The organism is Alteromonas sp. 5NW40-0090 (genome assembly GCF_057552975.1).
Genome location: NZ_BAAJLT010000003.1, coordinates 1 through 57,671, shown reverse-complemented (window position 1 = coordinate 57,671; position 57,671 = coordinate 1). Strand labels below are relative to the sequence as shown.

The following is a 57,671-nucleotide window of genomic DNA, read 5'->3' as shown; positions in this document are numbered from 1 at the left end:
GCCATCTCGATACGTTCCCTCTGGCGCCCCTTCAATTTGCTGTACGCCCTCAATAACCACAGGAATAGAACCAGACGCTAGCAGCGCGGTATGAATATTTCCGTGGGTTAACGTGTGGTACTGAGTAGGCAGTTGATACGGGTCTTTTATCGCAAATTCCGTATTCGGCGTAGAGAACACATAGCGTGTATATAAACGTGAAAGGTGTCTTCGGCTCATTGTATTGGCCGCTGCACTCATAGCCAAGCCAGAAAGCTGCCTGAATTTACTCTCAAAACGGGTAGCCCCTAAACATTTAGCAACTATAAGGTGGGCTTTAAAGCGCGGATTAGACAACACTTCTTGTTTACCTGCTTCATTCACCATTTCTTTGAGTAAGTCTTCGGCTTTCTCAGTAATTTCTCTAGGCGTAGGCTTATCACTGCTATAGGTCGTTGTTGAATAGGAAGAAGCCAAACGATTTATGGCTGCTAGGGGATCGTTTTGGACAGCGCAAATGGTACGAAACGCACCCGCTGATGAACCAATTACATGTATTTGATGCTCAACGTTGGCAAACCACTCGGGAAACAGTACGCGGTCTAGGCCAGCTAAAGAAAACCATTTCGGGCCGCCAGATGCCCCCAGAAAATAGCTAAATAACTCAGGCGTAAACCCGTTCTTCATTATGGATTCACGTGCTTTTTTACCTGCGTATATTTCTAAGGGTGCCACTCAATGTCCTCGCTATGCGCCAAATAGAAGCTCTGTATAAAGCGCTTGTTAAATATTTAGGGGGAAGCAACATGACTAATAAATCCAATAACTTCCCCATTTAATTAGTTTCGGGGGAATTTATCAGGTAAGGGCGCGAAAGTAACCTTTATAGCAATGTCCTCATATCTGCTCAGACCAGACTTTTCAACGACTTCACCCGATTTTTAAGGCCTAAGTGCATCTATCACTTTTACAAATATTCGATACTCATCTTCAGTGATATTTTTCAAACGCTTATTTTGCCACCCCACAATTTTTGGCAACAGAGCCCGATAGATTCGTTCTCCTTCAACTGACAATGAAATTAATGTAGCTCGTTTATCTCGCTTGCTCACTCGCTTAACAATAGCGTCTCGTTTCACCAACCGTTCTAGCGCTCGGGACACCTGCACTTTATCTAGTCGTGTGGCAATAGCAATTTCTTTTGCCGTTAGCAGTGATTTTGGCGTGCTTTCATTTCGGCCGCCTAATGTGGCTAAGATTCGCCACTCTGGTTTAGTAAGTTTATATTCTGCATATTCTTTTGAGAGCGACTCACTTAAATCGCTCGCAAGCATGGCTACCTTGTAGGCAAGCATATCTTCTAGCTGCATCTTTTAAGCCCTTATCACTGTATTACTCTTGCTATTTTTACTTCTGTGACCGCCTTAAAAGCCATGGTTGTTTTTCATTTACCTTAGGCGTTACTTATGACCACAGTATCGCTACCACCGGTCGAGCGTTCAGACGCATTCAACATTTACCCACGTAACTTTCACAGCTAATATCGTGCATTAAAAAACACGCAATACGTGTAACCTTGTAATGGCCCTCACATAAAAGGTGTAAAGCTAGCGTACCAAATGACGTTGGTTCCATTCCCTCTACTCGCCCGTCGCCATTGATTTACATTTCATTTACCTCTAGCCTAATTCACATAGTTTCATTTGTAACTACTTTATTTAGCATTCATCTGTACAGCCACATCGATGGCCGCCTTTGGGAGGGTTTATGGATAATTTGTCGTATTTAACGGGTTTTAATAACGAGCACGAGACAGAGGCGTTGCCTGGTGCCCTTCCTAAAGGCCAGTTCAGCCCACAAAAAGTGAATTATAAGCTTTACGCTGAACAGTTTAGCAGTACCGCATTTACTGCCCCGCGAGCAGAAAACCGCCGCAGCTGGACCTATCGTTTACGTCCTTCTATTGCTATGGGCGACTTTGAAAGAATTGATAATGGCCTAGTAAGAACAGCGCCTGAGTCCGATGTTCATTGCCCCCCGAATGTACTTAGGTGGGACCCTGTTCCCTTACCAGAGAAAGACGTTGATTTTGTAGACTCGCTCGTAACTATTGCCACTAACGGTGATGCTAAAGCCCAAGTAGGTATGGGCATTCACTGCTACAGTGCCAATGCCAATATGCAAAATCGTGTTTTCTACTCATCCGACGGAGAAATGCTTATTGTCCCCCAGCTAGGTGACATGCTGCTCACCACCGAGTTTGGCAGGCTCAACCTGTCTGTAGGCGAAATAGCCGTTATTCCTCGTGGCGTTCGTTTTTCGGTTAACCCTATTAATGGGCCAATTCGCGGATATATATGCGAAAACTACGGTCATCCTTTTGTGCTGCCAGAGCGCGGCCCGGTCGGCGCGAATGGCTATGCGAACCAGCGTGATTTTTGCTATCCCACGGCCTGGTTTGAAGATAACGAGACGCCTCACACTTTAGTAAACAAGTTCTGTGGAAATTTGTTCGAAGCAAAGCTCGATCACTCTCCTTTTGATGTGGTGGCTTGGGTAGGTAACTCTGCCCCTTATAAATATGACTTATCCCGTTTCAACGTTATGAACACCGTAAGTTTTGACCACCCAGACCCTTCGATATTTACCGTGCTTACCTCACCATCTGAGTTAGAAGGTACGGCGAACGTTGACTTCGTTATTTTCCCTCCAAGGTGGATGGTTGCTGAAAATACTTTTCGTCCGCCGTACTACCACAGAAACATTATGAGTGAGTTTATGGGGCTCATTGAGGGAATGTACGACGCCAAAGAGCACGGTTTTGTGCCAGGCGGTATGAGCCTTCACAACTGTATGACTCCCCATGGGCCAGAAGCTGAAGTATTTGAAAAAGCCTCAAATGCCGAGCTTTCACCGCAGCGTTATGAAAACACGCTGGCGTTTATGTTTGAGTCTCGCTATGCCATTGCGCCAACGGAGTTCGCTTTAAACAGTGATATTCGTCAACGAGATTATTTGGCGTGCTGGAAAGGCCTTAAAAAGTACTATGATGGTGAAAAATAAGCGCCCTGGGATTAGTAACGTTACACGTACTGATACCTAAACGAGCAATTGTACTGATTTTTGAACACTACCGACAAGCATCACCTTTGCTTAATAGCATTTATTTTCAAACAGTTAGGGAAAGTTAGCTTTCCCTAACACAGCATCTCATTCACTGGTGAAAACAAAACGTTACAGCTCTGCTTTCCATGCCCAAAATCCTTGAACTCGACACCTATTGCTTGCTTTTTCACTGCGCCCTTACAATCAGGTAACAATTATAAAATGTGATTTACGTTGAGGATGTATCCCTATGGCTGATTTGTTTGAAAACCCTATTGGTTTAGACGGGTTTGAATTTTTAGAGTTCACTGCGCCGAAAAAGGGCATGTTGGAACCCATTTTTGAAGCTATGGGCTTTACCCTTGTTGCTCGCCACAAATCAAAAGACGTGGAATTATGGCGTCAAGGCGACATCAATTTATTAAGTAACTACGAAAAGAAATGCCATGCAGCCTATTATGCCGAAGAACACGGCCCATCAGCGTGCGGTATGGCATTCCGAGTTAAAGATTCACAGCATGCCTATAAAGAAGTGCTGGCCCGCGGTGCACAGCCTATGGACACCCACACCGGTCCAATGGAACTAAAGCTTCCTGCCATTAAAGGTATTGGCGGTGCAATGCTTTACCTTATAGACCGTTATGAAGGCGAAAACACCATTTACGACATCGACTTCAACTGGATTGAAGGCGTTGACCGCCATCCTGAAGGATGTGGCTTCCATACGCTCGATCACCTCACCCATAACGTGTACCGCGGCCGCATGAATTTCTGGGCAGGGTTCTACGAAAAGCTATTCAACTTTAGAGAAATTCGCTATTTCGATATTAAAGGTGAATACACGGGTCTATTATCGAAAGCCATGACGGCGCCAGACGGTAAAATTCGTATACCGCTAAATGAAGAAGCGGTTGGCGGTGGTGGCCAAATTGAAGAGTTCTTAATGAAGTACAATGGTGAAGGTATTCAGCATATCGCTTTCGCTTGTGACGACCTAGTGGCGTGTTTAGATAAGCTTAAAGCGAAAGGCATGAAGTTTATGACGCCTCCGCCAAATACCTACTACGACATGCTTGAAGAGCGTCTTCCTGGGCATGGCGAAAACGTAGATGAGCTACAAAAGCGCGGTATTCTATTGGACGGCACAACGGAAAATGGTGAGCCTCGCCTACTGCTTCAGATATTTTCTGAAACCGTTTTCGGCCCAGTGTTCTTTGAATTTATCCAACGCAAACAAGACGAAGGTTTCGGCGAAGGTAACTTCAAGGCACTATTTGAGTCGATTGAACGCGATCAAGTGAATCGCGGCGTGCTAAACAAGTAGTTAGATAACTAATAAATACGAAGGCAGCAAGTATCATTACTTGCTGCTTTTTTATGACTAATAGATTTCGCTTAACTCTGGTCTTTTTCGTAGAGCGCGCACGCAGCACCACTTGGATCAATAATCACACAGAAGCTGTCTTTTCCGTGATGACGTATATCTCCCACCTGCTTTCCACCTCTTGCGGTAACTTCTTTCAACGCAGCGTCTAGGTTTTCTACGGTAAAGTAATTAATCCATCCACTTGGGTACTGCGCATTTACTCCCTGTTTATGACAAATGCCGCCCACAGGCGTACCATCGGTTTTCATCATCACATAATCATTGTAGCCGCCCATATCAATGGGCTCTTTCTTCCAGCTCATCACCGCTTCATAAAAGCTGACAAGTTCGTCTGCATTTTCTACCGTAATATCGCACCATGAAGAATCTGACATTGTCTTTCCCTCTGTTGTTGGTTGGGACATTTGCGCACGTTAAGTGCCAGTTAATGCTTACATACCCAGTTAGGTAAACACACGATAGGCGCAATGCCCCATCACCATAATAAGCAAAACGTGATAACAAAAGCGTTAGCGTTTAACAGTAATACCTTACAGAGATTTTGTTAACTAATAGATCATTTCAATTTACTCATGGTTTAAAAGCAATAAGCGAAGTATGTTCGATCATTTAAATCTAAGGTTTTAGAAATGCGCAAATTTCTGAAAAAAGCTATGGTTGTCAAGCTAAGAAATTGCAAAATTACAAAACATTTTTTATTTTAGTTGTAGACATGGCCTGTGGAAAATGCTTGTTAAATTGAGAATGTTATCCACTGAACATTGTTTGTACAGTTTATTTATTCCTTTAAATACAAAGGCTTACAACAAAGCCCCAAACTACTCAACAAACTTATCCACAGATTAAGTGGATAACACGTAGCACTTAATCACAGTTAGTGGTTTAATGTGAATATCTTCGAAGTTATCTTTTTTTCGGTTTCTCATGCCCAAACAAACACTTTTAGTCAGAGGATCTTTGTTTACAATTCACAGCTTGGATCCTGAAACCAATATCCCCGCATCTGTACTTACTAGCCCTCTTTTTTTCTTAGGCAAAACAGAAGATGAACTATCTATTGTTGTGCCTGACTCAGTAGACATACCGTCACTAGATAGTGATGAAGGTTGGCGTGCACTTGAACTGTTAGGGCCTTTGCACTTGTCCATGGTAGGGATCATGGCCCAAATTGGCCAAGTGTTAGCATCAGCAAAAGTGGCTATATTTGTGGTATCAACCTTCGACACTGACTTCTTTTTAGTAAAAGACAATAAACTAAAAGATGCCATTAGTGCGCTTAAGAAAGCTGGCTATTCGGTAAGTGAGGACGTCTAATACCGTGAATGCTAAGCAACTACAATACACACCAGACAGTTTTACCAAGCAGTTTGTAACTTTAAGCCCGTTTTCAGGGCAAGTGGTTTCACTCTCACACGTTGACGATCCCTATTACAAAAGTGGCCTTATGGGTCCTGGTGCAGCAATAAGCTCAACATCAAATACTGTCTTATCGCCTTTCGCTGGTAAAGTATTGAGCGTTTCCCCGCTAGATTACGCTATCGACATACAGTCTAGCGCGGGCCTTAAATGCAAAATTAAATATGGTGGCGATACGAGTCATTTGCATGGCGCACAATTCGCCTGTTCTTTGAAGCGGGGCGATGAAATAAGACTTAAACAAGTACTTTTTACCGTGAATGCTGCATGGCTAAAGCAGCGCGGTGTTAGCAATACCTGTTCAATGACGGTGCTTAATGCAAATGCGCTTATCGGCGTAGTGCCTACGCATCAAAAGTTTGTCGAAGCGGGCGAAGATACGTTGTTGACACTTTACCTCTAAGGCCTGTTGACCTAATTGTAAAACAGGCTTTCAGCCCTGAATGATTTGCTATTAAAAATCATCGCAAGTGAGTTTATCAACGTATCAACAGCTTGTATGATGTAGCACATTGAAAAACAAAAATGTACAGGCGCACTGTTTTCGGGCTATTGCGGTTTTCTATTTTCTCTAGCTCTTCGAAACAACGCCACATAATGGCGCTGTTCTAACCAGCGCCTTTCATTTACAAACAACAAAGTAGTACGGAATAAATCACCATGAGCACAATCCTTTATGGGATCCCAAACTGTGACACCATTAAAAAAGCAAAAAAATGGTTAGCAGACAACGATATCGCTTTCACATTTCACGATTATCGCAAGGACGGGATAGATAACGACTTTCTTGTACGCGCCGAGTCTGAGCTTGGCTGGGAAGCAATGCTCAACAAACGCGGCACAACCTTTCGCCAGCTAGAAGAGCAAGAGAAAGCGAATCTAGATAAAGACAAAGCCCTTGCCTTACTTGAGCTTCACCCTGCCATGGTTAAACGCCCTATCCTTCTTCACAACGACGCGTTTTATATTGGTTTTAAAGCACCGCAGTATGAGGAAATATTTTGTTAAACGATTCTGTTATTGAAATTGCTAAACAATTAATAAACCGCCGTTCTGTAACACCAGAAGATGCGGGTTGCCAAGAAGCCATGGGCGAGTTTTTAGGTGCTTTAGGGTTTAATAATGAAACCATGGTATTTGAAGACACGACGAACCTTTGGTCTCGCCGAGGTAAAGAAGGCCCGGTGTTTTGTTTCGCAGGCCATACTGATGTGGTACCTAGTGGCCCGGAGTCAGCATGGCAAACACCGCCATTTACCGCGACAGAAGTTGACGGCTATCTGCATGGGCGCGGCGCAGCTGACATGAAAGGCAGTCTTGCCGCTATGCTAGTAGCCACCCGCGAGTTTGTGAACAAATATCCTGATCATAAGGGAAGCATTGCCTATCTTATTACTAGCGACGAAGAAGGCCCGTTTATAAACGGTACCACTCGTGTTATTGATACCCTTGAAGCCCGTAATGAGAAAATTGATTGGTGTATTGTTGGCGAGCCCTCTTCAACTGACGAAGTAGGCGATATTGTTAAGAATGGCCGTAGAGGTTCATTAACGGGTGATTTGATCGTAAAAGGCGTCCAAGGGCACGTGGCCTACCCTCACTTAGCTAAAAACCCTGTACACAGTGCAATGGCAGCCCTTGACGAACTCGCTAAATCTCATTGGGATAACGGCAACGACTTTTTCCCTCCCACCAGCTTCCAGATTTCAAACATTCACGCGGGTACAGGTGCGGGCAATGTGATCCCGGGTGAACTGCACGTTTGCTTCAACTTCCGATTTTCAACGGAAGTGACCGACCAAATTCTCATTGAAAGAGTCACGGCAATTTTGGAAGCCCACGAACTTGAGTACGAGATTAAATGGACGTTTAACGGTCAACCCTTTTTGACCGATACGGGTGCACTATTAGAGGCCACTCAAGGTGCAATAGCGGCGGTTAAAGGAACACCTACCGTGCTGTCTACTGCTGGCGGTACATCAGATGGTCGCTTTATTGCGCCAACAGGTGCACAAGTCATAGAGCTAGGCCCTGTGAATGCCACTATTCACAAAATTGACGAGTGCGTGAAAATGTCTGACCTTGAACAGCTTGCAGATATGTACTTCGGTATTTTAGAACGCTTGTTGGCTAAGTAGCCGCTATTAATGGTTATTATTCAAGTGCCAGAAAAAGCGTGGTTAGGCCAGCACAACGACTATCTCGTTGATGCTGGCAACGGCCATAGACTGCATCGCGACGTTATATCGCCGTTTCTTGCCATGCAAGATGCTGCGCAAAAAGACGGTATAGACTTACAGTTGGTCAGTAGCTTTCGTGATTTCGACAGACAAACTGCCATCTTTAACCGCAAATGGGCAGGCCAAGCACAGCTTCTTGATACCAACGGCGTTGAACTGCCTTTCGAGACGCTAGGTGACAACGAAAAGCTTCACGCTATTTTGACATGGTCTGCGCTACCAGGCGGCAGTCGCCACCATTGGGGCACTGACATCGACGTGTACGACAGAACTGCCGTGCACAACTGGAGCGGAAAGTTTAATCTTGTCGAAAGCGAATATCTTTCTGGCGGACCGTGCCACGCTCTGTCCTGTTGGCTAGCTGAAAATATGGAACAGTTTGGCTTTTATCGCCCTTTTTCGGTTAATACGGGTGGCGTCGCAGTAGAGCCATGGCATTTAAGCTTTCGAAACACAGCGTGTGTTTTCGAAAATGCCAGGCACTTAGATGGCTTTACAAAAGCCATTGAGCAAAGCGATATAGAAGGTAAAACCTGTATTTTGCCTCAGCTACCTAGCTTGTATAATCGCTACGTATTAAACAAAGGGCTGTAGCCTACGGAATTTTTATGAGTACTACCTGGGTCATCATCATTATTGTTTTAGTATTGGGCGTTGTGATTGGGAATATCACGCTGCTTAAATACAGTGCTAGATTTAAATTTCCAACACCTTCCAAACCTTATGATGATAGTGACGACGATGCAAACAAGGACAGTGAAAGCGCGAATACATCCCTTAAAGACGAAGATAAAAACAGCAACACCCCTATGAAATAACCCTATTCTGAAAGAGTCTGTCGCGGCATTTTAATCGAAGCCTAAATAAAGCTTTTATAATTAGAGGCTTTTGTAATTAGAGGCTTGTACCAATTGTTTATACCGATGCCGACGCAGGCACTTCAGTATTGGGGCTCTCAATTATTCATTCACAATTCACTTCTCACATTTAAACACACTCTAAGAGGTTCTAGACGTGTCTAAAAAACAATCTTTACTGGGCAATATCGGCGTACAAGTTGTCATTGCAATGATTATTGGTACCGCTGTTGGCGCCTTTATGGGTGAAAGCGCTGAAATGTTCGCACCACTGGGTGCGATTTTTATCAATTTAATTAAAATGCTGGTCATTCCATTGGTGGCAGTGGCACTTATCTCTGGCGCTGCGGGGCTTGGCAACAGCACTAATGCAGGAAAAGTGGGGCTATCTACCCTTGCTTATTTTGCGTTAACGTCGGCACTTGCCGTAACACTGGCTCTCATTATGGGTGAAGTATTTAAGCCTGGACTGGGTATCGACGTTTCAGCAGTAGAAGGGATGTTCTCCGGTGAATACGCCTCTCAAGGTGAGCTACCTTCATTTTGGGCTACGGTTACGGGTATGATCCCCACCAACGTATTTGCGTCGTTAACCAACGCGAACATTCTTCAAATCCTGGTATTTTGCTTGTTCTTCGGTCTCGCCCTTTCTAAACAACCTAAAAAGAACCGCGAGCCTATTTTAAATGGCGTGAACACTATCGTTGATGCCATGGTTTGGATGATCAACTGTGTGATGAAAATCGCGCCTATCGGCGTATTTGGTTTAATGGCAGAGGCAGTAGGAACATTTGGTTTCGCCGCGCTCATGGTGGTATTCAAACTATTCCTAGTGTTTATTGCTGCGATCGTAGTGTTTGGTTTTGTGGTTTACCCGCTTTTGGTACAGCTATTTACAAAAACGTCGGCTAAGTCATTTCTCGTCGCTATGAAAAAGCCACAGGCGGTAGCCCTTTCGACCGCATCATCCATGGCGACACTGCCGGTTACTATGAATACAGTAGAGAATGAGTTAGGTGTAAGAAATGCAACGGCATCTTTTGTACTGCCGTTAGGCGCCACTATCAATATGAGTGGAAATGCCATTTATTATGGCTTAGTTGCGGTGTTTTTTGCGCAGCTTTTCAATATAGATTTGTCTATGGGCGCTTATATCGCCATCATCCTAACCTCTACCCTTGGCGCGGTTGGTCAAGCGGGTGTACCTGGGCCATCATTCTTGGTCGTTGCCGTGTTGCTTGCTGCCGGCATTCCCATTGAAGGTTTACCTCTGTTATTTGCCTTGGACAGAATTTTCGACATGATCCGTACTGCGCTAAATATTACCGGTGATGCAGCATGCGCGGTGATCGTAGATACGATTGCCATTGATGCTGATGCTGTTGAAGAGCAGGTAATAAAAGATACGGCCAAATAAAGCCTAGTCTTACAGATAGAAAAGGGCAGCAAAGCTGTTTGAAACGCTTAGGCTGCCTTTATTGATTGGATTGTATCGCTTTTTGCTTATCGCTATTTTATACCAGTCCGCATAGATAATTACCCACTCAGCGAGACTTAAAATGTTCGTAATCGCGGCGTGTTACCGCAGGTATAGTGGTTCTACATTAAGGTGACACAACAAAGAGTACGGACATTTTAAACTCGCCCTTCGGGAAGGTCTGGCAAGCTTCCTAACTTCATTCTGGGAATTTGAAAGGGAACAGCCATTCCTGCATTCCCACGCTTCGCTAGGAAACTTGCCAGCACCTTCTGAGTGGGCAATTATCTATGCGGATTGGTATTGATCGGCACTTAATTGATAACCGTTAATTCACCAAAGCATACGCCCTTCATAATCTTACAACGGAGTCGTTTTTACCGCCGTACCGCTAATACTCACCATAAGCATACTGCCTTTATCGCCAATCACTTGATAGTCTAAGTCGATGCCAACCACGGCATTTGCGCCCATGCTTCTCGCCTCGTGCTCAAGCTCAGTAAAGGCGAGCTTTCGTGCGGTGGTTAACTCTTCTTCATAGGATCCAGAACGTCCACCTACGATGTCGCGAATAGAAGCAAAAAGATCTTTGAATACGTTTGCGCCCATCACGGCCTCGCCCACAACAATACCGTAATAAGCTTCAATTTTGTGCCCCTCTAGCGTTGGGGTAGTTGAAACAATCATGCGTAACTCCTTTTAATGTGAACTGTTTATTTATTGCTATTAAGGGCCTGCGCTCTCTAGCTATTATCTTCAAACCACTGCTTAACGGACTTTACAAGCGCCTTTGCATCATTAGTGTTATATGCCACTGCTGGCTGATTGCCCCACACAGGTTTTGGCCATGCACAATCGTTTTCAAAACGCGCAACGTGATGAACGTGAAGCTGTCTTACTACATTGCCTAATGCTGCCACGTTAAGTTTAAGCGGTGAAAACAAGGCCTGCATGGCTTTTGATGCCAATGCAGACTCTTTAAGTAACGTAATCTGCTCTTCTTCAGACAAGTCGACAATTTCCGCTATATCATTTTTCATCGGCACTAAAATAAGCCACGGAAACTGACTATCGTTCATTAACAGTACACGACACAGCGAAAGATCACAGACAAAAAATGTATCATTGTGTAAACGGCTATCTAGTTTAAACATCTAGCTTATCCAACGTAGTAGGCACAACGGTTAACAAGGCGCGTTGTCCAATGGCCACTTTTGCATTCGGGAAAACAATGGCTTCGCCGTCCTGCTCTGCTATGTACTCTTTACCCGGTTCAGAAGCCAATACCGTGCCTTTAGGGTAGTCAGTGAAGTTTGGCGTATCGTCATCGAAATGAAGCGTAAACTGTTCTTCGTTTCGGTTTATAACTTGGTTCACGCGATAAATATCAAGGTCATCCATATCAACCGTTGGCGCGTACTCGGTTTGAGTAATTAGCTGCGTTATCGCTTGTTTAGCATCTTCAAATCGGCGCATATCGTTTTGCCCAAATGGACGCACTTTGCCAAGTTCAACCGTAAATGCGTGCGCGTTGTATTGATATGACGAGAAATAGCTAAAAGTGGTTGTCGAGCTTTCCGACAGCAATATGGTTTTCACGCCACAAGCCGCTAGAAATGCCAGCTGCCCCTTGCTGTGTATTCGGTCATGAAGATAAGGATATACCGCAAACTTTTCATTTTTAGAAGCGCGAATTGCTGTGTGTAGGTCGTAATGATATCGGGTGCCCTCACCCGCTTCGAAGAACGACGCCACAGCATCTTCGAGCTGTTTAGCACGAACCCGCTCTGCGTTAACTAAACCTTTGCCCTTTGAGTGTGCACCGCTAAACAAGCGGTTCATGTTCTCTTCAACGAAACGTTCTGCAATGTCCATCGCCGGCAGGTTGCCGAATAAGAACAAAACATCATGAGCCAGCGTTATGTTCCCTGTAAGGATCCCCTTAACCAAGTCATCACAGATTTCAATAGGCGCGGTTTCATTACCGTGAACACCACACGATAAAACAATGCGTTTATTTGGTGTAGAGCTTGGCTGTACTGAAAAACTGATAATGCCAGGTGCGGTAATATCGACGAGCGTACCATTAGCTAATGTAAATTGATGAAAGCGTTCAAATAATGCGGGGTCACGGCGAGAAAGTGTTAAAAATTGGCCGTTTTCGATGAGTTCTTGCATAAGTGTGAGCTTTGTTGACTTTATCTAATCTCGAATACTTCAAGTGTACCGACAGAGGCGGTCAAAATCACGTAATCTGCGTGTTTAATTATGCTCACCTGTAAGTATTAAATAACGCAACGTGTTAAAAATTAATACACCATCTATGATTATTAGAGAATAAGGACAAAGAAATTTTTGAGGTTAACAGGCTATAAAATAGCTTTAAAAAAACTCACCAACACAAACTAGATTTATCTAACAGCGCTCGAATGGAATTGAAGCACCTACGCTAGAGAGCGCCTTGGCGAATTACCAATAATAATTTCTTGCTGGGTTAACCCTACAAATTCAGTAAAAGGAATAGCGCGAGAAAACAGATACCCCTGCCCTTGAGTAACCCCTACCTCTCGCAATATGTGAAGCTGTTCTACGGTTTCAATACCTTCAGCAACCACACAGCAGCCTTTTGCATGCCCGATAACTTTAGCCGCTTCGATGATAGCTCTGTTAACCGGGTGCGCCTCTAGTTCCATTACAAAGGATTTGTCTATTTTAAGTGCATCCAGGTCCAGGTCACGAATATAGGCGAGGTTCGAATACCCCTTACCAAAATCATCGACAGATATTGAAACACCTAAACTTCGTAACTCATCTAACTGCTTTTTCACCATCAGTGAATTCGATAAAGCAACATCTTCAGTGAGCTCTAGTTCAATGAGCGAAAGCGGTAGCGTATAAGTGTTGCTTAGCATAGTAAGGGTTGGAACTAACTGATTGTCATATAACTGAGTAGGAGAAATATTCACCGACAGTACGATGGGCATTCTAAGTCCATCTAATTCAGCGAGTGCTCTAAACGCTTGTTCCAACGTCCAGTAGCCCAGTTCGTTCATCATATTATAGGACTCTGCGGCCTCAATAAGAGGGCCAGGAAAGAGCACGCCATCAAGAGGATGATTCCAGCGTAACAAACACTCAGCGCCTACAATTTCGAGCGTGTTAAGGTCCACCTTCGGCTGGTAATACAGTTCAAGTTCGTTGTGGGCCAATGCCCGCTTCAAGTCAGCTTTTAAAGCTAGGCTTCGGCCTGTATCTGTTTTATCTGACTTAGTTAGCGCAAAGTAGTTTTCATACTTGTTTTCTTTCGCCTGCTTCAGCGCTGATTCTGCACGAGACACAAAATCAGTGATATCAAACCTACCCTTTTCGCTACATACCACGCCCACATTAAAGTCGGCTATGAAGGCCGTACCATCATAATGCATAGGCGTTTTGAAATGCTCGACTAAGCGTTCGAACATTTGTCGCATAACGGCTTCATTACTTTCATCGGGGAATACGATGCCGAAGACATCACCGCTAATGCGCCCGATAAGCACATCTCGTCCAAACAGGTCTTGAATACGATTAGCAATTTCAAGTAAAAAGCGATCGCCGACGTGAATACCTAGGCTGGTTGTTACATCAGAAAAACGCACCACATCAACCAGCATTAAAGAGGTAGACGAGCTTAGAGACGCTTGCTTTGAAATACTATCAATAAACGCAAAGCGATTGGGAATAGTTGCCAGCGATGTGTGTTGGCTCATGATGTTTTCCTTCAGCATTACGCTTCTAGGTACTAAAAACAACTACTAATATAAAACCATGACGTCGCGCAAGGCGCAACGCCAGTAACGTATTATTCTGCATACCGTCTTATGCTTTTGTACAACATATTTCTGAGTATGCCTATAATTGCATCTCATCTTTTTTACGCGCTGTAAAAAAGTGTAAGCACCGTTTCAGTCAAAAAAGGCTTCGCAGTGCAACGCTTAAGTAAAACTATAGACGCTTTTAAAAGAAAATAAAAAAACCCGACTAGTGTAACACTGCCGGGTTTATTCGTTGCGGTTCTGCGATTAGCTCTCAATCTTACACGGTGAAAGTTTCCAAACGCGCTCTACGTAGTCACGAATTGAGCGGTCTGAGGTGAACTTACCCATCTTAGCTGTGTTGATAATAGCCATTTCCGCCCAGCGTTCTTTATCGCGATATGCAGCATCGACTGCAATTTGTGCATCAGAATACGCGCGGAAATCTGCAAGCACCATGTACGGGTCACCGTTATCAAGTAAGCTTTGCTTAATTGACACCAATGCTCCTGGTTTACCTGGCGTAAAGTAATCGGTCTCTAACCAATCTAGCACAGCTTTAATTTCAGGATCTTTATAGTAGTAGTCATGTGGGTTATAGCCATTCGCTTTAAGCTCATTCACTTCTTCTACCGTAAGACCGAAGATAAAGATGTTGTCATCGCCCACTTCCTCAGCAATTTCAACGTTTGCACCATCAAGTGTACCAATAGTGACCGCACCGTTTAGCGCAAGCTTCATATTACCCGTACCTGATGCCTCTTTACCTGCCGTACTGATCTGCTCAGACACGTCCGCCGCAGGGATCATCTTTTCAGCTAGCGACACGCGGTAGTTTGGTAAGAATGCCACTTTAATCTTGTTATTTACACGCGGGTCATTGTTGATCTTATCCGCTACTTTGTTAATCGCGTAGATAATATCTTTCGCAAGCTTGTAGCCCGGTGCCGCTTTTGCACCAAACACAAATACACGCGGGTGCATATCGTAATCAGGGTTTTCTAGAATACGGCGGTACAACGCCATAATGTTCAGAAGCGCTAAGTGTTGACGCTTATACTCGTGCAAACGCTTAATCTGAACATCGAAAATGGCGTTAACGTCTACTTCAATATCAAGTGACTTGCGAATTTCCTCTGCTAGCAACTCTTTGTTCTCAAGCTTCACTTTCATGAACTGCTTCTGGAACGTCTTATTGCTTGCAAATTTAGCCAACCCTTGCAGTTTGTCTAAGTCGCGCGGCCAGTCTTCACCAATCTTTTTATCGATTAGCTTAGACAGCGCTGGGTTACACGCTTTCAACCAGCGGCGTGGCGTAATACCGTTGGTTACGTTAGTTAGCTTACCTGGATATAGTTCATCGAACTCTGGGAACAGAGACGACTTAACAAGACGAGAGTGCATTTCTGCCACGCCATTAACTGCGAATGAGCCGATTACCGACAGGTGGCCCATACGAACCATCTTCTCGTTACCTTCTTCAATGATTGAAAGCTTAGCTTTCATGGCATTGTCGCCAGGCCACTTCTTATCAACCTCTGCCATAAAGCGGTGGTTAATTTCATAAATGATTTCTAGATGACGAGGAAGGATCTTCTCAATCATGCGAGCAGGCCACTTTTCAAGGGCCTCTGGTAGCAAGGTGTGGTTGGTATAGGCAAATACTTTTGTACAAATCCCCCACGCTTCATCCCAGCCAAGCTCTGCGCGGTCAACAAGAATACGCATTAGCTCTGGTATAGAAATAGCTGGGTGCGTGTCGTTTAGCTGTATAACAACCTGATCGGCGAAACGGCTCCAATCGTCACCATGCGCACGCTTGTAACGACGTATAATATCTTTAAGCGAGCACGAGCAGAAGAAATACTGCTGAATAAGACGCAGCTCTTTACCCGCTTCGGTCTCATCGTTTGGATAAAGTACTTTCGAAATGGTTTCTGCCTGTACGTTTTCACGCTGTGCATCAACGTAGCCACCTGCATTAAATACATCCCAGTTAAAGTAGTCAGACGCTTCTGACTGCCACAAACGCAATACGTTTACGGTTTTACCTTCATAGCCTACTACCGGAATATCCCACGGCACACCTTTTACGATTGAACCTGGGTGCCACTCTTTAAGAACGCGTCCGTTGTCGCCGTATTTCGTTTCTACGTAACCGTAAAGAGATACTTCCTGAATAGATTCTGGACGGCAAATTTCCCAAGGGTTGCCGTAGTCACGCCAGCTGTCTGGACGCTCGATTTGCGCACCGCTTTTAATTTCTTGACGAAACAAACCGTGCTCGTAATGAATACCATAACCTATTGCAGGTAATTCCATTGTCGCTAGCGAGTCGATGAAGCAAGCCGCTAGTCGGCCAAGGCCACCATTACCTAACGCCATATCAGGCTCTTCTTCAAGAATGTCTGAAATTTCAACACCTAGCTCTTTCAACGCGCCACTAGCTACATCGAATAAGCCAAAGTTTTGCAGATTGTTTGAAAGCAAACGGCCCATTAGGAATTCAGCAGAGAAGTAATGAACGGCGCGGGTGTCGTTCAGGTAATGACTTTTCTGGGTTTTGCGCAGCCCTTCAAGTACTTGTTCTTGAATTGCAGCACACGTTGCTTTCCACCAAGCGTGATTGTTTGCTTTGTTTTCGTCGGTGCCTAGCGTGCAGTGTAAGTGTTTAATAACTGCTGCTTTGAATGCAGCCTTATCGATCACTGGAGAGGGTTGCGTCTTGGTCGCTTTTGCGTTCATTTTGCGTCTCACTCTTAAGTAGAAGCGGTGTTTACACACCGAAAGCGTAATTTAATTACAGAATAACTTCATAATATGACAGCAATATAGCAGCGCTTAAACGATTATGTTGTAATAATTTTGTTAAAATAACAAAAAATCGCATGAATTCGTATGCATTCATGCGATTTTTAACATTCTTATTACAAAATCAATTTTAAAACGGTTTGTTTTTGTACTTACTTGATGATTTTTCCGACTAAGGCTTCGGCTTCAGCAATTAAATCCTGTAAGTGGCTTTCACCGTTAAAGCTTTCCGCATAGATTTTATAAATCTGTTCGGTGCCAGAGGGACGCGCTGCGAACCAGCCATTTTCTGTCGAAACTTTAACGCCACCAATTGCCGCGTTATTACCAGGCGCATGGGTTTGAACGGCAGTGATAGGCTCGCCCGCCAACGTATCGCTAGTGACTACAGATGCATCCATTGCCGAAAGCTTTTGCTTTTGTTCAAGGGTTGCTGCTACGTCAACACGGCTGTATACCGGCGCTGCAAATTTTTCCGTTAGCGCTTTGTAGTGCTCACCAGGATCTTTGCCCGTAACCGCTAAAATTTCTGCAGCTAGCAAACAAAGAATAAAGCCATCTTTATCTGTCGCCCAGGTGCTGCCGTTGCGCTCTAGAAAGATACCACCCGCGCTTTCTTCACCCGCAAAACCAATTGTACTGTTTGATAAACCGTCAACAAACCATTTAAAGCCAACTGGCATTTCAGCAAGCGGCTTACCGAGGCTATTCGCTACGCGGTCAATCATGCTGCTAGATACGAGTGTCTTACCAATATTTAATTCACTAGGCCATTCTGGACGGTGGGTATATAGATAGTTGATCGCCACAGCCAAATAATGGTTAGGGTTCATTAAGCCTGCACTTTTGCACACAATACCATGACGATCGAAGTCAGGATCATTGCCCCACGCTAAGTCAAAGTTATCTTTCAGCTCGATAAGCCCTGCCATTGCATAGGCAGACGAACAATCCATGCGAAGCTTGCCGTCTTTGTCGCGGCGCATAAAACCAAACTGTGGGTCAACAGCGTCATTAACTACTGTGATGTCTAACCCGTATTTTTCAGAAATACGCGACCAATATCCAACGCCGGCACCACCTAATGGGTCAGTACCTAACTTCAAGTTAGCTTTTGCAATCGCTTCCATGTCGATAACGTTTGCAAGGTCTTCAATGTAAGGTTCCATAAAGTCTTCTTCACGAACCAATTTGCGCTCGGTGGCCTGGCGAATGTCAATACGCTGAACATCTTTGTTGCCGTCAGCAATTAATTCATTTGCACGTTCTTGAATTTGTTTGGTTACGTCACTGTCGGCAGGGCCACCGTGCGGCGGATTGTACTTAAATCCACCGTCTGAAGGAGGGTTATGAGAAGGCGTAATAACAATACCGTCGGCTTTGTCTGTGTTGCCAGCACGATTATAACGAATGATAGTGCGGGAAATGACAGGCGTTGGCGTATAGCCCATGCTTTCATTATCTGAACGTTGCACCACAACATCGACGCCGTTGGCACATAAAACTTCTATGGCAGTGATCATGGCCGGTTCAGATAACGCGTGGGTATCTTTACCAACATATAACGGGCCGTCGATACTTTCCTGCTTGCGGTATTCTACCAAAGCTTGGCAAATTGCACTGATGTGAGTGTCAGTAAAGGTAGCGTTCGACGCAGTACCTCGGTGACCAGAAGTACCGAAAGAAACCGCTTGGCCCGGGTCATTCATATCCGGTTTGTAGCTGTAATACTGGCTCACTAACTGGGGTACGTTAATGAGTTGCTCTTTTGCTGCATGCTCTCCAGCCTGCGGATGTAATGCCATGAAAAAAATCCTTATTTAGAAGTTTCGTTATTCTGTTACTTGGCTTGCTATTTACCTTCTGAAGAGAAACGCGCGACGACGGTTTCAATTACGTCAGGCTGATAACCTAGGTTACGCAAAACTTGTTCCAGCATGTTCGTTTTCTTAGCAGTGTTGTTGTTTGTTACCACCCAGAACGGGCTGTCTGGAATAGCTTTCGGGTTAGTACTGCTGCCGTTCTCAAGCAATGCTGCTTTGCTCTTCGCAAAGTACGTACGGTTCTTACCTTTTATGCTTTCAACACTGGCAAAGTTTTCTGCATTAAGCTTGTGCGCTGCACTTAAAACAAACAAGAATTGATCAACCCGTTTAGTAAAGGTGCTTAATGCATCTTTTGAAACGGCATCCAAAATGTCTCGTTTGGTGTGGGCTTCGCTAGCTGGCGGTGTATCCGCATCTACCGACGCTTTTTTCGTTGTTTTCGCATTGTTAGTTGCGTTCGCTGTACTCTTAGCAGGCGCCCTGGCTTGCGTTTTCTTTGTTGCAGTTTTTACAGAGGCGCTAGTCCCTTTAGTTGCCGTGCGTGATACAGGCACTTTTGCCGCTGTCTTTGATGCCGCTTCAGTATTTACCTCAGTAGCTGGCTGGCTTACAACTTCGGTAACGTCTGCACTTTTTGATTCACTTGTTTTTGCAGACGTTGATGAGCTAGCAATAGGTGCAATACCTTGTGACACAGCACCGTCTTCAGGTAAAAGTAAACGTCTTAAAATTTGTGATGCACTCTCACCAATATGCTTAGTCTGGCTGGCGATGAAGGCATATAAATCGTCATCTATTTCAATGCTTTTCATAACTACTTCCTTTTTAAGAGGCACCATTATAGACAACACAGTTAAACTACGCAGCACTTAATAACAGATGTTTTAAGGATTCGTGAATATTAAGTTGTGAACTGACCTATTACATACCAAGGTATAAATTTTAAAAGGTATAAGAATAGAAAGCTTTACGCTATCGTTGCTACTATTATGAAAGCAACATTCGTTATTTAAACGACGAGTGTGACAGAGTATTTTTAAAGAAAAGTGACACACCTATGCGCCAAGATATTAATCAAGTTCAGCAAGCCCTAAGCAAAAAGATTATTGGTAAGGAGCACCAGCTGAAACTTGCCATTACCTGTTTGCTGGCCAACGGTCACTTATTGATTGAAGATTTACCAGGAATGGGTAAAACCACCCTTTCTCATGCGCTTTCACAAGTTTTTGGTCTTCAATATGCGCGTATTCAATTTACCTCAGACCTGCTTCCTTCCGACATGTTAGGCGTTAATATTTTCCATACTCACGAGCGCGACGAAGAAAAGCGTTTTACGTTTAGGCACGGCCCGATTTTTAGCCAAGTCGTATTAGCTGACGAGTTAAATAGAGCAAGCCCAAAAACACAGAGCGCTCTGTTAGAAGCTATGGAGGAACGTCAGGTAAGTATTGACGGTGTTACTCATGCGCTGCCCACGCCGTTTTTCGTCATTGCAACGCAAAACCCTAGCTATCAATCGGGCACTTATCCGTTACCAGAATCGCAGTTAGATCGTTTCTTCATGCGTATTTCATTAGGGTATCCGGCGTGGGAAGCAGAAAAGGCGATGCTCATGCAGCAGGATGCGTCAGCGCCTCTTACCCAGATTTTAGATGCTGCTAGTCTAAACAAAATGCAAAATGAGGTGGCTGCCATCCACACTAGCGACACCATTCTTCATTATATATTGCGATTAGTGAGTGAAAGCAGACAGAGCAATGAGTTTCCTAACCCGCTTTCCCCACGCGCCAGTCGCGCATTACTTCAGGGCGCAAAAGCATGGGCATACGTTTCTGGCAAAGATTATGTTACGCCTGAAGACGTGCAGGCCGTCTTCATAGCGATTACCGCTCACAGGCTAACATTGTCTACCCATCAAATGGCTCATGGACAGTCTAATCACGCCTTTGATGGGGAAAAACTAAGCCAAAAATTACTCGATAGCATTGACCCTCTGGCGGCTTAATATTAACGGGCTCCTGGAGTGCTAAACGTGCGTAAAGTGCCAACGTTATTTACGAAATACTTTCAGCGTAGACTATCCACATGGTTAGATAAACGTGTACCGGCGTCGCAAGAGCACCATCTTAATTTAAACAGTATTTTTATATTACCAAGTGGGTTTGGCTGGTCTTTCATCATTTTGTCGCTGTGCTTATTCTTACTTGGTACTAACTATCAAAACAACTTGATGTTACTGCTAAGCTATTTGTGTTTAAGCATTATGCTGCTAACACTTTTTTATACGCATCAAAACTTTGCGCGCTTAGCGCTTAAAGCCCTCCCCCCTACTTCGTTTCACTGTAACCAAAATGGTGAAATTCAACTTCAGGTTATTCCCCATGTGAACGCACAGAGTAAATGCTGCAACGGAACCCTATTCATAAAATGGCTAACTGTTGTACGCCACTCAGATACTCAACTTGAGTATTTACGCAATGGGCGTCACGCTAGTCCACCACAGCAAAGCTATAGCTTTTCATTAATCGGCAATTCAAAAAGAGAACAAAGCCAAACACTCAACGTCCCACTTCAAATATCTCGAAGAGGTCAATTTACCTTAGGCAGAATGACCATCGCCTGTGATTTTCCGCTAGGGCTTTACAAATGCTGGACACACCTCGACTTCGACCAGCAAGTAGTTGTCTATGCCAAGCCTCAGGAAGGACCGATTACTATCGATAAACTTCCCAACGCAGACGAACCTGACAGTGTAAGTGAAATAATAGACCCAACCAGTAATGAAGATTTTTACGCGTTAAACGATTATGAAATTGGACAGCCACTTAATCGCGTTTCCTGGAAGCATGTGGCTAAAAATGGAAACTGGGTCTCGAAATCTTTCACGTCGTTGCAGAGCGACAGCTTCGTGCTTTCAGTACCTTCAAGCGAGGACGTGGAAACCGCGGTTTCAGCGCTAACCCAGGCCACAATATCTTGGACAAGTACAAATCGGGTGTTTGGAATACAATACAAGGGGTTGAATATTGCGCCTGCTCAGGGCGCCAAGCATATGGGTGAATGTCTTAGTGCTCTGGCTTGTTTTAACGACTCCCCCACGCTCAATTCTGTCCCCTCTAGCAAGCCAGTATCAATATCGTCAATACAGAAGAAGACTGGGGCCTAATAACATGAACAGTGTCTTACTCAGTCGCGCTTCACAATTCACTATTTTCAGAAGCGTTTTAGGCCAACCAAACTCTGTGGCAGTGCTGATACTATGCGCTGCATTTTCGCTTATTCTCTTTACGTTAACCGCGACATTAATGATATGGGTACTGATGTTAGGTGGATGTGCCGTTATTGTCAGAATTGCAGGCCTTAGCACTCTGCATAACTTACCCACATTACGCACGGTTAACTTGCTTGCTGTACTTGCGGTGTTTGCCTTGTCTTGGTTCGGCTTATCCATCGGCCTTCTTGATAGCATGATCAATTTATTGACGGTAGCCTGCGCACTTAAAATTATGCTAGTGGAAAAGAAACGAGATTTTCATCTGCTTATATGCACGTGTTTATTTTTGATTGGCTGTGGCTTTATTTCCTCGCTTAGCGTATTTGCATGGGTAGGCTATACCGGTATATTAGCGCTACTTTTAATCGCCACGGCGCTTTACCATGGAGCAAAAGTGCCCATTGCGAACAGCGTCAAGTTCGTTGCCGTACTTATTGGTCAAGCAATTCCTATTGCTCTGCTGTTATTTTTATTATTACCCCAACTCCCACCGCTATGGCAAATGCCTACATCGAAATCAACAGAAACGGGGCTTTCCGATACAGTAACACCAGGTGATATTGCGTCGCTTGCCAGTTCTTCTGATTTGGCCTTTAGCGCTACATTTAAGAACACCAATGAAGTCCCTGAAGCACAGAATAGATACTGGCGGGCCATGACCCTTGAACATTTCGACGGAAAAACCTGGTCTATAAGCGAGAAGCGCAAGCAGGCTGAACAACAGTTGGCATTCATCGGGAAGCCAGCGCCTTTGTCGGTTATAGCGGAAAAAGACTCGCCCGCAGTAACGAATTACGAACTGATTGTTGAGCCCACACAGCAAACATGGCTATTTGCTTTAGCCCCCTCTTTCCCAAACAACCGCGAAAACAGCATTTTTGTGAGAAGCCTGTTTGATTATACCATACGTGCAAATACCCCTATCTCAAGCAAAAAAGCGTTTTATTTGAGCTATGTGCCAAACGCACAAGTTACCAATGGAATAGGGAACTTCGAAACGCAACTCAATCTACAAGTTTCAACAAACGGTAACGCCGAAGCGAGGGCGTGGGGACAGTCACTAGCGAAGCAATATGCTAACCCAGATGAGCGAGTACAAGCAGTTATGCGTGAATTCCGTCAAGGTGGGTTTCGTTATACTTTGTCTCCTAACGCCATGCCTGTAAACCCTATTGATAGTTTCTTATTCGAGCAACGGGCAGGTTTTTGCGCGCATTATGCCGGTGCTATGGTATACGTGCTTCGTGCTGCAGGCGTGCCGGCAAGAATGGTGACCGGATATCAAGGCGGAAGTGAGCTAAGTGAAAACGTGCTTCAAGTAAGACAGTACGATGCCCACGCATGGGTAGAGGCGTTGATTGACGGCGTGTGGGTACGTTTCGACCCTACAAGTATGGTGGCCCCGTCCCGTTTAACCTTTGGACTTGAACGGGCATTAGAAGAGCTAGGGGAGTCACGTCAAACTACCATTTTGCGCGATATTGGTAATTCTGCTTTATTTGCTACCTTACAAGGTTGGTTACAGCAACTTGACTATTCTTGGAGCAAATGGGTACTGGGTTTTGACAATGCGGCGCAAACCAACATGCTTGAAGAGCTACTAGGTGCACTAACACCACAGAAAATGCGCATTGTATTCTTGTCTGCCATCGGGCTTATTGGGCTCATATTAGCAATGTACTTCTTACCTAAAAAAGAAAAAGTGCGCCTTTCCCCTTCTCATCGCATTTTGCTGAAGGCGGTTATGCGCGTTGAAACCCAAACAGGAATAAAAAGAAAAAATAAAACCTTATCCAATTATTTTCAAGAAGTTAGCATCTTATTAACCCCTCATGCCGCCAAGGCATTTGAACAACTATGTAAGCAATTTGAACATGAAACTTACAGTCAGCAGCAAACTCCCAGTAACACGGCGGTGATGAAACGCCAGCTCAAAACGCTTAAACAAGCGCTAAAATGAAAAGCATTTAAAAACGAAATACACTGCGACTGAACGGGCATTTTTAGTTGCACCTTAAACATTCATTCTCCCCCCGTTATAGTGCAAACAAATGAGGTGGCACTCGAATTTAACTTTTCACCCCACCCAAAGATACTTACTAAAACGTTGTTTTATAAACCAATTTATATATTTATTTACGTTTTTTAGCCATTGGCACTGTTCTGGCTTTATATCGGTTGATAGTTAAAGTTCGGGGCACGGGTTTAAATACACGGTACTTGCGGACAGTGTGCGAAGGCGTACACGTTATCAGAGGTAAATCTGTTAGCTATTAACAATACATAAGTTTCGGACAAAGGCGTCCCCAGTTCTTTCTAACGAGAGCGCTGCGGACGCCTTTTTTTGATCTAACAGAACACATGTAAATAGCTAACTCCCGATATAAAACTGGCAATTTATTAATAACGACAACGTGAGGTGAAACCATGGCTTATCTTCTCCCCGCTGAGTTTGCAACCAAAATGGTAGACGCAGGCGAAGCAAAGATTTATATGTCAACTCGAGATACCCTAATCCGCGCTTACATGGCGGGTGCAATCTTGGCGTTAGCTGCCGTTTTCGCAGTGACAATTGCCGTCCAAACTGGGGTGTTTCTGCTCGGGGCAGTGCTGTTCCCTGTAGGCTTTTGTATGCTCTACCTTATGGGATTTGACCTGTTAACCGGCGTATTTGTGCTTACACCGTTAGCATGGCTTGCACAACGCCCAGGAGTTACACCTAAACAAATTCTGCGAAACTGGGGCCTGGTATTCTTAGGTAACTTTGGCGGCGCATTAACCGTAGCCTTCATGATGTCGTTTATCTTTACTATGGGCTATAACGTAGATGGCGGCGCGATTGCTACGAAGGTCGCCAGCATTGGTGAAGCGCGCACATTAGGCTATGCAGAACACGGTGCTGCCGGTTGGATTACCATATTTATTCGCGGCATGCTATGTAACTGGATGGTGTCATTGGGCGTAGTAGGCGCAATGATCTCAACTCACGTAAGCGGCAAAGTACTTGCTATGTGGATGCCCATTATGCTGTTCTTCTTCATGGGCTTTGAACACTCAGTAGTAAACATGTTCCTTTTCCCATTTGGTCTGATTATGGGCGGTGACTTCTCTGTTATGGATTATTTCATCTGGAATGAAATTCCAACAGCATTAGGGAATCTGGTAGGCGGTTTAGCATTTACTGGACTTACCCTTTATACCACTCACGTTAAGACGCTACCTAAACGCACTATCCCTGTCGATAAAGCAGCGGCATCTCAAACGCTCCCCATCTAATCAGGGCTTCTAATATAGTGCCATCACGACGCAAACCATAAAGGTACGTTGTGGTGGCACTGTCCTTCCCTTCGCATGAAAGTAAATATTTGAGTCGATGTCGTATAAGTAGATAGAAGCAACGAAATATGAACCAGCAAGCAGCGCTAAATACGCTAATCGATCCGCTACCTTGCAAAGTGTGGACAAGTGCTTTTTCCACTCGCGGGGTTAAAGAGATAAATCAAGATGCCTATGCTTACCATATTGCTTCCAACGAACTAAACCCAAGTCATGTTTTTGTTATCGCTGACGGTGTCAGTAGTAGTGCTGTAAGTCAGGTTGCTAGTGATTTTGCTACCAGTGAATTTGTTAAGCTTTTTAATATCGCGCCTGAGCAGTGGTCGATAAAAACGCGAGCCGAAGCCATTATTAAAGAATTGAATGCAAGGCTTTATACCCGAACGCAGAGAAGCGCTTTTTGCTACACCCCAGAGAAAGGGTATGTCTGTACGCTTTCAGTCGCTATTTTAACGGGTAATCACCTAGACGTGTTTCACGTGGGAGATTGCCAAGTCCAGCTTGTTTCTGACAACGCAACAAGCCCTGCTTTACTTACACGTCCCCATCGTCACGTCTCTGATAGTGAACCTTCGCAAACGTATCTTTCCAACGCATTAGGCGTAAAAGCGAATATCGATATTGACCACACATCACACACCTTAAGCGCTTCAAGTACTATTGCGATAAGTACTGATGGTGTTCATGAATTTGTTTCGCTGCCTGGCATACTTAACAAAATCAATAGCGCAGAAACACTCTCTGAAAACCAATCTGCTTTGGTGGTGCATGAGGCGTTTAACCAGGGAAGTGATGACAACCTCACTCTACTGCTTATTAAGTATCAAATCGGTAATGAAAGTGGGAGTAATGATAGTGAACCCCACGTTCATCTTTGTAAGCCTGCTTTCAAAGAACTAGAGACTGGCGATGAAATTGACGGCATCACACTAGAGCGACAGCTCTATAGCTCTGCCCGTAGTCATGTTTTTATTGCCTCGCTTCAAGCTCACAAAGGTACACATGAACAACACCCTGTGGTGGTTAAAACCCCCTCAACCGACTTTAGCCAGTCACCAGAAATGCTTAACGGTTTTTTGATAGAAAGTTGGTTTGCAAGGCGAGTTAACTCAACGCATGTTGTTAAAAGCCCCACGTATTTAAATTTAGGGCTCAAACACAGACCTACAGCGTTTTACAGCATTAGTGACTATGTAAAAGGTCAAACATTGTCACAATGGTCTTTTGATAACCCCACACCATCATTGGAGCAAATTAGGGATATCATTGAGCAGGTTGGGAAAGGCTTACAAGCAATGCACCGTCAGGGCATTCTTCACAGAGATATACGCCCCGAGAATATAATGATTAATGAACAGGGGCACTGCACTATTATTGACCTTGGTTCGGCGGCCTTAGCCGATGCGCCTAGCCTTTATAGCAGTGCGCCAATTCCCGGCGCGGCCCTTTTTGCCGCACCTGAATACTTTTTAGGGAATATAGGCACAGAGCGCTCAGATCTATTCTCTCTAGCCGTACTCACCTACTATCTTCTTTGCGGGCGTTATCCGTATCATTCAAAACTCGCTCACTGTCGCACTTTTGCCGAACAGAAAAAACTAAAATATGAAACGGCGTTAGATCCAAAACGCCCAATACCAACCTGGGTTGATAGTGCCCTAAAACGCGCTTTACATGTTAACCCTGATAAACGCTATTCAACACTATCCGAATTCCTCTATTCGCTTCGCTATCCAAATCCAACTCAACACACGGCCTACGAGCCTTTAGTAAAGCGCCACCCTCTTTTTGTTTACAAGGTGCTGATACTGGCACTTATTCTTAGCAATCTAGCTACGCTCATTTTGTTTAACTAACCCTTTAAGGAAATACAAATGATTACATCGAGAACCCAAGTTACCGACATGATCCAGTCAGCCAAGATTTTAAAAGGCATAAAGTGGAGCCAGATAGCCGAAGTTGTTGGTCAGTCAAAAGAATGGAGTACAGCAGCTTGCTTAGGACAAATGGCCATGACAAAGCAGCAAGCTGAATCTGTAGGTGAGTTACTTGAGCTTACCGACGAAGCTATTGCTTGGCTTCAAATAGTGCCTTACAAAGGCTCGTTACCCACAGAAGTCCCTACCGACCCGCTTATTTACCGCTGGTATGAATTGGTGAGTGTGTATGGCACTACATTAAAGGAGTTAATTCATGAAGAGTTTGGCGACGGCATCATGAGTGCAATTGATTTTTCTATGGATTTACAGCGCGAAAACGATCCTAAAGGCGACCGTGTAAGCGTAGTTATGTCAGGGAAGTTTCTGCCATATAAGATGTACTAAACGTATTTCAAGACGGGACAATCAAAATAAAAAAAGCCGGTCATGCGACCGGCTTTTTAGTATTTCTTGAAGCGTAAGCTAACCCAAGGTCAGCTTACGTTCGCAAAGGCTAATTACTTGGCTGCTTTACGCGCTTTCGCTTCTTCAATTACTTTGTCAGCTACGTTCTGAGGACATGCTGAGTAGTGGCTGAATTCCATAGAGAACTGACCACGACCAGATGTAATAGTACGTAGGTGACCGATGTAACCAAACATCTCAGATAGAGGTACGTCAGCCTTGATGCGAACGCCAGTAGCGCCAGCTTCTTGGTCTTTAATCATACCACGACGACGGTTAAGGTCACCGATTACGTCACCCACGTTGTCTTCTGGGCTGAACACGTCAACTTTCATGATTGGCTCAAGAATCTGAGGACCAGCTTTTGGCATTGACTGACGGAATGCACCTTTCGCTGCGATTTCGAACGCGATTGCTGATGAGTCAACTGCGTGGAAACCACCGTCGAATAGTTCAACTTCAACGTCTAGTACTGGGTAGCCCGCTAGAGGACCTACTTCCATCATAGACTTAAAGCCTTTTTCGATAGCAGGGAAGAATTCTTTAGGTACATTACCACCAACAACGGTAGATACGAACTTAAAGCCAGAGTTAGTTTCGCCTGGCTTGATGCGGTAATCAATCTTACCGAACTGACCAGAACCACCAGACTGCTTCTTGTGCGTGTAGCTGTCTTCAACTGGTAGCGTGATAGTTTCACGGTATGCAACTTGAGGCTGACCAACTTCTAGCTCAACGCCGTAAGTACGCTTCAAGATGTCTACTTTGATATCTAGGTGAAGCTCACCCATACCTTTAAGGATGGTTTCGCCTGAATCTTCATCAGTTTCAACTTGGAAAGACGGGTCTTCTGCTACTAGTTTACCGATAGCGATAGACATCTTTTCGTTAGCGCCTTTGTCTTTTGGCTTAACAGCAATCGAGATTACTGGCTCAGGGAAGATCATTGGCTCTAGTGTACAAGGGTGCTTAGGATCACATAGCGTGTGACCAGTTTGAACGTTCTTCATACCAACAACAGCTAGGATGTCACCTGCTTGTGCTGAAGTAAGTTCAGTACGTTCATCAGCGTGCATCTCAACCATACGGCCGATACGCTCAGTTTTACCCGTTGCGCTGTTAAGAATAGTGTCGCCTTTGTTTAGCTTACCAGAGTAGATACGGATAAACGTAAGGGCACCGAAACGGTCGTCCATGATTTTGAACGCAAGTGCACGGAACGGCTCGTCAACAGATACTGTTGCAACTTCACCAGTAGGCTCACCCGTTTCTTCGTCAGTTAGATCTTGTGGATCAACTTCTGTTGGAGAAGGTAGGAAGTCTACAACCGCGTCAAGAACTAGCTGAATACCTTTGTTCTTAAATGCAGAACCACAGTATGTTGGGAAGAACGCTAGGTCACGAGTACCTTTACGGATACAACGCTTGATGTCTTCTAGAGACGGCTCTTCACCATCCATGTAAGCCATCATTAGGTCGTCATCTTGCTCAACAGCAGTTTCGATTAGTTGCTCACGGTACTCGTTAGCCTTATCAACCATATCTGCTGGGATATCTACAACTTCGTAGTTTTCAGGAAGACCTGAATCGTCCCAGATGTACGCTTTCATGTCTAGAAGGTTAACAACACCTTTAAACTCGTCTTCGATACCGATTGGAAGCGTCATTACTAGTGGGTTAGCAGCAAGTACTTTCTTAACTTGGCCAACTACACGGTAAAAGTCTGCACCCATACGGTCTAGTTTGTTTACGAAGATTACACGCGCAACTTCTGATTCGTTAGCATAACGCCAGTTAGTTTCTGACTGAGGCTCAACACCGCCAGAACCACAGAATACACCGATACCGCCGTCTAGTACTTTAAGTGAACGATATACTTCAACTGTAAAGTCAACGTGTCCCGGAGTATCGATGATGTTCATGCGATGATCTTTCCAGAAACAGGTTGTTGCCGCTGACTGGATGGTAATACCACGCTCAGCTTCCTGCTCCATGAAGTCAGTTGTTGATTCACCATCGTGAACCTCACCAGTTTTATGGATTTTACCAGTAAGCTTCAAGATACGTTCTGTTGTGGTAGTTTTACCCGCGTCTACGTGGGCGAAAATACCAATGTTTCTGTAATGAGATAAGTCTGACATTAGTTCACTTTCATTGGTTCAGAGTAAAAAAACGGCCGGATTATAAAGGATTTCTATACCAGATTTACACCTTTTTTAGCATAAACCTTAAATTCGTTTGCTAAAATCCGCGCCACCATTAATTCTTTTCTTTAAGTATCAACAACTTATTAATTAATGACACTTTTTTGAAAAATAACAAAATCACACCTCATCTTTTGAAGTGCGAACAATTGTTACTGTAACTTCATCTCTGTCGTGGTAGAGATGCCTAACCTTCACCGCAAATGCATCTTCCAAGGCATTTAATCGGCTTCTTAGCAACGTCATGGCTTCAACTACAGTTTCATAACGTTGTTTCATAGGTAACTTTAAATTGAATATTGCGTGCGTTGCCCAGTGCTTAACTAACCAATCGCCCATCAATTTAGCTACCCTATCGGGTTGCTCTATCATATCACATACCAGCAAATCTACACGACCAAATTGTGGTCTATATGTAAACCCGTCTGCCGCGTGATGTTCAACCAACCCCGTGCTCATCAAACTATCGGCTACAAGTCCATTGTCGATAGCTTCAACATACATTCCGCGCTTCACAAGCTGGTATGTCCAACCGCCCGGGCATGCACCGAGATCCACGGCACGTCCACCGCTTCGAAGTACTTTAGCTTGCTGTTTATCGCTCAGCATATTTACTAAAGCATCTTCTAGTTTAAGCGTGGAGCGACTGGGCGCGTCACTTGGGAACTTTAATCGGCAAATGCCCAAGTGATCGCTACTGGCATGACTGGGTAATGTATAGCCAATATGACAAATTTCAAATGACTCAAAGAAAATATGCAGTTTGGGTTTCCCCAGATTTTCCTTGGACGTAAGCCACCCCGCTTTTCTTAACGCTTGGCGAAGAGGAACCGTAAACTTTCGACAAAACTTTGCGAGGGTTTTACCTTCTTCTGTATCTGGGTACTCGACGTCTATGGCGCCAAAAATTGAAAATGGTTTTTCAACCTCTTTCAAAGCCTCGAGTACTTGCCCTACTCTGTCCTCTTTCTCTATATCGTTTAGCGTGGCAAAGACAGCCACCAGCTGACGAGGGAAGATACTGTCGTGAACAGCAAACTGAGTAATGGTTTGCGCTAACTGTGAGCCATCGTATAAATGATAAAGTACAAAGCCACTGTTCTTCTTCGACACTGGGTAGCCATAACATTGGGCTTCACCGTATCGAGATGTAAGTTCGTTAGCTGTATCGTTTTCATAACCAGGTCGGCAATACCCCAAAATACTGATGTTAGACATTACCTGCCCCCGGCGTGTGGTGAGTTGTGTTCTGCTCTTCTTTTTGTTGCTTGTTTAAATCATGACCTTTTGTCAGTCCAACCACTAACAACACCCACCCAGTAATAAAGAACATGCCTCCCAGAGGGGTTATCGGGCCAAACCATTTTATGCCGCTTATTCCTAGCGCGTATAAGCTTCCACTAAACAACACCGTACCGGTAACGAAACAAAACGCTACCCGATTAGCCCACGTCGATGAAACAACCCCTGACAATGCAGGTAAAAGCAGTAAGGCTAATGCGTGATACATTTGATAACGCACGCCAATTTCAAACGTGTTGAGCTGCTGTGCAGTTAACACGCTTTTTAAACCATGTGCGCCAAACGCACCTAGTACCACAGAAAGGCCCGCTAGCAATGCCCCAACAATAAGATAAGGTTTAGCAACGGTGGCAAACCTAAGTTTTTCAGTTTTCATTCAATTAGTCGTTCACTCTGATTTCTGAATAACCATTAATTATTCAAATTGGCTTCAATAAAAGACGCGGTAAGCGTGGCAGCTTCAGCAATATGTTCTTCCTGCGTTTTGCCGCTTGCTTTTCGAGGCTTAAAACTGTGATCACCGTCGTCTAGATAGGCGCATTCAATGTATGTAGATAATATACAGCGCTTTTTGTAATCCTCTACTTCGCTCTTTGTACCAAAGGTATCTCGTTCACCCTGAATAATAAGCAAAGGCTTTGACGTTGTTTGCAGATGTTCGGTTCGTGTTTTTTCTGGCTTACCAGGAGGGTGGAACGGATAGCCCAGCGCTATCGCGCCTTTTACATTGCTCACCGCTTCATACACCATGGTAGCCATACGCCCGCCCATCGACTTTCCACCAATAAACACAGGCAAGTTATGCAAGGCTTTGTTATCTTTGCTGCAGTTTTCAATGACCGCAGTAAAATGTGACATAAGTTTATCGGCTTTATCGGGAGGCCTACGCTTACCGGTAGCTTTTATGGTTTGCATATAGGGAAAGTTAAAAAGCACGGTTGATATGCCTTTAGCGACCAGGGCTTTCGCCATAGCTTGCATGAACTCATGTTCCTTTCCCGCACCAGCCCCGTGGCCCAATATCAAGCACGCAATAGGCTTATCGGCTTCATGCAATTCAATGTCAAAACTAGGCTGTTCAGTAATGGTGTTCGATGTACTCATATTACAGTAAGTCCTCTTGTTCTGCTTCAACCAGGGCTAAGATCCAGTCTCTAAATGCAGCTATTTTACCTAACTCAGCCTGTGATTCTTCACACACGAGATAAAACGCATCGCGACTCTCTACTCTTTCTTCAAACGGCATGACTAGCCTACCCGCCTCAATTTCTGGTCTTGCAAGTACCGTGTTGCCCAATGCAATACCTTGACCGAGTGCGGCTGCCTGTAAAACTAGCATGGAGTGACTGAAAACCGGCCCTTGATTAACGTTTACACCAACCACACCTACGTGCTTCAACCAGTTTTTCCATGCAGTACGGCTTAAGTCGTGAAGCAACACGTGGTGCCGTAAGTCAGACAGGCTGGATAAAGGTTTGGGACCTTGAAAAAGCATTGGAGAGCAAAGCGGAGTTAGAAACTCTCGATGTAGCTGGTCGGCCTGTAGGCCTGCCCAACGACCTTTACCGTAATATATTGCTACGTCCACATCGTCTTCTAAGAAGCCTTCATCGAAATCTACGGCTTTTATGCGTACGTCGATGTCTGGGTGCGCCAAACTAAACTTATGAATACGGGGCACCAGCCATTGGCTCGCAAAGCTGGGCGGCATCGCTACAGTGATAGCACCTTTACTGCCCTTCGCAAGAAGCCTTTCTGTCGCGTCTTGTAAGTTTTTGAAGATATCTTTTAGCTCAAGAAAATAAGCTTGCCCTTCTTCGGTTAGAAGCAGTGTTCTATTTCTTCGAAGAAATAACTTCATCGATAAGAAATCTTCAAGCGCTTTTATTTGATGACTTACTGCTGCTTGAGTAACAAACAGCTCGTCAGCAGCCTTAGTGAAGCTCAAATGACGTGCTGCCGCTTCAAACGATTTCAGGGCATTAAGAGGGGGTAAACGTCGATGCATATATCGTTTTTAATCCAGTGTGACCGAAGCATGACAAATTCATTAGTTTTTCTAATGACAACCCATACTTTTACTCGTTTTATTTTTCACCACCCGCTGATTATAATTCATCCGAAATTAAGAAAGAGTATTTAATTTCAGTACATTATGATGACTGAATGTTAAACATTTTAACATTCACCAACAATTTATTAATTATTTTTATTAGGTGTGAAAATGAAAAAATTACTTTTAGCTAGCGTTTCTGTAATGGCTTTCGCAAGCGCTGCAGCAAATGCTAACGCACAACCAGAAAAGATCAATCTACAATCGTTAATCAACACTGCAATGACAAGCGTAAAAATGGCTGAAGTATTGCCAGAAAACGACGCGCATATTGTTGTTAAAAAGCAATCAAAGGCGATTTTGGCTGAAGAGATCCAAGTTCAGCTTCACAAAAACTTACTAGCAATGACAAAAGGTGAAGAGCGCGTAAACGTTTCTGAAGCGGAATAAGCTACTCACACACCTGATACGCATGCCGGTGCTTGCACCGGCATACGCCATCAACACCTGCTTAAGTATTACTGGTATCTAACGCGTCAAAACCTTTCACTAACTCGTCTAACGCTTTCATTTGTTGTAAATAAGGCTCTAGCTTCGCCAACGGCAGTGCACAAGGCCCGTCGCATAGTGCTTCATCAGGATTTGGATGAGCTTCAATAAACAAGCCCGCTAAACCTAGCGCCATACCGCTTCTTGCTAGCTGTGCCGCTTGAGCACGGCGACCATCGGCAGACGTAGCACGGCCACCCGGCATCTGAAGTGCGTGCGTTGCATCGAATATTACCGGGGCATATTCTTTCATAGCGTCCATACCCAGCATATCTACAACTAGGTTGTTGTAGCCAAAGCAGCTGCCACGCTCACAAAGGATCACCCTATCATTACCCGCTTCACCTAGTTTTCCTATGATGTGACGCATTTCGTGTGGTGCTAAAAACTGAGGTTTTTTAACGTTTATTACGCTACCTGTTTTAGCCATGGCAACAACAAGGTCGGTCTGACGTGCTAAAAAGGCAGGTAACTGAATAACATCAACCACTTCTGCCACAGGCGCTGCTTGGTGCGGTTCGTGCACATCAGTGATAAGCGGAACGTTAAAGGTCGACTTAATTTCTTCAAAAATACGCAACCCTTCTTCCATGCCAGGCCCACGGTAAGAAGTCACTGATGAACGGTTCGCTTTATCAAACGAAGCTTTAAAAACGTACGGAACATTTAGCTTTTGCGTTACTTCAACGTAGTGTTCGGCAATACGCATAGCAAGGTCGCGAGACTCTAGAACGTTCATGCCGCCGAACAGTACGAAAGGTAAATGGTTGGCAACCTCGACGTTACCTACATTAATAATCTGTTTAGATTCAGACATTATTTATTTCCAATTAAATCTTAAAAAAGAGGTTGTTTAGTTACAGCAACCATAGCTGTTGCCAATAGGACCGCCAGTGCGGCGACGAAGAAGCCCCACTTGCTTAGCTTTGTCTTAGCTTTTTTAAGCGCAAACAGTCCAAACACGATATACAACACTACACCAATAACTTTAAATGTGAGCCATGCATTAACAAAAGGATATTGAGACAAAATAATGCACAGCCAGATTGCGCTGGCTAATAGTACGGTATCAATGATATGAGGGAGAATTTTAACCCATTTTTTGCTAAGGGCTGTAGCGTCGAATTGGCTCCATATAAAACGAAAGACAAAAAATAGAATACTTAAGCCTACCGCCGTTAAATGTAGGTGTTTTGCCATCATGTACATAATGTGTTCCTGTTCTTATTAGATAGTGAAACTGCCGCTGACTACTTTAACACATGTGTTATTAGACCTATTGAGTTTTACTTAGTAGCAAAACTCGACAGATTCAGAATACGAGTAGCAGACTAAAAAAAACAGGCGCATGTAGCACCTGCCTTCACTTTAATTATGACGCCTGTTTAGAGGCTGTTATTGTAACGTATTACAGTACGTAAATAACGGAGAAATAAATCATTATGCGTCAGGGAATTGAGCTTGAATTGCCATAAAGGCCGGAAGGTCATTTAGCATACATTGAACTAAATAAGGGTCGAAGTGCTTGCCACTTTCCTCTTTCAATACGGCTTCAACCTTATCAATTGTCCACGCTGGCTTATACGGCCTTGCGTTTAACAGTGCATCAAACACATCAACTAACGTGGCAATACGGCTTTTTATATCAATTTCTTCGCCTTTAAGCCCGTCTGGATATCCCTTTCCATCCCAGCGTTCGTGATGCTGCTTTGCTAACATTGCTGCAAGTTGGATAGTGGGCCGGCTTGAATCTCGCAAAATCTGGTAACCAAATTCAGCATGCTGACGTATTTTAAATACTTCCTCTTCGGTTAACGGCGTCGTTTTGTGCAAAATAGATTTAGGCACTATAGACGTCCCAATATCATGGAGTGGCACGGCAAGGCGTAATGCGTGGATGTCTTGCTCGTTCAGCCCAACCTTTTCTGCCAACAGTTGCGCCATTTCAACCATTCTTGTGAGGTTATTTGACGCATTTGACTCATGCTCTAACGCTCGACCTAAACGCTCAATTATTTCTTTCTGCGTCGCTTCAACATCAACGGTTTTAAGTACATTGTCAAAAGCAAGCTGAACACTGTCTGAAAAGCGTTTTACCAGATGACGATCACTTTCCCCTATTCGCCTTGGTAATCCTGACAAGTACAAGAGTGCGCCATTGTGACTTTTACTGTTGCAATAAGCCACAACGTGATCTTCTGCATAAACAATTTGCTTATCGCGCATGGCCCTTGCGCACAGGGCATATTCTTGTGCGCTAATCGCGTCTTTTAAAGGCACCCCTTCCTTACTGGCGTACTCACCGTTGCCAGCAAAAACATATAGTTCGTCGTCACCCAGTTTGGTGTTGCTGGTATTAATAGTACGCGATGTGGTTGCCACCGCTGTAGTAATGTAGGCTGCATCCTTTGAACAGCCCAGAATAGACGCCAGCTGTTGAATGATGCCCTGCATAAATTTTTCGAGGGAACGGGAAGAAAATAAATCTACAGACGCATCTATAATTTTTTCAAGGCCGCGTCTATTTTCTTCGATAACGATAATATCTCGATATGAGCGGAGCGCTGCAATGATAACAGTAAAAAGTTTTTGCGCGGTCAGTTCGGTTTTCGACTTGTAGTCGTTGATGTCGTAATTAATGATGACATCTTTTTCTGGGGCTTGGCCGGGTTGTCCGGTACGCAAGATAATACGTGTGAAATGATTGTCTAATTCGTTACGAACATACTCGGCCACTTTAAGACCGGCGTCGTCAGTCTCCATAACAACATCAAGTAACACAACGGCGATATCATCATGGGTTTTGAAAATGGCCTTCGCTTCCTCTCCGCTATAGGCACTAACAAACTCAAGGGTTTTGCCATTTAAGCTAAAGTCATTTAGCGCCAGCTTAGTAACGGCGTGTACTTCGGGTTCATCGTCAACAATGAGTACTTTCCAGCTACCCAGATCATCTACTTCACTTTCATCGTCATCTTCTGCGAAAAGAAAGTCATCATTCATCTGGTACATCCTGTAGTATAAGAGATTGTTTAACTTAGTGCTTTTTGAGGTCTTATAACCGCTTAATAGATACTAATGTAAAACAAAATATAAGCAAGTTTGCAATTAAATTTTGATAACTACAGGAAAGATAATTTCTTTGAAGATTGAAACCTATTTCCACTGTCCCAGCGTTACACGCTCATTGTCGCCGTAGTCTTTAACGGTTTTGACGTTCACAAATCCCGCATCTGCGAGCAAAGCGTTAACCGCTACCCCTTGGTCAAAGCCGTGTTCGAATGCAAGTAAGGCACCTTTATTGAGATATTGAGGCGCACTATTAATGATGTGTTTGATGTCGTCTAGGCCGTCACTGCCCGAGGTTAATGCTGTTTTAGGTTCAAAACGCACATCGCCCTCATTAAGGTATGGACTGGATTCTTCTATATAAGGTGGGTTTGAAACAATAATGTCGAAGGTTTGACCTGCTAGCGCACTAAACCAGTCACTTTGCACAAAATGCGCATTGGCTATGCTATTAGCTTGAGCATTGCGGGTAGCAAGCTTCACCGCCCCCGCTTGGTAGTCTACGCCAGTAACGGATGCTTCTGGTAGTTCGCTCGCTAATGCCAGCGCAATAGCGCCAGTGCCTGTTCCCAAATCACAGATTGATAAAGATGCAGAAGAGTGTTGATTTACCCAATTAAGCACTTGCTCAACCAATACCTCAGTATCCGGTCGTGGAATTAATGTATCTGGCGAGGTAAACAGTGACAGGGTCCAGAAATCACGCTTGCCGATAATATACGCCACGGGCTCACCCTGTTTACGCTTGGCCACATCCGCTTCAAATTGCGCTCTCTGGGCGGCGTCCAAGATTTTATCAGGCCATGTGAATAGATAAGTTTGTGACTTACCTAGAATGTTCGCCAACATGACTTTTGCATCAACAGAGGGTGACTCCCCACCCTCTAGTTGTTCAGCAGCCCATGCTAGGGCGTCGTCTATGCGCATTGTTTTTCTATAAACAGTTTATATAACAAGACAGCGTTATTCGTCCGAAAGAGAGGCCAACAGATCGGCCTGATGCTCTTGCAAAATTGGGTCGATAAGCTGCTTAAGGTCACCTTCCACCACTTCGTCTAAACGATAAATAGTTAGGTTGATACGGTGGTCGGTTACACGTCCCTGCGGGAAGTTATAAGTACGAATTCGCTCAGAGCGGTCACCGCTACCGACTAGGCTCTTACGAGTAGAAGCCTCTTCTGCTGCTCGCTTCTCTTCTTCAATCTGATTTAAGCGCGCTTGAAGTACCGACATCGCTTTCGCACGGTTTTTGTGCTGTGAACGCTCGTCCTGACATTCCACTACCAAGCCTGTTGGCAAGTGAGTAATACGAATAGCCGAGTCGGTTTTGTTAACGTGCTGACCACCCGCACCTGATGCACGGAAGGTATCGATGCGAAGCTCTGCAGGATTAATTTCAATTGCCTGCGACTCTGGAATTTCTGGTAATACCGCCACAGTACATGCCGAAGTATGGATACGGCCTTGCGATTCGGTTTCTGGTACACGCTGTACGCGGTGACCGCCCGACTCGAATTTCAACACGCCGTACACGCCATCGCCGCTAACATTCGCAATGACTTCTTTATAACCGCCGTGCTCACCTTCATTGGCGTTAACCAACTCTACACGCCAGCCACGACTTTCGGCATAACGGCTGTACATGCGGAACAAGTCACCTGCGAATATTGCCGCTTCGTCACCACCCGCACCTGCGCGAATTTCCAAGAAACAGTTGTTATCATCGTTAGGATCTTTAGGCAGAAGTAGCACCTGAAGTTCAGTTTCAAGGCGTTCAATTTCCGCCTTGGCTTCTTTCATCTCTTCCTGTGCCATCTCGCGCATTTCAGCGTCATCTTCGTTCAACATTTCCTGCGCTGAAGCCAAGTTTTCTTGTGCTTGCTGATAAGCATTAAAGCCTGCCACTACATCTTCTAGCTGACTAAACTCTTTTGACAAGTTGCGAAACTTATCCTGATCGCCGATAACTCCAGGGTCGCCTAACAACGCCTGAACTTCTTCGAAACGCTCGACTAAGTGTTCGAGTTTCCTAACTACCGACTCTTTCATATGCTTTTTATTACCTTATTTATTATCGTCTGACGAAAAGTCAGATAAATCTAATGCCTGTCCCATCCATCGGCTTAACGCCGGGTCATCGTGCATGGCAGCCTCGCGTAACGCTAAGGTAGTTGGGTGCAATAGCGTATTGGTTAATTTATACGCCATTTCTTCTAATACCGTTTCGGCATTTTTACCTTCTGCTAATTGCGCTTTGGCTTTTTCCACAATATCGTCACGCTGTGCCATGCCTTTTTGGCGATACTGTCTTACTAAATCTATCGATTGCTGTGACTGCTTCCACGTCATGTAGTCGCCAGCTTGCTTGTCGATGAGTTTCTCTGCTTCTTTTGCTGCTTGCTCGCGGTTTTCTAAATTCTTCTGAACAATATGCTGCAGATCATCAACAGTATAAAGGTAGGCATCGCCTAACTCGTTAACCTCTGACTCAATATCTCGCGGTACCGCAAGGTCCACCAAAAACATCGGCATGTTTTTGCGCTGTTTAAGAGCTTTCTCCACCATGCCTTTACCAATCAAAGGCAGTTGGCTAGCAGTAGAGCTTATCACGATATCAAAGTCTTTTAAGTGTTCTGGCACCTGCGATAAGGTAAACACACTGGCATCTAGTGTTTCGGCTAAGGCTTCTGCTCGCGCTACGGTTCTATTCGCCACCGCCAAACAGCTCACGCCCTGCTCTTTCAAATGCTGAGCCACCAGTTCAATGGTTTCGCCAGCTCCCACTAATAGCACTGAACGTTTTGGTAGTTCAGCGAAAATATGTTTTGCCAGCTGCACGGCTGCATAAGCCACGCTTACCGCGTTTGCACCTATATCTGTTTCACTGCGAACTCGCTTCGCCACTGAAAACGTATGTTGAAACAGCTTATCAAATTCGCTGCTCACCATACCTGAGTGTTTTGCATCGCCAAACGCCTGCTTCACCTGACCTAATATTTGAGGTTCACCTAATATTAGTGAATCAAGCCCGCTGGCTACGCGCATAATGTGCTTTACCGCTTCATCCTGGGCGAGCACATAGCTGTTGTTGGCAATCTCTTCTACGTCTAGATGATGAAAGTCACTTAACCATTGTAAAAGCTTTTGACCTGTATCGTCTTGAGTATTTACGTAAAGCTCTGTGCGGTTACAGGTCGACACAATGACAGACTCATCTACGCCTTCCAGCTTTTTTAAACTCGCAAGCGCTTCCACCAGAGAATCTGGTGTAAAGGCCACTTTTTCGCGAAGTGCTACTGGTGCTGTTTTGTGGTTAATACCGAGGGCGAGTAAAGTCATTAAAATCTGTGCTGGCAACGTCGGAGCGGCATTGTACGAAAAACCCAAAATGATTGAAAGTGTTGGTGAAACTGTGTTCCCATAATGTCATAGCTAAATATGTTTTATTTTTATACAGGTAACACGCCTTAATGATTCGCTTAACTACCCTACTGTTGACCTTTTGCTTTATATTAAGTGCATGTACAACCGCTCCCAAAGGCCCAGAAAACGCGGTAAACCTTACGGCTCAACTTGAAAAGGTTGCTGAAGTTCACCAGTGGCAAATGCGCGGAAAAATTGCATTTCGCCAAGGTAAGGAAGCGGCCAGCCTTAATTTAGTCTGGAAAAACGATTCCGGTGATTTTGATTTTCGATTAACCAATTTTTTAGGGGTAAGTCTGGTTAACCTTAATGTTACCCAGCAACAGTCAGTATTAGAAGCGGATGGCGAAACGTACGTTGATGCCCTACCGGAACCACTTATTTACCAGATCACGGGAATGGTAATTCCGGTGAAATCACTGTTGTCTTGGGTAAAAGGACTACCGCTGGACGGTGATAAATTCACCCTAACTGAAAAAGGGTTGGTTGATACCCTTGAAAGCTATTGCCAAGGATGTCGAAATTGGCAAGTTGCTTACGGTAACTACGGAAGTGTTGAGCTAGATGATGGCACATCTGTATGGTTGCCTCACAGCATAACGCTTACTCAAAACGAAACCCCGGATATGCCTCAAACTCAGCTTAAAATTAAAATTTATCAGTGGACTCTGTAGTGAACTCATCTGTTTCTAAACAAAAAGATTGGTGGCCTTCCCCCGCTAAACTGAATCTTTTCTTACATATTCTTGGCCGCTACGACAACGGCTATCACCAGCTCCAAAGCCTATTTCAAATGCTGGATTACGGCGATGCACTCGCCTTTGACATAAGCACAGACGACACAACCATACGCATGGAAACCCCACTGGATGGTGTGCCAGACGATGACAATTTAATTGTAAAAGCAGCGCGACTGCTGGCAACAAAAACAAAATGTAATAAAGGTGCCGTTATTTCGTTAGACAAACGCCTTCCTATGGGGGGCGGTATTGGCGGGGGTTCATCGAATGCCGCAACCACGTTAGTGGCGCTTAATCACCTTTGGAATACAGGGCTAAGTGAAGATGAACTGGCTGAGCTTGGGTTAGCTTTAGGCGCTGATGTACCTATCTTTGTGCGAGGTCTAACGGCATTTGCAGGAGGCGTTGGAGAAGAGATAACGCCAGCTCCGCAACAAGAAAAGTATTTTTTAGTGGCTAATCCTAACGTGCATGTCAGCACAGCCGAAGTTTTTACCTCGCCGGATTTGCCCAGAAATACACCAGCGATGCGTTGGGAAGACTATAAATTTGAAAAAACTTGGAATGATTGTCAGCAATTAGTCGCGAATCGCTATCCTGAAGTTGCAAAATTATTACAGTGGTTGGTACACTACGCACCGTCGCGAATGACGGGCACAGGTGCATGCGTGTTTGCCACTTTTTCTGACTACACTTTAGCCGAACAAGTTAGGGCTCAAATGCCTGAAGCTTGGCAGAGTTTTGTCGCAAAAGGTGTGAATCGCTCACCACTATTAGACAAATTAGAACAACAAAAATAGTGTGTACGCCACATCGGACAAGAACTTAAAAATTGGGGTATAGCCAAGTTGGTAAGGCAGCGGGTTTTGATCCCGCCATTCGTAGGTTCGAGTCCTGCTACCCCAGCCAAACCTCTTTTATCAACGCACTGAGGAACCACTTGTGCCAGATATGAAGCTCTTTGCAGGTAATGCCGTACCAGAACTTGCCCAGAAAGTTGCCGATCGCCTCTACACCAAACTTGGAAATGCCAAAGTTGGCCGTTTCAGTGACGGTGAAATCAGCGTAGAAATTCATGAAAACGTCCGTGGCTCGGACGTTTTTATTATCCAGTCTACGTGTGCGCCTACTAACGATAACCTTATGGAACTTATTGTGATGATCGACGCATTACGTCGCGCATCAGCTGGTCGTATTACAGCAGTAATTCCGTATTTTGGTTATGCACGCCAAGACCGTCGTGTTCGTTCAGCTAGGGTGCCAATTACTGCGAAAGTAGTGGCTGACTTCCTGTCTAACGTTGGTGTCGACCGCGTACTTACTATCGACCTACACGCCGAACAGATCCAAGGTTTCTTTGATGTTCCGGTAGATAACGCATTCGGTACTCCTATCCTTCTTGCCGACATGGTAAGACGTGACTTTGCCGACCCAGTAGTCGTTTCTCCTGATATTGGCGGTGTTGTACGTGCACGTGCTACTGCGAAACTACTTAATGACACCGACCTTGCCATTATCGATAAGCGTCGCCCTAAAGCGAACGTGGCTCAGGTAATGAACATCATTGGTGACGTGAAAGACAGAGACTGCATCATTGTCGATGACATGATTGACACAGGCGGTACACTTGCAAAAGCAGCAGAAGCGCTAAAAGCGCATGGCGCGCGCCGTGTTTATGCTTACGCGACTCACGCCATCTTTTCAGGTAACGCTGCAAACAATCTTAAAGAGTCTGTTATTGACGAAATTATCGTTACCGACTCTATCCCATTAAGTGCAGAGATGAAGCAAATTGGAAAAGTAAAACAGCTTACTTTATCTGAGATGCTTGCTGAAACTATTCGTCGCATCAGCAACGAAGAGTCTATTTCAGCAATGTTTGAGTACTAACTCGCACTAAAAAGCGAGTGAGACAACGTCTTTCAATGGCATTGTTTCACCCGCTTCTTTTATACGAAGTATTGATTAATTATCAATTTCGTCTTCTTCATCGTCTTCGGGCATGTCCACGTCTACAACAGGCACTTCAACTTCTTTAGTCTCTGTTCTTACATCAACATCTACCGTATCCACGTCATACTCAGGCAACTCACCGCCCTCAACGTCAATATCTGGCATTTTGCCGTCATCGGTTTTCTTTACTTCATATTCAGGTAATTCGCCAGACTCCACGTCGACATCAGGCATTTCACCATCATCGGTCTTATTAACGTCACATGCACTTGCCGCTAATGCTAGGCTCGATACTGCAAGAATTTTAGTTAAATGCTTCATTTTCTCTCCTTAAAAACGCTGCTATGGATAACCCTAGTTAAAGGTATGTTTGATATGTAATACATCAACGTTGGATTAATCGTAGGTAACCCTATCGGAGTCATTACATAAACCATTGTGAATATTGCAGAGTCTGTGCCAACCCCCTTCCAAAACTCAACTTCCGCAAAATAGAAAAAATGCTGTACTGTCTGACTCAACGTAATTAATTGAGAAAATGTGGAAAACAATGCCGCTAACAACAAGGTGAAATATCACTTTAATTACAATCACTTACTGGGTAATTAGTTAAATTTATTTTTAACATCAATTAGTAGAGCGCCTTTTTATAGCGATAAATACATGCGGTTTTCTTCTAGCGTATCCTTGCCTCATTAAGAAAATTCACAAACTTTACTTCTATCTAAAATAAGCGCAATTTTCAGTTGTAGTGTAAAAAAAATGTATACGATCCTGTGTTTTTTGTAGAAATTACTTAAACGGCGTGGAAGACTGTTTTTGGGAAAAGAGTTAATGGGCAGTAACACTGTTTAAATTGTGATTTACTGTTTTTTCAGCGCTAATGTTATGACCCTATACTCATTTGATAGAGGAATAAAAGAATGAAAAACAATCGATTAAAACTAGCACTTATATTCACTTCTGCTCTTACACTTATCGCGTGCTCTTCAGAAGAAGAGAATAAGGACGTCACAATGGTAGATAAAGAAAAGCAAATACATTCTGAGACAGAGTCTATGGCAAAAGAGCTTGTCGCCGAGCCTGTAACTCAAGCCGAAGCAGTAGAAGATAATGTTAAAAGCGAAGTGACCATGAAGGGCAGTATTATTTATAAAGATCTCGAAGGCGGTTTTTACGCTTTTATTGCTGAAAACGGCGACCGTTATACGCTGCATGGCCTAGACGAGACCTATCAAAAGAACGGCCTTATTGTGGAAGTTAAAGGTACGCCTAAACCTGACATGATGACCTTTACGCAATTTGGTACGGTGCTTCAAGTATCCAGCGTAAAAGTACTCGATACCAGTAAAGTCATTGATAATTTACAAACACAATGATCGTGAATGTAGCATGATCTTGAATATAGTTATGTGTGTAGCAAATTACTTGTTCAGGTAGTTAACCAAGCGATTTCGCAATTATAGAATTATTGCTTTCGCGTAAATACTGCGTAGCAGCACTTAAAAGGACGGTTATTGATGATAAATGCATATGCCGCTAAAGAAGCGGGTGGAAAACTGGAAAAGTTTCAATACGACCCTGGTAAGCTCGGTTCACATGATGTTGAAATAGACGTTGAAAGCTGTGGTATCTGCCACAGCGACCTAAGCATGCTCGATAATGAGTGGGGCATGACAGAATATCCCTTTGTACCTGGCCACGAAGTTGTCGGCACAATTAGCCAAATAGGCGAACATGTAACGTCACTTAAGGTGGGACAGCGTGTCGGTTTAGGCTGGCATTCAGGCTACTGCAATAGTTGTAGAACCTGCGAAAAAGGCGATCATAACCTGTGTGCCGATGCGACTATGACCATTGGTGGTCGTCACGGTGGGTTTGCAGATAAAGTGCGCGCCCAAGCACGTGCCGTTATTCCCCTTCCCGATACAATCGACAGCACAAAAGCCGGGCCTCTGTTTTGCGGCGGTATTACCGTCTTCAACCCGCTTGTCCAATTTGGTATTAGTCCTACCAGTGAAGTGGGTGTGGTCGGCATTGGCGGCCTAGGACATCTCGCTCTACAGTTTTTAAATGCATGGGGATGTAAAGTGGTCGCTTTCACTTCAAGCGACTCCAAAAAGAAGGAAGCGCTTGAGCTAGGTGCATCGGATACGATTAATAGCCGGGATGAAGATGAAATTAAAAAAGCGCGCGGTCGGTTTGACTTAATTATTTCAACCGTAAATGTAAAGCTAGACTGGAATTTATACCTATCTACATTGGCACCGAAAGGCCGACTACACTTTGTAGGCGCCACGCTTGAACCTCTGGATATTGGTGCATTTAACTTAATTGGTGGTCAGAAAAGTGTGTCGGGTTCGCCAGTAGGAAGCCCCGCAACCATCAAGACCATGCTAGATTTCGCAGCACATCATAATATTGAACCTGTGACCGAAACGTTCAAGTTTGATGACGTAAATGACGCAATTGCGCGATTAAGAGAAGGTAAAGTCCATTACAGAGTGGTGCTTACGAAGTAAACGGCTGTAAAAAATGGTGCTATGCTCCAAGAGCCGTTTGATCTTATTGAGCCGTGGAAAGATGACAATTAGCGGTTCAGTTAGTCTTCACAACAGGCACCTTAATATAAACACAATATAAGCGCTAAGGTCCGCTTATATTGTGCGTTTTTATTGTGAACAACGCGAATGCTTACATTTGCTTAGCTAGATATTTTATCTGCCTTTATAATTGTATGTTTTGGTAGGTGGTGTTAGAATTCGCCGCCCTTGAATTTTGGGCTGGTGTTTTATTGCGCATAGAAAATTATTTTTAAACGTAGTTTACACCATTTTACCGTGGGTTTTGGTCGCAAAAATCCACATCATTAGACTTATATTTTTGGAGACAGACAATGTCTGAAGCAAATTTCAAACTAGACGCTTCTGTTCGTACAGACCTAGGGAAAGGTGCGAGCCGCCGCCTACGTCGCGAAGATAAGCTACCTGGTATCATCTACGGTGGTGAAGAAGCGCCAGTTTCTATCACACTAGATCATAACAAAGTAAACAACTCAGCTGACTTTGAAGCGTTTTATTCTCACGTTCTTGAGATTAACCTTGACGGTAAAGTTGTTGAAGTTCTAGTTAAAGATATGCAACGTCACCCGTTCAAGCCAAAGATCACACACATTGACTTCCAACGTGTAATCGCTGGTCAAGACGTTCACACTAACGTACCACTTCACTTCGTAAATGAAGAAGCTTCTGCTGCTGTTAAAGCTGGCGGTATTGCTGAGCACCACGTAACTGAAATCGAAGTTACTTGTCTACCTAAGAACCTTCCTGAGTTCATCGAAGTAGACATGGCTGGTGTTGAAATGGGTCAAACGCTACACCTTTCTGACCTAACTCTTCCAGCTGGCGTTTCTTCAGTAGAACTTGCGAAGAACGACGAAGCTCACGACCTAGCGGTTGTAACTGTTAAGCCTGCTCCTAAAGCGGCTGACGCAGAAGAAGACGGCGAAGAAGCAGCTTCTGAGGAATAATCCTCTTGGCTGATATCCGCCTTATCGTGGGTCTGGGTAATCCAGGCCCCGAATATGAAAATACCCGACACAATGCCGGTGAATGGTTTCTAAACCAACTTGCCGACACCTACAACGCCCCGCTAAAACCAGAAACTAAATTCTTCGGTAAAACTGCTCGCATTACCATTGCAGGCAAAGATATCCGTTTGCTCTACCCCACTACCTTTATGAATAAGAGTGGACAAGCCGTAGCAGCACTGGCTAATTTTTATCGCATAGAACCAGAACAAATATTAGTAGCGTTTGACGAATTAGATTTACCCCCAGGTGTTGCAAAATACAAAGTGGGCGGAAGCTCTAGTCAAAATGGCGTACGTGACATTGTGGCTAAAATGGGTAACAACAAGAATTTTTTGCGTTTGCGCATAGGTATTGGTCATCCAGGTCATAAAAGCCGCGTTACCGGTCATGTTCTTGGAAAACCACCAGCAGAAGAAAAAGCAGCCATTGAAAGTGCCATCGATGAAGCGGTACGCTGTACAGAGATTTTGCTGAAAGAAGACCTTAAGCAGGCGCAAAACAGGTTACACTCGCACAAAGGGTAAACCTAGCCAGTTATCACTTTTCCAAACTAAGGATCCATACCATGGGTTTTAAATGCGGTATAGTTGGCCTACCAAATGTAGGTAAATCAACACTTTTCAATGCATTAACTAAAGCAGGTATTGAAGCGGCAAACTTCCCGTTTTGTACTATCGAGCCAAACACAGGTGTTGTTCCTGTGCCAGATCTTCGTTTGGACAAGTTGGCTGAAATCGTAAAACCTCAGCGCGTCATTCCTACTACCATGGAGTTCGTAGATATTGCTGGCTTGGTTGAAGGTGCCTCTAAAGGTGAAGGTTTAGGAAACAAATTCCTTGCTAACATCCGTGAGACTGACGCTATTGGTCACGTAGTACGCTGTTTTGATGATGAGAACATTGTTCACGTCGCAGGTCGCGTTAGCCCTAAAGACGATATCGATGTTATCAACACCGAGCTTGCACTTGCTGACTTAGAAACAACAGAAAAAGCTCTTCATCGTGTTGCTAAGCGCGCAAAAGGTGGCGATGCTGAAGCCAAGTACGAAATGAAAGTGCTTGAGAAGATTAAGCCGCACCTAGACGAAGGCCTGTTACTACGTTCACTTGAGCTGACTAAAGAAGAGCTTGCGGCAATCAGCTACATGAACATGCTTACCCTTAAGCCAACTATGTACATTGCAAACGTGAACGAAGACGGTTTTGAAAACAACCCGTACCTTGATCAGGTTAAAGAAATTGCAGCAGGCGAAAATGCCACTGTAGTTGCAGTGTGCGCGGCAATCGAGTCTGATATTGCAGAGCTTGAAGACGACGAACGCGAAGAGTTTATGCAAGACATGGGACTAGAAGAGCCAGGTCTTAACCGCGTAATTCGTGCGGGTTACAGCCTTCTTACGCTACAAACCTATTTTACTGCAGGCGTAAAAGAAGTACGTGCGTGGACCTTCCCTGAAGGGTCAACTGCACCACAAGCGGCAGGTAAAATTCATACCGACTTCGAAAAAGGCTTTATTCGCGCTGAAATCGTAGGCTACGAGCACTTCGTTGAGTTCAATGGCGAGCAAGGTGCGAAAGACGCAGGCAAATGGCGTTTAGAAGGTAAAGACTATATTGTTAAAGACGGTGACGTTATTCACTTCCGCTTTAACGTGTAATTTCTATTGTAGAAATTAGCACTGTTTATTAAAGCCACCGCAAGGTGGCTTTTTTGTTTATTGCGAATAATTGTGAAGCGCACATAGGCCTGATATAACTAGTAAAAAAACTAACGGCCTTTGCAATGACTTTTAATCATTTTACATCATCGCACTCTTCTACTTTGAATTGCGGCAAATCACAGCATGCCAAACGATTTTCAGTGATAAAAACCTCAATTAAAGCGTTGTGCTTGTTAAGCCTGGCTAATTTTTCTTTTGCCAGTGAACCTCAAGCTACCCCAGTGAATTCACAAATCAATAGCGACGCTGTTGAAAAGACACCAGCAATAGCGAGTAACACAGCCAGTTGGTATCAAGTTCCTCAGGGTAATATAGTGACGTTTAAAACTGCATATGGCGATGTAGTTATTGCGCTTCACCCTACCCTTGCACCAAAACATGTGGCCAGGTTTAAAAGTTTAATAGACGCAGGCTTTTATAACGAACAAGCATTTTATCGTGTAGTAGACGGGTTTGTGGCACAGGCAGGCAGTAACGATACTCACGATGCCTCAAAGTTTCCGCCGACACTGCTTAAACCTATTAACGCTGAATTTACCCAACCGCTCAATAGCAATGTAAACGTGGTTGAGAGCAAAGATATGTTTGCGCCAAACACCGGCTTTTTAGATGGCTTTCCAGTGGGCATTGATAAAAGCCGCAAAGAAATGTGGGGGCTTCACTGCCCAGGTGTTGTGGCGTTTGCTCGCAATAGCGAGAAAGATACGGCCAGTACGGAGTTTTATATTGTGATTGGGCAAGCACCACGACACTTAGACAGAAATATGTCGGTCGTGGGTCGCGTATTGCAAGGTATGGATGTGCTTCAAAAGTTGCCGCGAGGAAATATGGACAGAGGTGGCGCTCTGGATGATATAACGCAAGAAAGCAAAATTAAGCAGGCTTTTGTGCATGCAAACAACGCGGCACCTTATTTCTTACAAACGCCGCATCATGAAGAATATAAAAAACGAACGAATACAGGAAAAAACTTAGATAACCCGTTTTTTCATGACAATACGTATGGCCCGCGCCCAATTGACGTGTGTTATTACCAAACAAAAACCAGTGACAAAGCGTGGTAAATTGCTAACTTATTTCGTGCAAGTTGTTCAATTTCACGGCTTTTTGTGCGTATTTCGGCCTAATGCGCACACTTAATGAGCATTTAAAAAAAGTTAGTAAAAAAGGGGTTGACGGTTGCCAGTCATATACGCATAATACGCGCCACTTCCTGAGAGGGAAGAGAATAGCAAGGCTACGTAGCTCAGTTGGTTAGAGCACATCACTCATAATGATGGGGTCGCAAGTTCGAATCTCGCCGTAGCCACCAATTCTCGCTTATCTCTTTTAGGAAAGTCTAGCTGCGCGGAAGTGGTGGAATTGGTAGACACGCTGGATTTAGGTTCCAGTGCTTCACGGCGTGAGAGTTCAAGTCTCTCCTTCCGCACCACGACTGGGGTATAGCCAAGTTGGTAAGGCAGCGGGTTTTGATCCCGCCATTCATAGGTTCGAGTCCTGTTACCCCAGCCATTCTTTTCGAATGACTATTATAGCTAGCGTCTACGCGGAAGTGGTGGAATTGGTAGACACGCTGGATTTAGGTTCCAGTGCTTCACGGCGTGAGAGTTCAAGTCTCTCCTTCCGCACCATTTGGGGTATAGCCAAGTTGGTAAGGCAGCGGGTTTTGATCCCGCCATTCATAGGTTCGAGTCCTGTTACCCCAGCCAAATTCTTGAGAAGCCGCTCATCGAGCGGCTTTTTATTGAAGATAAAAGTTTAGGCTACGTAGCTCAGTTGGTTAGAGCACATCACTCATAATGATGGGGTCGCAAGTTCGAATCTCGCCGTAGCCACCAACTTTTATTTATTCCTTAATTGGAAGTCTACATTGCGGAAGTGGTGGAATTGGTAGACACGCTGGATTTAGGTTCCAGTGCTTCACGGCGTGAGAGTTCAAGTCTCTCCTTCCGCACCAATATTGGGGTATAGCCAAGTTGGTAAGGCAGCGGGTTTTGATCCCGCCATTCATAGGTTCGAGTCCTGTTACCCCAGCCATATTCTTGAAAAAGCCGCTCTTTTGAGCGGTTTTTTTGTTTGTGATCCCCTTTTTAAAAAGTGCCGATAGATTTTGGATTTAAATCCCCACGCCCTTTCCTCCATGAATGAATAAATTTGCTATATGCGAGCATAAAACGTCATAGTTTCAGTACGTTTTCATTGTCCAATCATTTAATTGTCGTGCTACTATTGGTGCTTTATCAATATAGCTCGGCTTATTTTAAGGTTTAGCAAATATGCGTTTGCTTATGCCGAAGCGTTTGTTCTGACAACGCACCTGTCATGTTCAGTTCATCTTTACACGCCGAGCAATAATTAAAACAATAACGAAGGAAAGTGCGTGATAAACGAATTCGTTTCATTAGTTAACAATATTCTTTGGGGAGACGGTCAGGTACTTATCATTATGCTGCTTGCATGTGGTATCTGGTTTACCGTTAAACTTGGCGGTGTGCAGCTTAGGCACTTCGGTCATATGTTCAGCCTACTAAAGGGCAGTAATACTTCTAGTAAAGACGGCATAAGTTCATTCCAAGCTTTGTGTACCAGTTTATCGGCTCGCGTGGGTACCGGTAACTTAGCTGGCGTCGCGGTTGCTATATCTCTAGGCGGTGCGGGCGCTATTTTTTGGATGTGGATGATTGCCCTTTTAGGTATGGCCACAGGTTTTGCTGAAAGTGTGTTAGGCCAGCTATACAAAGTACGTGACGAAAACGGCGAGTTCCGTGGCGGTCCCGCGTACTATATCAAGCAGGGTTTGAACAAAACCTGGCTTGCAGTCGCATTTTCTCTATGTTTGTTCTTTGGCTACGGCTTTGTCTTTAGCGCCGTTCAAGCCAATACTATTACCGATGCATTAAACAATGCGTACTCTTTCCCCACAGAATATGTGGGCCTGGCCATTATTGCTCTGGCAGCCTTAATTGTAGTAGGAGGCCTTAAAAGCATTGCCCGTTTTGCCGAGTTTGTGGTGCCATTTATGGGAATAGGCTATGTGCTTGTAGCGCTTGCTATTACCTTTATTAATATTTCCGAACTGCCAGCCATGCTACTTGATATAGTGAAGTCTGCGTTTGGTTTGCAGGAAGCAGGCGCTGGCGCACTCGGTGCCGCTATTAAAAATGGTATTCAGCGTGGCCTTTACTCAAACGAAGCGGGTAGCGGCTCTGTACCGCATGCAGCGGCTAGTGCCGTGCCAAACCCTAATCACCCGGTATCTCAAGGCTACATTCAGATGCTAGGCGTTTTCTTAGATACACTGGTGCTGTGTACGTCTACAGCCTTTATCATTTTACTTGCTGGCGGTTCAAGCTCTGACCAAATGGAAGGCATACGCCTAACCCAAGACGCCATGAGCAGTCATCTAGGCGAAGGCGGCACTGACTTTGTTGCAGCTGCCATCAGCTTATTTGCATTCACATCTGTAGTAGCAAACTACGCTTATGGCGAAAGTAACCTGCACATGTTCAAGTTGGATAACAAAATAGGCCGTGCAGTTTACACTATTGGTTATTTAGGCATGATTTATTGGGGCGCACAGGCAGCACTACCTCAGGTATGGGCCATGGCCGACATGGCGTTGGGCCTAATGACGGTGATTAACATCATCGCTATTGTGTGGATGACGCCAACCATTGTGTCTATCAGCAAAGACTACTTTAAGAAAAAGGACAGTGGCGCCAACATGGAATACAAAGCGGGTGACTGTGAAATACAGGGTAAGTCAGAAGATGGTATTTGGGATTAAGTCCGGCTTTTACTAGGTTAGTGTTTTAAAGTTAGATGTTACCAAGCTAACTTTGGCCTAGTGAGATTAAACAGAAGAAAGGCTAACCTCGAGTTAGCCTTTTTCGTTTGTAGCAATTTACCGCAAGTAAAACAATGATTTAGATTAACCTGCAACAAATGTAATGGCGGCCTACAACGCCACTGGCAAATGCCCAGTCTTCACCCAAATTACCGTTTCCTCATCAACGTAGGGATGATGCTGACTCATGTGTGGGCTTCTTATCCATGTACCTTTAGGGTATTCGCCGTGTTCGTCTTTGAACGTACCCGACAGTACGAAAATTTCTTCACCACCAAAGTGCTTATGAGGCTTAAATACCTCGCCAACAGGCCACTTAACCAGCGCCACGTGTTCATGCTCAAAATTATGGAGCGGCATCACTTGTAAACCGCCCTGCCCTTGTAGCCACTCTGCCGTATTAGTGTTCACTCTAACCTCAGCCAGATCCCGTTTATCAAACTGATTCAGTTTCACTAAAATCACGCAGCCTTCGTTGCTAAACGGGCTATGTTTGCTTCCAGGCGGGTTACGCAGATATGTGCCAGCGGGGTAATCTCCATGTTCATCGGAAAATACACCCTCAAGCACCAATATTTCTTCACCATACGGATGACTGTGCTGCTTAAAACTAGCGCCGGGTTCATATTTCACCACGCTGGTTGTATGACCCGACTCTTTTGCTTCACGCTCTAAAGGTTTACGCCATACCGTGGACGACGGTGACGCTTGCCATTCTTTCATCTGCGTATTAATCGCTAGGCGTTCATCAAAGTTCATATTTAACATATATATCACCGATCGATATTGAAGGGATGTCGAGGTTTTTAAACGACCATTACTCAGGCCTTAGCAATTCGAAAAAGTTGTCTTCAGATAGCGTGTAATAGTCGCCTCGTCCGCCGCCACGACTCACTGGCGCGCTTTTAAGCGTGCTGTAAACACCGTTTTCTATAAGCGACCTATCAATGTGTACGCCCACCACTTCGCCCATGATAAACCAGCTATTCACCGCATCACCTGAAGCCGACTTAAGCTGCACCACATCAGTAAGCTTACATTCCATGCTCACCTTACTCGCTTTTACGCGGGGAACGTTTACAATTTCACTGTCTACAGTTTGAAGTCCAGCGTGGTCGAACTCGCTTTCTTCTGGTGCTAAAGGTTTGCTTGTTGTGTTCATCGCATCAACCAAATCTTCCGATACCAGGTTCCAACAAAACTCACCGGTTTCTTGCACGTTTACCAGTGAATCTTTCCTACTGCCGACCACAGAGAAGCCAATGATAGGTGGCGTGTAGTTTAAGGCATTGAAAAAGCTATACGGGGCAAGGTTTAACACTCCCGCTTTAGACCTTGTAGAAATCCATCCGATAGGACGTGGCGCGATAATCGCATTAAATGGGTCGTGAGCAAGGCCATGACCTTCTTTTGGCTGGTAAAAATGCGTTTGTGACAAAGCCATTCCTTAAAAGTGTGTTAATGTAAAATCTAGCGTTGATATAGCTACGCTACCTACCGTTTTCAAGACTAATAAAAATAAGGGTGTTTATGACTGCACGTAGCGTTGCTTTTTCACGAACAAGACTCACTGAATTAATGGTGCCATCTTTTGCTAATTTTGGCGGAAAAGTACATGGAGGCGTAATCTTATCGTTAATGGATAAGGTTGCCTATGCCTGCGCAAGCAAACACGCTGGGGCTTATTGTGTAACCGTTACCGTTGATGGCGTTGAATTTTTACAGCCTGTTGAAGTCGGTGATTTGCTTCACCTTGATGCTACCGTCCATTATGTGGGAAACACGTCCTTAGTTGTGGGAATAAAAGTCACCACCGAAAACATTAAAACGAACGAAGTTAAGCATACTAACAACAGCTTTTTCACCATGGTGGCAAAAGATGACAACGGTAAACCCGTGGCCGTTCCAGAGCTTGAGTTGTCTACGCATTATGAAATGCGTAATTTTGTAACGGCTATCCGCCGCAGTAAAATCCGAAAAGAAGCACAAGTTAAACTTCAACGTGACTACGACGCATTTATTCCAAAAGAAGACTTTGCCCTTCTCGATGCGCATAGGTGCACCGTTACCTTTGAACGAGATGAAGTGCCAGCTAAGCGAAATGTAGAAGATTAAAGAGAAAGCACTTAAAACGGTGTCGCCTAGAGTATTAAGCTTTGACAGCACCGTGCTTTGGGCACTATTGAGTTTTATCCAATAAACAAAAAGCCCCCAACATTTGGAATAACCAAGCGTTGGGGGCTTTTGAACCCGCTAATTACTATTACTTATGCAGTAAGCGCATAATTAGAAGCTATACGACACTTTTCCGTAAACAAAGCGGCCTGTAAAGCCATAAGGCGAGAAGCCTGAATACGGGAACAAGCGCGAGAATGTAGTTACATCATCTACCAATTCACGGGTGGTTTCTGGGTACACATCAAAGATATTGTTGGCACCAACAGAAACAGTAAGTCCCTCTGTAAGCGCAACGCGAACGTCTAAGTCTGTGATCCATTCTGATGGAATGATTTCATTGCGCGCTTCAACCGACGATGGGTCTTCCACCTCACCGTAACGAGTAGTTCGTAATGTAGTTGAATAGCGGTCGTAGTTCCACGTAACACCCAAATTCAATTTGCTGTCAGGTGAAGCCGTTTCAAAACGACGAAGCTCCACGTCATCAAACAGGTTGTCTTGGTCAAAACCTGCGTTTTGCAATACTTCCGGCGCATCGATAACACTGGTTACTTCGTTGTCATTAAAGTTAGCACCTGCGTTAAAATTAAATGCACCATAGTCGGCCGTATTTAGTGTGTACGTAGAAACTATATCTACACCCTGCGTGCGCGAATCTATCGCATTTAAGAAAAAACGAGCCTGATTAGCGCCAGTTCCCTCAAGTAGGGCTTCAATTCCTTCGCCAGATAAGTTGTTCGACAACACAATACGATCGTCAATGTCTATGCGGTAGAAGTCTACGGTTAAGTTGAAATCAGCGGTTGGCGAGTAAGTAAAGCCTGCACTGTAATTATTCGACTCTTCCGCATCAAGACCAGGGCTACCCAGCGCTTGTGCAACATCGCTCGATGGTGCAAACGTGCCTGTTTCGGTGAGCTCACCGTCAACAAATACTGTTGCAATAGACGTGAAGAACTGCTGCTGCAATGATGGTGCTCTGAAGCCTGTTGATACCGACGCACGAAGGGCAAATGCCTCGCTGAGTGTTACACGGTGCGACATCTTCCAGTTAAACGTGCTACCAAAATCAGAATAATCTTCATAGCGCCCTGCTACCGCTACGTTCCAATTTTCTACAACATCAGCTTCTACATCTACATAAAAGCTATAGTTATGACGGCTATTTTCACCGGCAGATTCTGGCGTAAAGCCAGGGAATACTTGCGAGCCTGCGGCACCAAACGGGCCTTCAACAGGATCAGTTACAACACCGCCAGGACCAAATGTGCCTTGAATATAAGACCCTTCTTCACCCGCCGTAATTTCATAGCTTTCGTGACGGTACTCTGCTCCCATCGCAAAATTCATTTCACTGAAAAATAACCCCGTATCAACCAATCGTGACGCATCTGCGTTAATAATTGTGGTGTTGTACTCAAGCGTTCCTGCGTCAAACTCAGTTGGGCTAGTTGGACCTAAAGACGTATTTAATGTGTTGATTACGCCGTACTCAAGTTCATTACCACCGTGAGTGACAGATAAGTCGTAATTCCATACATCGCCGTAGCCTTTAATACCTGCTAGTAGTGACATATCCGTAATGTCTGTCTGAATAGAAGGTAGAAAACCGTCTTCATAAATCTCGACTATATTTCGAGAATCTTGTGCACGGCGATAAAACCCACCGCCTACCGAGTCACGAGTGCTGTATCCAGCTGTGGTATAAAACTCAACGCTGTCAGTTAACGCTTTGCCCGCATTGATAAACAACGCGTAGTCTTCAACTTCACCATTTCCGTAAACATGATTGTAGCGATTAACAGTAAGTTCACGGGGATCTAAATTACCGTCAGCATCCCGTGCATAGTTTTCTCGCTGATCGTAGTCTGAGCGATTCGCTTGGCCTCGGTCGCGGTACTCACCAGACACATTAACAAAGCCATCGTCACCCCATTCGAAGCCCACATTACCTCGAAGAGTGAAGGTTTGACCGTCGGTTACTTCACGATCGCTGCCTTCTTCAAATGCTAAGTTACCGTCAGCACCAATACTTACCCCTTCAAGGTTTGGTACACCGTCCATTGTTGTTACATTAGCACCGTAAGTGGCCGATACTTCACCGCCTTCGGCCGCGTCTTTTAATACAATATTGATCACACCTGCGATAGCGTCTGAACCGTATTGTGCCGCAGCACCGTCTCGTAGCACCTCAATACGTTTAATCGCATTTGCTGGAATGGCATTTAAATCCACAGCTGAAGAACCACGTCCCACAGAGCCGTTTAGGTTTAGTAGTGCCGATGTATGACGACGCTTACCATTTACCAATACCAAGGTGTGATCTGGCGCTAAGCCTCGAAGCTGTGCTGGACGCACATGGTCCGTGCCGTCGGTAATAGAGGGTTGAGGAAAGTTAAAGCTCGGCAGTAACTGATTTAAAATCATGTTGGTTTCAGTTAGACCCGTCGCCTCAATAGAAGATGCATCAATAATATCAATAGGCACTGGAGAATCATTGACGGTGCGACCAACCCGTCGTGAACCTACAATTTGAATTTGCTCAACATCTTGTTCATCAATGGTTGCTTGGTCTTGTGCAAGAACTGACGTTGAAAAAGGCATTCCAGCTATCGCAGAAGCAATAAGGGAAAGCTTAAAAGCAGAAGCGTTAAATTTTGCCTGTTGCATTTTGTTGTTCCTGAATTCTTATAAATTTCTATTTATTGAAGTGAGACTGCTTGTACTTGAAAACATGAGTACACGTTCAAATACAAATTCTTCATTCTGTTGTGGGTTACTGCTAAACGCCAGATTGTCTGATCAGACTTATTATTATTAGAGATGAAAAGCACCGTGTGCTTTCGGGCTGAGTAAATCACAAATAGATTCGCTCGCACAATACTAAAGTTGTAATAATTCCTTAATATCGACGACGGGTAGAATTTTAAAGATGAAGTGACGGAATTATCTATTGCAGAGTTAACAGAGCTATTTGCTAGAGACTATAACTCTCAATAATGAATATAGTTGGGACAGTACACATAAAAAAAGCGCTCTATGAGCCTGTAACAGATTCTGTGTAACTGCCATTAGTTAATATGTTTTTCGAGGCGCTCCTCGAACTCGATAATAAAACGACTCATCGCCTGACGCCAGTTTTGAATCGGCATCGA

At 44.4% G+C, this 57,671-nt stretch carries 52 protein-coding genes and 9 tRNA genes (1 of these 61 running past the window's edge); 36 read left to right on the top strand and 25 right to left on the bottom strand.

What is annotated here, in order from left to right; genetic code table 11:
- A protein-coding gene (locus tag AC27KT_RS04340; RefSeq protein WP_487127691.1) for a patatin-like phospholipase family protein crosses the window boundary here: on the bottom strand, nt 1-714 show its 5' portion. The gene continues 363 nt to the left of window position 1, outside the view; only the first 714 of its 1,077 coding nucleotides appear in the window; its start codon is at nt 712-714; the stop codon falls past the left edge of the window.
- A 206-nt stretch (nt 715-920) separates the two neighbouring features.
- Nucleotides 921-1,349 carry a MarR family winged helix-turn-helix transcriptional regulator gene (locus AC27KT_RS04335; RefSeq protein ID WP_487127689.1) on the bottom strand — a complete coding sequence of 143 codons (429 nt, stop codon included), beginning with the start codon at nt 1,347-1,349 and terminating at the stop codon, nt 921-923.
- A gap of 397 nt (nt 1,350-1,746) precedes the next feature.
- Between AC27KT_RS04335 and hmgA the strand changes: the two genes are divergently transcribed.
- Both hmgA and hppD read left to right on the top strand, forming a co-directional pair.
- Nucleotides 1,747-3,042 (top strand): homogentisate 1,2-dioxygenase, encoded by a 1,296-nt coding sequence (gene hmgA, locus AC27KT_RS04330; protein WP_487127687.1) that lies wholly within the window; start codon nt 1,747-1,749, stop codon nt 3,040-3,042.
- Between the two features lie 292 nt (nt 3,043-3,334).
- Nucleotides 3,335-4,408 (top strand): 4-hydroxyphenylpyruvate dioxygenase, encoded by a 1,074-nt coding sequence (gene hppD / locus AC27KT_RS04325; RefSeq protein ID WP_014978916.1) that lies wholly within the window; start codon nt 3,335-3,337, stop codon nt 4,406-4,408.
- A gap of 71 nt (nt 4,409-4,479) precedes the next feature.
- On the opposite strand, the gene AC27KT_RS04320 is transcribed toward hppD, so the two are convergent.
- Entirely contained in the window at nt 4,480-4,845 is a 366-nt protein-coding gene (locus AC27KT_RS04320) for a VOC family protein (protein WP_487127685.1), read from the bottom strand.
- 550 nt (nt 4,846-5,395) lie between these two features.
- On the opposite strand from AC27KT_RS04320, the gene AC27KT_RS04315 reads away from it, so the two are divergent.
- The 7 genes from AC27KT_RS04315 to AC27KT_RS04285 all read left to right on the top strand — a co-directional run bounded on the left by AC27KT_RS04315 (nt 5,396) and on the right by AC27KT_RS04285 (nt 10,401).
- Nucleotides 5,396-5,785: an ACT domain-containing protein gene (locus AC27KT_RS04315; protein ID WP_487127683.1), complete on the top strand. Its 390-nt coding sequence runs from the start codon at nt 5,396-5,398 to the stop codon at nt 5,783-5,785.
- Between the two features lie 4 nt (nt 5,786-5,789).
- Entirely contained in the window at nt 5,790-6,290 is a 501-nt protein-coding gene (locus tag AC27KT_RS04310) for a PTS sugar transporter subunit IIA (protein WP_487127681.1), read from the top strand.
- Nucleotides 6,291-6,547: 257 nt separating this feature from the next.
- Complete coding sequence (locus AC27KT_RS04305) at nt 6,548-6,895, top strand: ArsC family reductase (RefSeq protein ID WP_487127679.1); 348 nt, start codon at nt 6,548-6,550, stop codon at nt 6,893-6,895.
- The gene (gene dapE, locus AC27KT_RS04300; protein ID WP_487127677.1) at nt 6,889-8,025 is read left to right on the top strand and encodes a succinyl-diaminopimelate desuccinylase; all 1,137 of its coding nucleotides are present in this window, start codon (nt 6,889-6,891) and stop codon (nt 8,023-8,025) included. Before AC27KT_RS04305 ends, dapE begins: the two co-directional genes overlap by 7 nt.
- A gap of 9 nt (nt 8,026-8,034) precedes the next feature.
- Complete coding sequence (locus AC27KT_RS04295) at nt 8,035-8,721, top strand: M15 family metallopeptidase (RefSeq protein WP_487127675.1); 687 nt, start codon at nt 8,035-8,037, stop codon at nt 8,719-8,721.
- Nucleotides 8,722-8,735: 14 nt separating this feature from the next.
- Nucleotides 8,736-8,945 (top strand): DUF2897 family protein, encoded by a 210-nt coding sequence (locus tag AC27KT_RS04290; RefSeq protein WP_487127673.1) that lies wholly within the window; start codon nt 8,736-8,738, stop codon nt 8,943-8,945.
- Nucleotides 8,946-9,141: 196 nt separating this feature from the next.
- Nucleotides 9,142-10,401, top strand: a complete 1,260-nt coding sequence (locus AC27KT_RS04285) for a dicarboxylate/amino acid:cation symporter (RefSeq protein ID WP_487127671.1) — start codon at nt 9,142-9,144, stop codon at nt 10,399-10,401.
- A gap of 420 nt (nt 10,402-10,821) precedes the next feature.
- On the opposite strand, the gene AC27KT_RS04280 is transcribed toward AC27KT_RS04285, so the two are convergent.
- The 7 genes from AC27KT_RS04280 to seqA form a co-directional block, all read right to left on the bottom strand.
- Entirely contained in the window at nt 10,822-11,148 is a 327-nt protein-coding gene (locus AC27KT_RS04280) for a heavy metal-binding domain-containing protein (protein WP_014949040.1), read from the bottom strand.
- Nucleotides 11,149-11,204: 56 nt separating this feature from the next.
- Entirely contained in the window at nt 11,205-11,615 is a 411-nt protein-coding gene (locus tag AC27KT_RS04275) for an HIT domain-containing protein (RefSeq protein ID WP_487127669.1), read from the bottom strand.
- Nucleotides 11,608-12,639, bottom strand: coding sequence for a succinylglutamate desuccinylase (gene astE / locus AC27KT_RS04270; protein ID WP_487127667.1), 1,032 nt, complete (start codon nt 12,637-12,639; stop codon nt 11,608-11,610). Before astE ends, AC27KT_RS04275 begins: the two co-directional genes overlap by 8 nt.
- 266 nt (nt 12,640-12,905) lie before the next feature.
- On the bottom strand, nt 12,906-14,210 hold the full coding sequence (locus tag AC27KT_RS04265; protein ID WP_487127665.1) for a putative bifunctional diguanylate cyclase/phosphodiesterase: 1,305 nt from the start codon (nt 14,208-14,210) through the stop codon (nt 12,906-12,908).
- 312 nt (nt 14,211-14,522) lie between these two features.
- Nucleotides 14,523-17,000, bottom strand: a complete 2,478-nt coding sequence (locus tag AC27KT_RS04260; RefSeq protein WP_487127663.1) for a glycogen/starch/alpha-glucan phosphorylase — start codon at nt 16,998-17,000, stop codon at nt 14,523-14,525.
- A gap of 218 nt (nt 17,001-17,218) precedes the next feature.
- Nucleotides 17,219-18,871 (bottom strand): phosphoglucomutase (alpha-D-glucose-1,6-bisphosphate-dependent), encoded by a 1,653-nt coding sequence (gene pgm, locus AC27KT_RS04255; protein ID WP_487127661.1) that lies wholly within the window; start codon nt 18,869-18,871, stop codon nt 17,219-17,221.
- Between the two features lie 47 nt (nt 18,872-18,918).
- On the bottom strand, nt 18,919-19,704 hold the full coding sequence (seqA, locus tag AC27KT_RS04250) for a replication initiation negative regulator SeqA (RefSeq protein WP_487127659.1): 786 nt from the start codon (nt 19,702-19,704) through the stop codon (nt 18,919-18,921).
- 245 nt (nt 19,705-19,949) lie between these two features.
- Between seqA and AC27KT_RS04245 the strand changes: the two genes are divergently transcribed.
- The 6 genes from AC27KT_RS04245 to cynS all read left to right on the top strand — a co-directional run bounded on the left by AC27KT_RS04245 (nt 19,950) and on the right by cynS (nt 27,826).
- Entirely contained in the window at nt 19,950-20,897 is a 948-nt protein-coding gene (locus AC27KT_RS04245) for an AAA family ATPase (protein ID WP_487127657.1), read from the top strand.
- Nucleotides 20,898-20,924: 27 nt separating this feature from the next.
- Nucleotides 20,925-22,058 carry a DUF58 domain-containing protein gene (locus AC27KT_RS04240; RefSeq protein ID WP_487127655.1) on the top strand — a complete coding sequence of 378 codons (1,134 nt, stop codon included), beginning with the start codon at nt 20,925-20,927 and terminating at the stop codon, nt 22,056-22,058.
- Nucleotides 22,059-22,062: 4 nt separating this feature from the next.
- Complete coding sequence (locus tag AC27KT_RS04235) at nt 22,063-24,126, top strand: transglutaminase TgpA family protein (RefSeq protein ID WP_487127653.1); 2,064 nt, start codon at nt 22,063-22,065, stop codon at nt 24,124-24,126.
- A gap of 467 nt (nt 24,127-24,593) precedes the next feature.
- Nucleotides 24,594-25,442 carry a formate/nitrite transporter family protein gene (locus AC27KT_RS04230; protein WP_136781130.1) on the top strand — a complete coding sequence of 283 codons (849 nt, stop codon included), beginning with the start codon at nt 24,594-24,596 and terminating at the stop codon, nt 25,440-25,442.
- Nucleotides 25,443-25,570: 128 nt separating this feature from the next.
- Nucleotides 25,571-27,358: a bifunctional protein-serine/threonine kinase/phosphatase gene (locus AC27KT_RS04225; protein WP_487127651.1), complete on the top strand. Its 1,788-nt coding sequence runs from the start codon at nt 25,571-25,573 to the stop codon at nt 27,356-27,358.
- 18 nt (nt 27,359-27,376) lie between these two features.
- Nucleotides 27,377-27,826 (top strand): cyanase, encoded by a 450-nt coding sequence (gene cynS / locus AC27KT_RS04220; RefSeq protein ID WP_061485412.1) that lies wholly within the window; start codon nt 27,377-27,379, stop codon nt 27,824-27,826.
- Nucleotides 27,827-27,939: 113 nt separating this feature from the next.
- Here the strand turns inward: cynS and fusA are convergent, their stop codons facing one another.
- The 5 genes from fusA to AC27KT_RS04195 form a co-directional block, all read right to left on the bottom strand.
- The gene (gene fusA / locus AC27KT_RS04215) at nt 27,940-30,027 is read right to left on the bottom strand and encodes an elongation factor G (protein WP_487127648.1); all 2,088 of its coding nucleotides are present in this window, start codon (nt 30,025-30,027) and stop codon (nt 27,940-27,942) included.
- Nucleotides 30,028-30,210: 183 nt separating this feature from the next.
- Complete coding sequence (rlmM, locus tag AC27KT_RS04210) at nt 30,211-31,308, bottom strand: 23S rRNA (cytidine(2498)-2'-O)-methyltransferase RlmM (RefSeq protein WP_487127646.1); 1,098 nt, start codon at nt 31,306-31,308, stop codon at nt 30,211-30,213.
- Entirely contained in the window at nt 31,301-31,768 is a 468-nt protein-coding gene (locus AC27KT_RS04205) for a DUF423 domain-containing protein (RefSeq protein ID WP_487127644.1), read from the bottom strand. Before AC27KT_RS04205 ends, rlmM begins: the two co-directional genes overlap by 8 nt.
- Before the next feature lie 35 nt (nt 31,769-31,803).
- A complete protein-coding gene (locus AC27KT_RS04200) occupies nt 31,804-32,496 on the bottom strand; it encodes an alpha/beta family hydrolase (RefSeq protein WP_487127642.1) in 693 nt (230 codons plus the stop codon).
- A 1-nt stretch (nt 32,497) separates the two neighbouring features.
- Nucleotides 32,498-33,400, bottom strand: coding sequence for a transcriptional regulator GcvA (locus AC27KT_RS04195; protein WP_014949024.1), 903 nt, complete (start codon nt 33,398-33,400; stop codon nt 32,498-32,500).
- A gap of 216 nt (nt 33,401-33,616) precedes the next feature.
- Here AC27KT_RS04195 and AC27KT_RS04190 point away from each other — a divergent pair, with 216 nt between their 5' ends.
- Nucleotides 33,617-33,895, top strand: coding sequence for a hypothetical protein (locus AC27KT_RS04190; protein ID WP_487127640.1), 279 nt, complete (start codon nt 33,617-33,619; stop codon nt 33,893-33,895).
- 61 nt (nt 33,896-33,956) lie between these two features.
- Here the strand turns inward: AC27KT_RS04190 and kdsA are convergent, their stop codons facing one another.
- The 6 genes from kdsA to hemA all read right to left on the bottom strand — a co-directional run bounded on the left by kdsA (nt 33,957) and on the right by hemA (nt 40,402).
- A complete protein-coding gene (kdsA, locus tag AC27KT_RS04185) occupies nt 33,957-34,811 on the bottom strand; it encodes a 3-deoxy-8-phosphooctulonate synthase (RefSeq protein ID WP_487127638.1) in 855 nt (284 codons plus the stop codon).
- Nucleotides 34,812-34,831: 20 nt separating this feature from the next.
- A complete protein-coding gene (locus tag AC27KT_RS04180; protein ID WP_487127636.1) occupies nt 34,832-35,203 on the bottom strand; it encodes a SirB2 family protein in 372 nt (123 codons plus the stop codon).
- Nucleotides 35,204-35,434: 231 nt separating this feature from the next.
- Nucleotides 35,435-36,997 (bottom strand): DUF3369 domain-containing protein, encoded by a 1,563-nt coding sequence (locus AC27KT_RS04175; protein WP_487127634.1) that lies wholly within the window; start codon nt 36,995-36,997, stop codon nt 35,435-35,437.
- A gap of 153 nt (nt 36,998-37,150) precedes the next feature.
- The gene (gene prmC, locus AC27KT_RS04170; RefSeq protein WP_487127632.1) at nt 37,151-37,990 is read right to left on the bottom strand and encodes a peptide chain release factor N(5)-glutamine methyltransferase; all 840 of its coding nucleotides are present in this window, start codon (nt 37,988-37,990) and stop codon (nt 37,151-37,153) included.
- 36 nt (nt 37,991-38,026) lie between these two features.
- On the bottom strand, nt 38,027-39,112 hold the full coding sequence (gene prfA / locus AC27KT_RS04165) for a peptide chain release factor 1 (RefSeq protein ID WP_014997976.1): 1,086 nt from the start codon (nt 39,110-39,112) through the stop codon (nt 38,027-38,029).
- Between the two features lie 15 nt (nt 39,113-39,127).
- Complete coding sequence (gene hemA, locus AC27KT_RS04160; protein WP_014949017.1) at nt 39,128-40,402, bottom strand: glutamyl-tRNA reductase; 1,275 nt, start codon at nt 40,400-40,402, stop codon at nt 39,128-39,130.
- A 131-nt stretch (nt 40,403-40,533) separates the two neighbouring features.
- On the opposite strand from hemA, the gene lolB reads away from it, so the two are divergent.
- From lolB to AC27KT_RS04140, 4 genes are all read left to right on the top strand, one after another.
- Nucleotides 40,534-41,160 carry a lipoprotein insertase outer membrane protein LolB gene (gene lolB, locus AC27KT_RS04155; protein ID WP_487127629.1) on the top strand — a complete coding sequence of 209 codons (627 nt, stop codon included), beginning with the start codon at nt 40,534-40,536 and terminating at the stop codon, nt 41,158-41,160.
- Nucleotides 41,160-42,026, top strand: coding sequence for a 4-(cytidine 5'-diphospho)-2-C-methyl-D-erythritol kinase (gene ispE, locus AC27KT_RS04150; RefSeq protein ID WP_487127627.1), 867 nt, complete (start codon nt 41,160-41,162; stop codon nt 42,024-42,026). Before lolB ends, ispE begins: the two co-directional genes overlap by 1 nt.
- A gap of 33 nt (nt 42,027-42,059) precedes the next feature.
- Nucleotides 42,060-42,135 (top strand) — tRNA-Gln (locus AC27KT_RS04145).
- Between the two features lie 33 nt (nt 42,136-42,168).
- A complete protein-coding gene (locus AC27KT_RS04140; protein WP_014949014.1) occupies nt 42,169-43,116 on the top strand; it encodes a ribose-phosphate pyrophosphokinase in 948 nt (315 codons plus the stop codon).
- 75 nt (nt 43,117-43,191) lie between these two features.
- On the opposite strand, the gene AC27KT_RS04135 is transcribed toward AC27KT_RS04140, so the two are convergent.
- Entirely contained in the window at nt 43,192-43,500 is a 309-nt protein-coding gene (locus AC27KT_RS04135) for a hypothetical protein (protein WP_076011865.1), read from the bottom strand.
- A gap of 602 nt (nt 43,501-44,102) precedes the next feature.
- Between AC27KT_RS04135 and AC27KT_RS04130 the strand changes: the two genes are divergently transcribed.
- From AC27KT_RS04130 to AC27KT_RS04060, 15 genes are all read left to right on the top strand, one after another.
- The gene (locus tag AC27KT_RS04130; RefSeq protein ID WP_487127624.1) at nt 44,103-44,558 is read left to right on the top strand and encodes a ribose-phosphate pyrophosphokinase; all 456 of its coding nucleotides are present in this window, start codon (nt 44,103-44,105) and stop codon (nt 44,556-44,558) included.
- 141 nt (nt 44,559-44,699) lie between these two features.
- Nucleotides 44,700-45,701: an NADPH-dependent aldehyde reductase Ahr gene (gene ahr / locus AC27KT_RS04125; RefSeq protein ID WP_487127622.1), complete on the top strand. Its 1,002-nt coding sequence runs from the start codon at nt 44,700-44,702 to the stop codon at nt 45,699-45,701.
- Nucleotides 45,702-46,075: 374 nt separating this feature from the next.
- Nucleotides 46,076-46,708, top strand: coding sequence for a 50S ribosomal protein L25/general stress protein Ctc (locus tag AC27KT_RS04120; protein WP_342285006.1), 633 nt, complete (start codon nt 46,076-46,078; stop codon nt 46,706-46,708).
- Nucleotides 46,709-46,713: 5 nt separating this feature from the next.
- Nucleotides 46,714-47,295, top strand: coding sequence for an aminoacyl-tRNA hydrolase (gene pth / locus AC27KT_RS04115; protein ID WP_039225631.1), 582 nt, complete (start codon nt 46,714-46,716; stop codon nt 47,293-47,295).
- Between the two features lie 41 nt (nt 47,296-47,336).
- A complete protein-coding gene (gene ychF / locus AC27KT_RS04110) occupies nt 47,337-48,428 on the top strand; it encodes a redox-regulated ATPase YchF (RefSeq protein ID WP_014949009.1) in 1,092 nt (363 codons plus the stop codon).
- Nucleotides 48,429-48,631: 203 nt separating this feature from the next.
- On the top strand, nt 48,632-49,555 hold the full coding sequence (locus tag AC27KT_RS04105; RefSeq protein WP_487127619.1) for a peptidylprolyl isomerase: 924 nt from the start codon (nt 48,632-48,634) through the stop codon (nt 49,553-49,555).
- A gap of 171 nt (nt 49,556-49,726) precedes the next feature.
- Nucleotides 49,727-49,803: transfer RNA gene (locus tag AC27KT_RS04100), tRNA-Met, on the top strand.
- 35 nt (nt 49,804-49,838) lie between these two features.
- Nucleotides 49,839-49,923 (top strand) — tRNA-Leu (locus AC27KT_RS04095).
- Between the two features lie 4 nt (nt 49,924-49,927).
- Nucleotides 49,928-50,003: transfer RNA gene (locus tag AC27KT_RS04090), tRNA-Gln, on the top strand.
- A 34-nt stretch (nt 50,004-50,037) separates the two neighbouring features.
- A tRNA-Leu gene (locus tag AC27KT_RS04085) sits at nt 50,038-50,122 on the top strand.
- Between the two features lie 2 nt (nt 50,123-50,124).
- Nucleotides 50,125-50,200, top strand: a tRNA-Gln gene (locus tag AC27KT_RS04080).
- A gap of 52 nt (nt 50,201-50,252) precedes the next feature.
- Nucleotides 50,253-50,329, top strand: a tRNA-Met gene (locus AC27KT_RS04075).
- Nucleotides 50,330-50,363: 34 nt separating this feature from the next.
- Nucleotides 50,364-50,448, top strand: a tRNA-Leu gene (locus tag AC27KT_RS04070).
- A 4-nt stretch (nt 50,449-50,452) separates the two neighbouring features.
- Nucleotides 50,453-50,528, top strand: a tRNA-Gln gene (locus AC27KT_RS04065).
- A 343-nt stretch (nt 50,529-50,871) separates the two neighbouring features.
- Entirely contained in the window at nt 50,872-52,278 is a 1,407-nt protein-coding gene (locus AC27KT_RS04060) for an alanine/glycine:cation symporter family protein (protein WP_487127617.1), read from the top strand.
- A gap of 171 nt (nt 52,279-52,449) precedes the next feature.
- Here AC27KT_RS04060 and AC27KT_RS04055 read toward each other — a convergent pair whose 3' ends face one another.
- Together AC27KT_RS04055 and AC27KT_RS04050 are read right to left on the bottom strand one after the other, a co-directional pair.
- Nucleotides 52,450-53,106, bottom strand: coding sequence for a cupin domain-containing protein (locus AC27KT_RS04055; RefSeq protein WP_487127615.1), 657 nt, complete (start codon nt 53,104-53,106; stop codon nt 52,450-52,452).
- Nucleotides 53,107-53,155: 49 nt separating this feature from the next.
- On the bottom strand, nt 53,156-53,776 hold the full coding sequence (locus AC27KT_RS04050) for a flavin reductase family protein (RefSeq protein ID WP_487127613.1): 621 nt from the start codon (nt 53,774-53,776) through the stop codon (nt 53,156-53,158).
- Nucleotides 53,777-53,868: 92 nt separating this feature from the next.
- Between AC27KT_RS04050 and AC27KT_RS04045 the strand changes: the two genes are divergently transcribed.
- Nucleotides 53,869-54,453, top strand: coding sequence for an acyl-CoA thioesterase (locus AC27KT_RS04045; RefSeq protein WP_136781111.1), 585 nt, complete (start codon nt 53,869-53,871; stop codon nt 54,451-54,453).
- A 171-nt stretch (nt 54,454-54,624) separates the two neighbouring features.
- On the opposite strand, the gene AC27KT_RS04040 is transcribed toward AC27KT_RS04045, so the two are convergent.
- Nucleotides 54,625-57,186: a TonB-dependent receptor plug domain-containing protein gene (locus AC27KT_RS04040; RefSeq protein ID WP_487127611.1), complete on the bottom strand. Its 2,562-nt coding sequence runs from the start codon at nt 57,184-57,186 to the stop codon at nt 54,625-54,627.
- Nucleotides 57,187-57,671: the final 485 nt, after the last annotated feature.

Bases quoted from the DNA above. Each gene is read 5' to 3' on its own strand.
- AC27KT_RS04335 (WP_487127689.1), bottom strand. From the start codon at position 1,349: ATGCAGCTAGAAGATATGCTTGCCTACAAGGTAGCCATGCTTGCGAGC.
- hmgA (WP_487127687.1), top strand. From the start codon at position 1,747: ATGGATAATTTGTCGTATTTAACGGGTTTTAATAACGAGCACGAGACA.
- hppD (WP_014978916.1), top strand. From the start codon at position 3,335: ATGGCTGATTTGTTTGAAAACCCTATTGGTTTAGACGGGTTTGAATTT.
- AC27KT_RS04320 (WP_487127685.1), bottom strand. From the start codon at position 4,845: ATGTCAGATTCTTCATGGTGCGATATTACGGTAGAAAATGCAGACGAA.
- AC27KT_RS04315 (WP_487127683.1), top strand. From the start codon at position 5,396: ATGCCCAAACAAACACTTTTAGTCAGAGGATCTTTGTTTACAATTCAC.
- AC27KT_RS04305 (WP_487127679.1), top strand. From the start codon at position 6,548: ATGAGCACAATCCTTTATGGGATCCCAAACTGTGACACCATTAAAAAA.
- AC27KT_RS04295 (WP_487127675.1), top strand. From the start codon at position 8,035: ATGGTTATTATTCAAGTGCCAGAAAAAGCGTGGTTAGGCCAGCACAAC.
- AC27KT_RS04290 (WP_487127673.1), top strand. From the start codon at position 8,736: ATGAGTACTACCTGGGTCATCATCATTATTGTTTTAGTATTGGGCGTT.
- AC27KT_RS04280 (WP_014949040.1), bottom strand. From the start codon at position 11,148: ATGATTGTTTCAACTACCCCAACGCTAGAGGGGCACAAAATTGAAGCT.
- AC27KT_RS04275 (WP_487127669.1), bottom strand. From the start codon at position 11,615: ATGTTTAAACTAGATAGCCGTTTACACAATGATACATTTTTTGTCTGT.
- astE (WP_487127667.1), bottom strand. From the start codon at position 12,639: ATGCAAGAACTCATCGAAAACGGCCAATTTTTAACACTTTCTCGCCGT.
- AC27KT_RS04265 (WP_487127665.1), bottom strand. From the start codon at position 14,210: ATGAGCCAACACACATCGCTGGCAACTATTCCCAATCGCTTTGCGTTT.
- AC27KT_RS04260 (WP_487127663.1), bottom strand. From the start codon at position 17,000: ATGAACGCAAAAGCGACCAAGACGCAACCCTCTCCAGTGATCGATAAG.
- pgm (WP_487127661.1), bottom strand. From the start codon at position 18,871: ATGGCATTACATCCGCAGGCTGGAGAGCATGCAGCAAAAGAGCAACTC.
- seqA (WP_487127659.1), bottom strand. From the start codon at position 19,704: ATGAAAAGCATTGAAATAGATGACGATTTATATGCCTTCATCGCCAGC.
- AC27KT_RS04245 (WP_487127657.1), top strand. From the start codon at position 19,950: ATGCGCCAAGATATTAATCAAGTTCAGCAAGCCCTAAGCAAAAAGATT.
- AC27KT_RS04235 (WP_487127653.1), top strand. From the start codon at position 22,063: ATGAACAGTGTCTTACTCAGTCGCGCTTCACAATTCACTATTTTCAGA.
- AC27KT_RS04230 (WP_136781130.1), top strand. From the start codon at position 24,594: ATGGCTTATCTTCTCCCCGCTGAGTTTGCAACCAAAATGGTAGACGCA.
- AC27KT_RS04225 (WP_487127651.1), top strand. From the start codon at position 25,571: ATGAACCAGCAAGCAGCGCTAAATACGCTAATCGATCCGCTACCTTGC.
- cynS (WP_061485412.1), top strand. From the start codon at position 27,377: ATGATTACATCGAGAACCCAAGTTACCGACATGATCCAGTCAGCCAAG.
- fusA (WP_487127648.1), bottom strand. From the start codon at position 30,027: ATGTCAGACTTATCTCATTACAGAAACATTGGTATTTTCGCCCACGTA.
- rlmM (WP_487127646.1), bottom strand. From the start codon at position 31,308: ATGTCTAACATCAGTATTTTGGGGTATTGCCGACCTGGTTATGAAAAC.
- AC27KT_RS04205 (WP_487127644.1), bottom strand. From the start codon at position 31,768: ATGAAAACTGAAAAACTTAGGTTTGCCACCGTTGCTAAACCTTATCTT.
- AC27KT_RS04200 (WP_487127642.1), bottom strand. From the start codon at position 32,496: ATGAGTACATCGAACACCATTACTGAACAGCCTAGTTTTGACATTGAA.
- AC27KT_RS04195 (WP_014949024.1), bottom strand. From the start codon at position 33,400: ATGCATCGACGTTTACCCCCTCTTAATGCCCTGAAATCGTTTGAAGCG.
- AC27KT_RS04190 (WP_487127640.1), top strand. From the start codon at position 33,617: ATGAAAAAATTACTTTTAGCTAGCGTTTCTGTAATGGCTTTCGCAAGC.
- kdsA (WP_487127638.1), bottom strand. From the start codon at position 34,811: ATGTCTGAATCTAAACAGATTATTAATGTAGGTAACGTCGAGGTTGCC.
- AC27KT_RS04180 (WP_487127636.1), bottom strand. From the start codon at position 35,203: ATGTACATGATGGCAAAACACCTACATTTAACGGCGGTAGGCTTAAGT.
- AC27KT_RS04175 (WP_487127634.1), bottom strand. From the start codon at position 36,997: ATGAATGATGACTTTCTTTTCGCAGAAGATGACGATGAAAGTGAAGTA.
- prmC (WP_487127632.1), bottom strand. From the start codon at position 37,990: ATGCGCATAGACGACGCCCTAGCATGGGCTGCTGAACAACTAGAGGGT.
- prfA (WP_014997976.1), bottom strand. From the start codon at position 39,112: ATGAAAGAGTCGGTAGTTAGGAAACTCGAACACTTAGTCGAGCGTTTC.
- hemA (WP_014949017.1), bottom strand. From the start codon at position 40,402: ATGACTTTACTCGCCCTCGGTATTAACCACAAAACAGCACCAGTAGCA.
- lolB (WP_487127629.1), top strand. From the start codon at position 40,534: ATGATTCGCTTAACTACCCTACTGTTGACCTTTTGCTTTATATTAAGT.
- AC27KT_RS04135 (WP_076011865.1), bottom strand. From the start codon at position 43,500: ATGAAGCATTTAACTAAAATTCTTGCAGTATCGAGCCTAGCATTAGCG.
- AC27KT_RS04130 (WP_487127624.1), top strand. From the start codon at position 44,103: ATGAAAAACAATCGATTAAAACTAGCACTTATATTCACTTCTGCTCTT.
- ahr (WP_487127622.1), top strand. From the start codon at position 44,700: ATGATAAATGCATATGCCGCTAAAGAAGCGGGTGGAAAACTGGAAAAG.
- AC27KT_RS04120 (WP_342285006.1), top strand. From the start codon at position 46,076: ATGTCTGAAGCAAATTTCAAACTAGACGCTTCTGTTCGTACAGACCTA.
- ychF (WP_014949009.1), top strand. From the start codon at position 47,337: ATGGGTTTTAAATGCGGTATAGTTGGCCTACCAAATGTAGGTAAATCA.
- AC27KT_RS04055 (WP_487127615.1), bottom strand. From the start codon at position 53,106: ATGTTAAATATGAACTTTGATGAACGCCTAGCGATTAATACGCAGATG.
- AC27KT_RS04045 (WP_136781111.1), top strand. From the start codon at position 53,869: ATGACTGCACGTAGCGTTGCTTTTTCACGAACAAGACTCACTGAATTA.
- AC27KT_RS04040 (WP_487127611.1), bottom strand. From the start codon at position 57,186: ATGCAACAGGCAAAATTTAACGCTTCTGCTTTTAAGCTTTCCCTTATT.